The 55,673-nt window shown below is 58.6% G+C and carries 58 protein-coding genes and 3 pseudogenes (1 of these 61 running past the window's edge); 39 read left to right on the forward strand and 22 right to left on the reverse strand.

Annotated elements, in window-relative coordinates; all coding sequences use genetic code 11:
- Positions 1-499 precede the first annotated feature (499 nt).
- A complete protein-coding gene (locus QRN60_RS25260; protein ID WP_034499637.1) occupies positions 500-1,147 on the forward strand; it encodes a LysE family translocator in 648 nt (215 codons plus the stop codon).
- 112 nt (positions 1,148-1,259) lie between these two features.
- A complete protein-coding gene (locus tag QRN60_RS25265; protein WP_022557141.1) occupies positions 1,260-1,664 on the forward strand; it encodes a RidA family protein in 405 nt (134 codons plus the stop codon).
- Positions 1,665-1,956: 292 nt separating this feature from the next.
- Here the strand turns inward: QRN60_RS25265 and QRN60_RS25270 are convergent, their stop codons facing one another.
- Positions 1,957-2,892, reverse strand: coding sequence for a LysR family transcriptional regulator (locus QRN60_RS25270; protein ID WP_087747389.1), 936 nt, complete (start codon positions 2,890-2,892; stop codon positions 1,957-1,959).
- A gap of 61 nt (positions 2,893-2,953) precedes the next feature.
- On the opposite strand from QRN60_RS25270, the gene QRN60_RS25275 reads away from it, so the two are divergent.
- Positions 2,954-3,877: an SDR family NAD(P)-dependent oxidoreductase gene (locus QRN60_RS25275; protein WP_087747391.1), complete on the forward strand. Its 924-nt coding sequence runs from the start codon at positions 2,954-2,956 to the stop codon at positions 3,875-3,877.
- Positions 3,878-3,941: 64 nt separating this feature from the next.
- Here QRN60_RS25275 and QRN60_RS25280 read toward each other — a convergent pair whose 3' ends face one another.
- The 4 genes from QRN60_RS25280 to QRN60_RS25295 form a co-directional block, all read right to left on the reverse strand.
- Entirely contained in the window at positions 3,942-4,388 is a 447-nt protein-coding gene (locus tag QRN60_RS25280) for a carboxymuconolactone decarboxylase family protein (protein WP_087747393.1), read from the reverse strand.
- A 94-nt stretch (positions 4,389-4,482) separates the two neighbouring features.
- Positions 4,483-4,920 (reverse strand): cupin domain-containing protein, encoded by a 438-nt coding sequence (locus QRN60_RS25285; RefSeq protein ID WP_087747395.1) that lies wholly within the window; start codon positions 4,918-4,920, stop codon positions 4,483-4,485.
- A 15-nt stretch (positions 4,921-4,935) separates the two neighbouring features.
- A complete protein-coding gene (locus QRN60_RS25290) occupies positions 4,936-5,688 on the reverse strand; it encodes an SDR family oxidoreductase (protein ID WP_087747397.1) in 753 nt (250 codons plus the stop codon).
- Between the two features lie 11 nt (positions 5,689-5,699).
- Positions 5,700-6,212: an RrF2 family transcriptional regulator gene (locus tag QRN60_RS25295; protein WP_129567479.1), complete on the reverse strand. Its 513-nt coding sequence runs from the start codon at positions 6,210-6,212 to the stop codon at positions 5,700-5,702.
- A gap of 176 nt (positions 6,213-6,388) precedes the next feature.
- Between QRN60_RS25295 and QRN60_RS25300 the strand changes: the two genes are divergently transcribed.
- Both QRN60_RS25300 and ada read left to right on the forward strand, forming a co-directional pair.
- Complete coding sequence (locus tag QRN60_RS25300) at positions 6,389-6,793, forward strand: YybH family protein (protein WP_111792157.1); 405 nt, start codon at positions 6,389-6,391, stop codon at positions 6,791-6,793.
- Positions 6,793-7,815 carry a bifunctional DNA-binding transcriptional regulator/O6-methylguanine-DNA methyltransferase Ada gene (gene ada, locus QRN60_RS25305; RefSeq protein WP_111785362.1) on the forward strand — a complete coding sequence of 341 codons (1,023 nt, stop codon included), beginning with the start codon at positions 6,793-6,795 and terminating at the stop codon, positions 7,813-7,815. The genes QRN60_RS25300 and ada overlap by 1 nt, the downstream gene beginning before the upstream one ends.
- Positions 7,816-7,898: 83 nt before the next feature.
- On the opposite strand, the gene QRN60_RS25310 is transcribed toward ada, so the two are convergent.
- Complete coding sequence (locus QRN60_RS25310) at positions 7,899-8,672, reverse strand: SOS response-associated peptidase family protein (RefSeq protein ID WP_111785361.1); 774 nt, start codon at positions 8,670-8,672, stop codon at positions 7,899-7,901.
- A 59-nt stretch (positions 8,673-8,731) separates the two neighbouring features.
- Positions 8,732-9,784 (reverse strand): non-homologous end-joining DNA ligase, encoded by a 1,053-nt coding sequence (gene ligD, locus QRN60_RS25315; protein ID WP_111785360.1) that lies wholly within the window; start codon positions 9,782-9,784, stop codon positions 8,732-8,734.
- Positions 9,785-10,065: 281 nt separating this feature from the next.
- Here ligD and QRN60_RS25320 point away from each other — a divergent pair, with 281 nt between their 5' ends.
- From QRN60_RS25320 to QRN60_RS25355, 8 genes and pseudogenes are all read left to right on the forward strand, one after another.
- Entirely contained in the window at positions 10,066-10,842 is a 777-nt protein-coding gene (locus QRN60_RS25320; RefSeq protein WP_111785359.1) for an ImuA family protein, read from the forward strand.
- Positions 10,763-12,274, forward strand: a complete 1,512-nt coding sequence (locus tag QRN60_RS25325; RefSeq protein ID WP_162686313.1) for a Y-family DNA polymerase — start codon at positions 10,763-10,765, stop codon at positions 12,272-12,274. The genes QRN60_RS25320 and QRN60_RS25325 overlap by 80 nt, the downstream gene beginning before the upstream one ends.
- Positions 12,271-15,528 carry an error-prone DNA polymerase gene (locus tag QRN60_RS25330; protein ID WP_111829574.1) on the forward strand — a complete coding sequence of 1,086 codons (3,258 nt, stop codon included), beginning with the start codon at positions 12,271-12,273 and terminating at the stop codon, positions 15,526-15,528. Before QRN60_RS25325 ends, QRN60_RS25330 begins: the two co-directional genes overlap by 4 nt.
- 174 nt (positions 15,529-15,702) lie before the next feature.
- Complete coding sequence (locus QRN60_RS25335) at positions 15,703-16,020, forward strand: DUF1419 domain-containing protein (RefSeq protein ID WP_336376889.1); 318 nt, start codon at positions 15,703-15,705, stop codon at positions 16,018-16,020.
- 505 nt (positions 16,021-16,525) lie between these two features.
- A pseudogene (locus QRN60_RS25340) lies at positions 16,526-17,124 on the forward strand (hypothetical protein).
- Positions 17,125-17,555: 431 nt separating this feature from the next.
- Positions 17,556-18,488, forward strand: a complete 933-nt coding sequence (locus tag QRN60_RS25345) for an ArdC family protein (RefSeq protein WP_087747414.1) — start codon at positions 17,556-17,558, stop codon at positions 18,486-18,488.
- A 590-nt stretch (positions 18,489-19,078) separates the two neighbouring features.
- Positions 19,079-19,390, forward strand: coding sequence for a DUF736 domain-containing protein (locus tag QRN60_RS25350; protein WP_087747416.1), 312 nt, complete (start codon positions 19,079-19,081; stop codon positions 19,388-19,390).
- Between the two features lie 318 nt (positions 19,391-19,708).
- On the forward strand, positions 19,709-19,870 hold the full coding sequence (locus QRN60_RS25355) for a hypothetical protein (RefSeq protein WP_019565695.1): 162 nt from the start codon (positions 19,709-19,711) through the stop codon (positions 19,868-19,870).
- 154 nt (positions 19,871-20,024) lie between these two features.
- Here the strand turns inward: QRN60_RS25355 and QRN60_RS25360 are convergent, their stop codons facing one another.
- The 5 genes from QRN60_RS25360 to QRN60_RS25380 form a co-directional block, all read right to left on the reverse strand.
- Complete coding sequence (locus QRN60_RS25360) at positions 20,025-20,303, reverse strand: HU family DNA-binding protein (protein ID WP_087747419.1); 279 nt, start codon at positions 20,301-20,303, stop codon at positions 20,025-20,027.
- Positions 20,304-20,336: 33 nt separating this feature from the next.
- Positions 20,337-20,648 (reverse strand): WGR domain-containing protein, encoded by a 312-nt coding sequence (locus tag QRN60_RS25365; RefSeq protein WP_087747464.1) that lies wholly within the window; start codon positions 20,646-20,648, stop codon positions 20,337-20,339.
- 519 nt (positions 20,649-21,167) lie between these two features.
- Positions 21,168-23,087 (reverse strand): Ti-type conjugative transfer system protein TraG, encoded by a 1,920-nt coding sequence (gene traG, locus QRN60_RS25370; protein WP_112207147.1) that lies wholly within the window; start codon positions 23,085-23,087, stop codon positions 21,168-21,170.
- The gene (locus QRN60_RS25375) at positions 23,084-23,317 is read right to left on the reverse strand and encodes a conjugal transfer protein TraD (protein ID WP_003517392.1); all 234 of its coding nucleotides are present in this window, start codon (positions 23,315-23,317) and stop codon (positions 23,084-23,086) included. Before QRN60_RS25375 ends, traG begins: the two co-directional genes overlap by 4 nt.
- On the reverse strand, positions 23,307-23,594 hold the full coding sequence (locus QRN60_RS25380) for a TraC family protein (RefSeq protein ID WP_065687562.1): 288 nt from the start codon (positions 23,592-23,594) through the stop codon (positions 23,307-23,309). Before QRN60_RS25380 ends, QRN60_RS25375 begins: the two co-directional genes overlap by 11 nt.
- Positions 23,595-23,816: 222 nt before the next feature.
- On the opposite strand from QRN60_RS25380, the gene traA reads away from it, so the two are divergent.
- From traA to QRN60_RS25395, 3 genes are all read left to right on the forward strand, one after another.
- Positions 23,817-28,445, forward strand: a complete 4,629-nt coding sequence (traA, locus tag QRN60_RS25385; RefSeq protein ID WP_112207148.1) for a Ti-type conjugative transfer relaxase TraA — start codon at positions 23,817-23,819, stop codon at positions 28,443-28,445.
- Positions 28,446-28,647: 202 nt separating this feature from the next.
- Entirely contained in the window at positions 28,648-29,970 is a 1,323-nt protein-coding gene (locus QRN60_RS25390) for a type II toxin-antitoxin system HipA family toxin (protein WP_112207149.1), read from the forward strand.
- Between the two features lie 17 nt (positions 29,971-29,987).
- On the forward strand, positions 29,988-30,266 hold the full coding sequence (locus QRN60_RS25395; RefSeq protein ID WP_111820949.1) for a helix-turn-helix transcriptional regulator: 279 nt from the start codon (positions 29,988-29,990) through the stop codon (positions 30,264-30,266).
- Here the strand turns inward: QRN60_RS25395 and QRN60_RS25400 are convergent.
- Positions 30,207-30,953 carry a class I SAM-dependent methyltransferase gene (locus QRN60_RS25400; RefSeq protein WP_284767233.1) on the reverse strand — a complete coding sequence of 249 codons (747 nt, stop codon included), beginning with the start codon at positions 30,951-30,953 and terminating at the stop codon, positions 30,207-30,209. The genes QRN60_RS25395 and QRN60_RS25400 overlap by 60 nt on opposite strands.
- A 122-nt stretch (positions 30,954-31,075) precedes the next feature.
- On the opposite strand from QRN60_RS25400, the gene QRN60_RS25405 reads away from it, so the two are divergent.
- From QRN60_RS25405 to QRN60_RS25430, 6 genes and pseudogenes are all read left to right on the forward strand, one after another.
- Positions 31,076-31,801 (forward strand): AraC family transcriptional regulator, encoded by a 726-nt coding sequence (locus QRN60_RS25405; RefSeq protein WP_236772117.1) that lies wholly within the window; start codon positions 31,076-31,078, stop codon positions 31,799-31,801.
- 830 nt (positions 31,802-32,631) lie between these two features.
- Positions 32,632-32,922, forward strand: coding sequence for a hypothetical protein (locus tag QRN60_RS25410; protein WP_087747467.1), 291 nt, complete (start codon positions 32,632-32,634; stop codon positions 32,920-32,922).
- Positions 32,923-33,014: 92 nt separating this feature from the next.
- Positions 33,015-33,635: pseudogene (locus tag QRN60_RS25415) on the forward strand (tyrosine-type recombinase/integrase).
- A gap of 114 nt (positions 33,636-33,749) precedes the next feature.
- Positions 33,750-34,331: a GNAT family N-acetyltransferase gene (locus QRN60_RS25420; protein ID WP_020811850.1), complete on the forward strand. Its 582-nt coding sequence runs from the start codon at positions 33,750-33,752 to the stop codon at positions 34,329-34,331.
- A 178-nt stretch (positions 34,332-34,509) separates the two neighbouring features.
- Positions 34,510-35,004, forward strand: coding sequence for a P-loop nucleotide/nucleoside kinase family protein (locus QRN60_RS25425; protein WP_087747468.1), 495 nt, complete (start codon positions 34,510-34,512; stop codon positions 35,002-35,004).
- A 219-nt stretch (positions 35,005-35,223) separates the two neighbouring features.
- Complete coding sequence (locus tag QRN60_RS25430; RefSeq protein WP_223568408.1) at positions 35,224-35,634, forward strand: winged helix-turn-helix transcriptional regulator; 411 nt, start codon at positions 35,224-35,226, stop codon at positions 35,632-35,634.
- A gap of 144 nt (positions 35,635-35,778) precedes the next feature.
- Here QRN60_RS25430 and QRN60_RS25435 read toward each other — a convergent pair whose 3' ends face one another.
- From QRN60_RS25435 to QRN60_RS25455, 5 genes are all read right to left on the reverse strand, one after another.
- The gene (locus tag QRN60_RS25435) at positions 35,779-36,723 is read right to left on the reverse strand and encodes an aromatic alcohol reductase (protein ID WP_087747430.1); all 945 of its coding nucleotides are present in this window, start codon (positions 36,721-36,723) and stop codon (positions 35,779-35,781) included.
- Positions 36,724-36,974: 251 nt separating this feature from the next.
- On the reverse strand, positions 36,975-37,364 hold the full coding sequence (locus QRN60_RS25440) for a hypothetical protein (RefSeq protein ID WP_031234202.1): 390 nt from the start codon (positions 37,362-37,364) through the stop codon (positions 36,975-36,977).
- A 179-nt stretch (positions 37,365-37,543) separates the two neighbouring features.
- The gene (locus QRN60_RS25445) at positions 37,544-37,855 is read right to left on the reverse strand and encodes a hypothetical protein (protein WP_162686928.1); all 312 of its coding nucleotides are present in this window, start codon (positions 37,853-37,855) and stop codon (positions 37,544-37,546) included.
- A 368-nt stretch (positions 37,856-38,223) separates the two neighbouring features.
- The gene (locus QRN60_RS25450) at positions 38,224-38,628 is read right to left on the reverse strand and encodes a host attachment family protein (protein WP_087747433.1); all 405 of its coding nucleotides are present in this window, start codon (positions 38,626-38,628) and stop codon (positions 38,224-38,226) included.
- 360 nt (positions 38,629-38,988) lie between these two features.
- Complete coding sequence (locus QRN60_RS25455; protein WP_013637404.1) at positions 38,989-39,351, reverse strand: transcriptional regulator; 363 nt, start codon at positions 39,349-39,351, stop codon at positions 38,989-38,991.
- 93 nt (positions 39,352-39,444) lie between these two features.
- Here QRN60_RS25455 and QRN60_RS25460 point away from each other — a divergent pair, with 93 nt between their 5' ends.
- The 13 genes from QRN60_RS25460 to virB11 are packed head-to-tail and all read left to right on the forward strand — an operon-like array spanning position 39,445 to position 49,591.
- The gene (locus tag QRN60_RS25460) at positions 39,445-39,984 is read left to right on the forward strand and encodes a hypothetical protein (RefSeq protein WP_034502150.1); all 540 of its coding nucleotides are present in this window, start codon (positions 39,445-39,447) and stop codon (positions 39,982-39,984) included.
- A gap of 1 nt (position 39,985) precedes the next feature.
- The gene (locus QRN60_RS25465; RefSeq protein WP_020811843.1) at positions 39,986-40,675 is read left to right on the forward strand and encodes a lysozyme family protein; all 690 of its coding nucleotides are present in this window, start codon (positions 39,986-39,988) and stop codon (positions 40,673-40,675) included.
- A complete protein-coding gene (locus tag QRN60_RS25470) occupies positions 40,672-40,971 on the forward strand; it encodes a TrbC/VirB2 family protein (protein WP_020811842.1) in 300 nt (99 codons plus the stop codon). Before QRN60_RS25465 ends, QRN60_RS25470 begins: the two co-directional genes overlap by 4 nt.
- 2 nt (positions 40,972-40,973) lie before the next feature.
- Entirely contained in the window at positions 40,974-41,315 is a 342-nt protein-coding gene (locus tag QRN60_RS25475) for a VirB3 family type IV secretion system protein (protein ID WP_087747435.1), read from the forward strand.
- The gene (locus tag QRN60_RS25480; protein ID WP_087747470.1) at positions 41,308-43,689 is read left to right on the forward strand and encodes a VirB4 family type IV secretion/conjugal transfer ATPase; all 2,382 of its coding nucleotides are present in this window, start codon (positions 41,308-41,310) and stop codon (positions 43,687-43,689) included. The genes QRN60_RS25475 and QRN60_RS25480 overlap by 8 nt, the downstream gene beginning before the upstream one ends.
- Positions 43,689-44,387 (forward strand): P-type DNA transfer protein VirB5, encoded by a 699-nt coding sequence (virB5, locus tag QRN60_RS25485; protein ID WP_080865262.1) that lies wholly within the window; start codon positions 43,689-43,691, stop codon positions 44,385-44,387. Before QRN60_RS25480 ends, virB5 begins: the two co-directional genes overlap by 1 nt.
- Positions 44,384-44,617 carry an EexN family lipoprotein gene (locus QRN60_RS25490; protein ID WP_020811838.1) on the forward strand — a complete coding sequence of 78 codons (234 nt, stop codon included), beginning with the start codon at positions 44,384-44,386 and terminating at the stop codon, positions 44,615-44,617. The genes virB5 and QRN60_RS25490 overlap by 4 nt, the downstream gene beginning before the upstream one ends.
- Before the next feature lie 4 nt (positions 44,618-44,621).
- Complete coding sequence (locus QRN60_RS25495) at positions 44,622-45,557, forward strand: TrbL/VirB6 family protein (RefSeq protein WP_087747437.1); 936 nt, start codon at positions 44,622-44,624, stop codon at positions 45,555-45,557.
- A gap of 35 nt (positions 45,558-45,592) precedes the next feature.
- Entirely contained in the window at positions 45,593-45,859 is a 267-nt protein-coding gene (locus QRN60_RS25500) for a hypothetical protein (protein ID WP_087747439.1), read from the forward strand.
- A gap of 3 nt (positions 45,860-45,862) precedes the next feature.
- Positions 45,863-46,534, forward strand: a complete 672-nt coding sequence (locus QRN60_RS25505) for a VirB8 family type IV secretion system protein (RefSeq protein WP_003517248.1) — start codon at positions 45,863-45,865, stop codon at positions 46,532-46,534.
- Positions 46,531-47,385 (forward strand): P-type conjugative transfer protein VirB9, encoded by an 855-nt coding sequence (virB9, locus tag QRN60_RS25510; RefSeq protein WP_019565728.1) that lies wholly within the window; start codon positions 46,531-46,533, stop codon positions 47,383-47,385. Before QRN60_RS25505 ends, virB9 begins: the two co-directional genes overlap by 4 nt.
- A gap of 14 nt (positions 47,386-47,399) precedes the next feature.
- Positions 47,400-48,572 (forward strand): type IV secretion system protein VirB10, encoded by a 1,173-nt coding sequence (gene virB10 / locus QRN60_RS25515; protein ID WP_087747442.1) that lies wholly within the window; start codon positions 47,400-47,402, stop codon positions 48,570-48,572.
- A gap of 8 nt (positions 48,573-48,580) precedes the next feature.
- Entirely contained in the window at positions 48,581-49,591 is a 1,011-nt protein-coding gene (gene virB11, locus QRN60_RS25520) for a P-type DNA transfer ATPase VirB11 (RefSeq protein WP_087747444.1), read from the forward strand.
- A 283-nt stretch (positions 49,592-49,874) separates the two neighbouring features.
- Here the strand turns inward: virB11 and rnk are convergent, their stop codons facing one another.
- Entirely contained in the window at positions 49,875-50,306 is a 432-nt protein-coding gene (gene rnk / locus QRN60_RS25525) for a nucleoside diphosphate kinase regulator (RefSeq protein ID WP_087747445.1), read from the reverse strand.
- Between the two features lie 541 nt (positions 50,307-50,847).
- Between rnk and QRN60_RS25530 the strand changes: the two genes are divergently transcribed.
- A complete protein-coding gene (locus QRN60_RS25530; RefSeq protein WP_236760340.1) occupies positions 50,848-51,339 on the forward strand; it encodes a GreA/GreB family elongation factor in 492 nt (163 codons plus the stop codon).
- A 24-nt stretch (positions 51,340-51,363) separates the two neighbouring features.
- Here the strand turns inward: QRN60_RS25530 and QRN60_RS25535 are convergent.
- Positions 51,364-51,771 (reverse strand): annotated as a pseudogene (locus QRN60_RS25535) (AI-2E family transporter); the annotation flags it as partial.
- Between the two features lie 337 nt (positions 51,772-52,108).
- Between QRN60_RS25535 and QRN60_RS25540 the strand changes: the two are divergent.
- Positions 52,109-52,528: a DUF4112 domain-containing protein gene (locus QRN60_RS25540; RefSeq protein WP_129567460.1), complete on the forward strand. Its 420-nt coding sequence runs from the start codon at positions 52,109-52,111 to the stop codon at positions 52,526-52,528.
- A 516-nt stretch (positions 52,529-53,044) separates the two neighbouring features.
- Here QRN60_RS25540 and QRN60_RS25545 read toward each other — a convergent pair.
- Complete coding sequence (locus QRN60_RS25545) at positions 53,045-53,671, reverse strand: GDSL-type esterase/lipase family protein (RefSeq protein WP_087747446.1); 627 nt, start codon at positions 53,669-53,671, stop codon at positions 53,045-53,047.
- A gap of 65 nt (positions 53,672-53,736) precedes the next feature.
- Positions 53,737-54,648 carry a 2-dehydro-3-deoxygalactonokinase gene (locus tag QRN60_RS25550; RefSeq protein ID WP_087747448.1) on the reverse strand — a complete coding sequence of 304 codons (912 nt, stop codon included), beginning with the start codon at positions 54,646-54,648 and terminating at the stop codon, positions 53,737-53,739.
- Positions 54,649-54,763: 115 nt separating this feature from the next.
- Here QRN60_RS25550 and QRN60_RS25555 point away from each other — a divergent pair, with 115 nt between their 5' ends.
- Together QRN60_RS25555 and QRN60_RS25560 are read left to right on the forward strand one after the other, a co-directional pair.
- The gene (locus QRN60_RS25555; protein ID WP_129567459.1) at positions 54,764-55,672 is read left to right on the forward strand and encodes a dihydrodipicolinate synthase family protein; all 909 of its coding nucleotides are present in this window, start codon (positions 54,764-54,766) and stop codon (positions 55,670-55,672) included.
- Positions 55,669-55,673: the start of a mandelate racemase/muconate lactonizing enzyme family protein gene (locus QRN60_RS25560; protein ID WP_087747449.1), read on the forward strand. The gene runs 1,162 nt beyond the window's last position; 5 of the gene's 1,167 nt are visible here — the first part of the coding sequence; the start codon lies at positions 55,669-55,671; the stop codon falls past the right edge of the window. The genes QRN60_RS25555 and QRN60_RS25560 overlap by 4 nt, the downstream gene beginning before the upstream one ends.

Raw genomic sequence — 55,673 nt, forward strand, 5'->3', positions numbered from 1 at the left:
CGTGTCAAACCGCTTCAACATCAAGCTTGCAACGGGGGAACAGTCCATAGATATATAACGCAGGCAGCTGCAGTTGCAAAGGTGATCGAGGAGGCCGCGGAAGCTGTCGACTGACAGAAAAGGACCGCGGTAACTCTGCAAATTCACAAGCTGCGGCGTTTTGCGAGTTTGGACTCGTGCCTTGCTAGTGATGTGATCGCTGCATCGGATAAACGTTGTCATCAGAGGGTCCCCGCGATCCAACATCGAGCTTCGAAGCCTGGTGTCGTCGCGGGCCTTCAATGCAGATCGCCATGGAAGGTACAGCAGGAGCGCACTCCTTACGAATGTAGGATGGCTCAACTTCTCAACCTCGTTGAAACGGTGCTCTGCATATCTGTTGCCCGGGAGCACTGTACCCGATAACTCCGTCTCGACTCGAACTCCTTCGTATGATTCAGGCCGGAAAACGGTCGGATGCAGTACGCTCTAATTGTGCCCAAACCGCAAGGTCGTTGCCATGTCCATCCCTCTGCATCAATACCTCATATTTATCTCTATCGTTACCATGATCGTGGTGACACCGGGACCCAACCTGGCTTTGCTCCTAGCCAATTCGCCGAGCAACACGAAGCTCACCGGCTTCGGGATGGTATTCGGGTTCGCCGCAGCCATCGTTTCTCATGCCACGTTGGCACTTGTTGGAGTGGGGGCAGTGATCGCAGCGTCGGCAATCTTGTTCACAGTCATGAAACTGTTGGGTGCAGCCTATCTCATCTGGCTGGGGATCAAATCTCTCTTGTCGCTGCGCGGTCTGGATGCATCTGTCATAAATCCAAGCCGGGTTCCAATGAGCCTGACAGCTCCGAAAGCCTTCGTTCGCGGATATCTCAGCAATTTCCTCAATCCCAAACCGGCGATCTTTTACGTTGCGGTCTTCCCCCAATTCTTGGAGGGCCACCAACAGGAGGTGCTTGCAAATGGCGCCGCGCTTGCACTCACACATGCTCTGATCGCTGTAGGTTTTTACGGCGTAGTTGTCCTCCTTATCGGCAGCGTCACCGGTTTCCTCAATCGCCCGCACATCGCCAGAAGGATCAAAACAGTTTCCGGGGCGGCTTTGATTTTGCTAGGCGGTCGCTTGTTATTGGCAAAGAGCCCTGCCTGATCGTCTCAACCTAATCCGGGGCTAACGCGCCTTCAATACAACGACCCCATCGCATCAGTGCATTCACTTAGCTAATTTGGCTCGGCCTATGCGGACGAAGAAAGGATCATTTGTGAATCGCAAAATTATCGTGCCGCTGGCAATGAAGCCCATTGTGGAGCGGGCAGGCTATGCCCCTGCAGTACGCTTCGAAAACCTGGTTTTCTGCGCGGGGCAGGTTGGACGTGATACCAACATGAATGTTATCAACGACCCAGAGAAGCAATTCGAGGCGTGTTGGGACAACTTAGCTACCGTTTTGTCAGCGGCAGGTTGCAGCTTCGAAGATGTTGTCGAAATGACTACGTATCATGTCGGATTGCAGCAGCACATACATACCTTTCGCAAGGTAAAGGACCGTATTTTCCCCCGCGGAACATGCGCGTGGACTTGCATTGGCGTCTCTGAACTTGCCCATCCCGGTCTTCTTGTGGAAATCAAAGTTGTGGCAGCTATACCTTCGCACCCGTTGGAATAGAGCGGCAGTTGATCCCCGCCGAAGTCGAAAAGTGCTCAAATTCGACCGGACAGCTGGTGTAGAAGACATAACAAAACGACGCAGCTGGTGGACGACCAGCCGCGGTTTGTATCGCGAATGCCGCGGCTGCGACAGGTTTGTATTCTCTCCATAATATTCCTTGGTCGGCTGGAATTAGCGGTTCCATAAGCTCCGGTACGCCGCACCACCGATCCGCATACGCTTAGTAGTCGAAGTCTCAGTCACTTAGAGGTCTGATGAGCAGATCGCGAGTTGGTATCCGTTCAAGAGCTTAGATCGATCGATTGGCCCTCAAAAAGTCCAGAAAAGCCCGCATCCCCGCTCCGATATGGCGGTGTCTGGGATAGTAAAGGCAGAGGCCAGGATAGGGCGGCGTCCACTCGGCTAACGCCTGCCGGAGTCTCCCGTCCGCAAGTGCTTCCTCGGCCATCCATCGAGTGACATAGGCGAGGCCGCAGTCGTCCAGAGCCGCGGCCAGAAGAAGTCGGGACTGGTCGACCACGAGGTTGCCGGTCGTCGCCACGACGACATCCTCGCCCCGGCGCTGAAACTCCCAGCGATAAATCGACCCGCCCGCCATGCGGAGCTGGATGCACTGGTGAAGCGAGAGATCCGACGGACTTTCGAGAAGCGGCGCATTGTCGAGATAGGCGGGCGATGCCACCACGATGTGCTGCTGGTCTGGACCGATCGGGATTGCGACCATCTCGCCGGGGACGAGTTCCGCCGCGCGGATGCCGCAGTCGAAACCTCCTTCGGCGATATCGACCAGTCGCCCTTCGGACCGGATTTCGAAGCGCATTGCCGGCTGCAGCTTCACGAAGCGCGTCAACAGCGGCATTAGCACCTGCTCGGCGGCGTTGGCGTCGCAGTTGATCCGTACAAGCCCGGACGGCGAGGCGGCTTGGTCGTGAAGCTCCTCGACCGCCATTCCGATTTCGCTAAGCGCCGGCATGAGCCGCTCCGCAAGTCTCCGCCCAGGCTCCGTCAGCGAGACGTTCCTCGTCGAACGGTGGAAGAGCTTCACTTTGAGACGTCTCTCCAGTCCGGCGACTGCGTGGCTCAACGCCGACGCCGTCTGGCCCAGAACTCGGGACGCAGCGCGAAAACCTCCGTGCTCGGCGACGGCAAGGAAGGCCGCTAGCTCGCCAGGAGGGAGCAAGCCCACTGTTCGAATTTTCTCATCATTGCGTGTAACGGTGGTCATCTAGTTCATGAATGCCATGCGCTTATCTTCGGGACAAGTCGATTACTGAAGGAGTACGACCATGACTTTACCGATACCGTTCGGCTTTTCATCTACGGCCGCCGACGTTCTGAAAGGCGTCGATCTTCAAGGCCGCAACGTCATCGTTACCGGAGGAGGGGGCGGTATTGGGTTAGAGACCAGCCGCGCTCTAGCCGCCGCGGGCGCCGCCGTGACGATCGCGGCCCGGCGTCCGGGCGATGCCGAGAAGGCAGTCGCTGAGCTGAAAAAGAGTATGCCCGAGGCTCAACTGCGCGTTCGGCGCCTCGACCTCGCGGATCTGTCTTCCGTGCAGGAATTCTCGGAGAACTGGAACGAGCCTTTGCACTTTCTCGTCAACAATGCGGGCGTCATGGCCATTCCGGAAATCCAGCGGACTGCGGAAGGACGGGAGATGCAGTTCGCGACGAACTATCTGGGGCATTTCGCACTCACGCTAGCGCTGCGACGGCATCTAGCCAAGGCAAATGGTGCCCGTGTAGTTTCCGTCTCCTCGACTGGCAACCTGTTCGCGCCCGTGTTCTGGGACGATCCGGACTTCCGCTTCATTCCATACGATCCGCTGCTTGCTTATGGGCAATCGAAGACAGCCTGCATCCTGCTGTCCGTTGGGATCACCAAAAACTGGGCCAGCGACGGGATAACGTCCAACGCGCTCAATCCCGGAGCGATTGCCACGGGGCTTCAGAAGCACACCGGAGGCCTGCGAACCCCCGAGCATTTGCGCAAGACAATAGAGCAGGGGGCAGCCACGTCGGTGCTGCTGGCGGGTTCGCCGCTCGTCGAAGGCATTTCCGGTAGATATTTCGACGATTGCCAGGAGGCCTCGGTCGTTGACGAGCGGGGACCTGGGCCCTTCAAAGGCGTGGCGAGATACGCCGTTGATGAGGACAACGCGGTCCGCCTCTGGGAGATCGCGACGCGGTTGCTGGGATTGCCTCTGTGAGCAGAACACCCTGTCGACCTGTCCGGACCGGCAGGGTGCTCGTCGAGCGATGACCGGACGCTGATCAGGCCTTGGCCGCCACCGGAAGCCGGAATGGCGCGCCCAAGCGATTGAAGGCGTTCATCGCGGCGATCGTTATCGTCAGATCAACGAGATCCTTCGGTTCGAAGGCTGACGCGGCCGCGGCATAAGCCTCGTCCGAGGCGCGGGTCTGGCTGACGTTGGTCACCTCCTCGGCCCAGGCGAGAGCGGCCCGTTCCTGATCGTTGAACAGCTGGGGCACTTCGTCCCAGACCGGAACAAGCGTGATCTTATCGACGGACATCGTCTTGCGCAGATCGCGACTATGCATGTCGATACAATGGGCGCAGCCGTTGATCTGCGACACGCGCAGGAAGACGAGATGAATCAGCTCTTCAGGCAGGTTCGTCTTCTTGGTAACGTAGTGATGGACGCCGAAGAGTGCCTTTGCGCCGTCGGGGGCGACTTCGGACCAGTTCATGCGGGTCATATCGTTTTCCTTTCTCGTGGACACGGTTCTCCGTTCGCCGGGTAAACCGTCGTTGCTTGTGCAGTAGTTGAGGAGGTAGGTCTGGTAGCTAGCGCTACGGCCTGCGCGGCGTCGTCAGGGCGTCGTCATCGGTGTCGACGACGAAGACGGCGAGGAGCTTCGCCGGCTCGGTCTTGCTGGCGTTGGCGCTGACGTCGTGATGGTCGCCCGGCAGCTCGGTAAAGTTCTGACCGGCGATGAAGGTCTTCGTCTCGCCACCGTTCACGGCGCTCAGGATCGCGCCTTCGAGAACCGTCGCATAGATCAAGGCGGATTTTGCGTGCGTATGGGCGGAGCTGTAGCCGCCGGGGCCGTACTCGACGAGCACGCCCTTGACGCTCTTGCCTGGAACGTCCGGGAGGGGATGCTCGTAAACCAGCGTCACATTTGCGTCCTTCGTGTCGTACACAAGTCCAGGCTTGACGACGTCATGAGCGGAAGCTGTGGCCAGAGCGACCGCAAGTGCCGTAGCGGCATAGAAGATGGTCTTCATGATGTGCCTCTCTGCCTATGCCTTGAGCCATTCTGTGAGAGTGATCCGGCCCTTGATGTAGTCCCCGCCGGGAACCAGTGAGCCGGCGACAACGGGAGCGCCGAAGTAGTCGACGGCCTCGTCGGCTTTGACCGGACGAGCGTCGCCCCTGGCATCAAGATAAGTCCGGATGAAAGATTCGAACGGTCCCCGTTCAGGTCCGGCAAGGTCGACGGTTCCGTTCTTCGGCTCGCCGAGCGCGGCCTCCACCAGAGCAGCGGCGACGTCGTCGGCCGCGATCGGCTGGAAGTCGGTATCCGGCACTTTCACTGCGCCGTCCGCCGCATAAGCGCCGGCCAGGGTCTCGATGAACTCATGGAACTGCGTCGCGCGGACGATGGTGTACCCTTGGCCCGACGCCGCGACGGTCTCCTCCTGCGCCAGCTTGCCGGCCATGTAGGGATTGGCCGCGAGCTGGTCAGCGTTGACAATGGAAAGGACGACGTGGTGGCGTACGCCCGCGGCCTTTTCTGCGATCGTCAGGTTGCTGCTCGACGTTCCAAAGAAGTCGGTTATCACAGTCTTGTCGAACGACATCATGTTGGAAACGTCGATGACGGCGTCGGCGCCCGCTAGCGCGTCGGCCAGTCCTTCGCCTGTGTAGGCATTGATCCCGTTGCGGGAGCTTGCGACGACGGCTTCGTGGCCGGCGTCCTGTAGCAACTTCACTGCCTTCGAGCCGATCAGGCCCGTGCCGCCGATGACGACGACCTTCTTCATCTTGGTCATGGTGATTCCTCCTATGACGAGGCGCGATTGCCCGTCTTGCGTTCGTGGAGTTCAAGGTAGGCGCATCCGCGGGCGGCGATACCACCGTCGTCGTCTGCGCCGAGATCCGCCAGAAGGTCCGCAACGGACACCTTGGCGAGTTCTGCGCGATACGCTTTCTCGGCTTTCAGCATCGCGGCGTTGATCTGGCAGGGTTTTGTGAAATAGCGCTGCGGTAGAGGGTTCGGCCCTCGCTGGCGGATTTCGGCGCAGCGGAAAGCGGGCGCCGGTCCCTCGACCGCGAGGACGATATCCAGGAGGCTGATTTCGCGTGGGGCCTTGGCCAGCCTGTAGCCGCCTTTCGGCCCTGGTGTTGTCGCGACGATGCCTGCGCCGGACAGCGCCTGAAGGTGCTTCAGCAGATAGCTTGTCGACACGCCGTGGAGTTCGGCCAGTGCTGCAGCCGACAGCACGCCGTCTTGCGACAGCCCCGCCAGGAATGCCGTGCAGTGGATCGCCTGTTCGACGCCTTCGCTCAGTTTCATGTTGCATCTCCTAATCGTGGATATAAAATGTCTATGATTTTGATCGGAGTCAACCCGTGATCACATCAAGTGCTCGAAATTGCGAATATGAGATCAGAAAACGGAGTTTCGACGGCTGGAAGTCCGCCCATTGTCACGATGCTCGCAAGAGCGGAAACAACAACAAAGGACATCGAATGACTACCAAGCTCGCACTCTCCTCGACGCCGGAAGGTATCGTCCCGGCGCTCCTTGCACACCTGAACTCGCTCGACGTCGAGACCATGCTCGGTTTCTACGACCCGGAAGGATTGATCGTAGACGCCGCAGGGGTCGCTCACGTCGGCAGGGAGGCGATCGGCAGGGAGCTCTCCAAGTACTTCAGCCTCGGCCTTCAGATGTCGATCACGCAGCGTCACCTGTTCGTGGCGGGCGACATCGCGTCCCTCATTCTCGATTGGTCGTATATCGGCACGGCGCGGGACGGCACGAAGATCAACATGGTGGCGACCGCAACGGACATCGCCCGCCGTGGCCCGGACGGCCTGTGGCGTTACCTCATCGACAACCCGTTTGGCTCGATGCAGAGGAGCGCCGGCTGATGACGGATGCCGCGGAAGTTCTGACCGAAGCGACAGCGCTCGCATTCCGCGGCGTCCTCACAACCGGCGTCTACTGCAGGGCGACCTGCATCTCCCGTCCTCCCCGGCCAGAGAACATGCGCTGGTTCGGGTGCGTCTCCGACGCACAAAGAGCAGGCTTTCGCCCGTGCCTGCGATGCCGTCCCAATGATGAGGAATTCGCAAGGAGGAATGCCGATCTGGTGGCTGAGGCGTGCAGGCTGATTGATGCCGGAGACAGCTCGCCGACCGTCGCGGCGCTCGCGCATGCGCTCGGCGTCAGTGAAGGGCACTTCCACCGAACGTTCCGTGCACACACTGGAATGACCCCGCGAGCATACATGCTCGAGAGGAGGGCTCAACTCGTCCGCGAAGGACTAAAACCGGGCAGGACCATTACATCGACGTTCTATGACGCAGGATACGGTTCCAGCGGAAGGTTCTACGCGGTATGCAGCCGCGCGCTCGGAATGGCTCCGGCAGACTACAGGGCGGGCGGGCGCAGGGAAACGCTGCACTTTGCAGTCGGCCAGACATCGCTTGGGGCGATCCTGGTTGCATCGAGCGCCAAGGGCGTTGCGGCAATTCTCCTTGGGGATGATCCTGCCGCCCTCCTGACAGATCTTCAGGATCGATTTCCAAACGCGAACTTTGTCGGAGGGGACGAACGATACGAGGATACCGTCGCCAAGGTTGTTGGAATGGTTGAGCGCCCGGAGGTCGGCTTCGACTTGCCGCTCGACCTGCGTGGGACTACCTTCCAGCGTCGCGTCTGGCTGGCGTTGCGAGATATTTCTCCGGGCGAGATCATCAGCTATGAAGATCTCGCAGCGAGGGTTGGATATCCGAAGGCCGGTAAGGCTGTGGCTAGCGCCTGCGCGAGCAATCCACTCGCCATCGCTATTCCCTGCCACCGTGTTGTGAGAAAAGATGGAGCGTCATTCCGCTATACCTGGGGAATCGAGCGGAAGGCTGAGCTACTGCGAAGAGAGGGACGACGTTAAATTGAAATCATGTTCTCGCACAACGGCGCCGCGGTGGTTGACCCGATTGTGGAGTGCTCCTGCCGAGCGAAACGGCTAATGGGTTACACCAGACCGTCTTGCTCCACCGGCTCGCCAGATTTCGATACGATTGACGATCCGTAGGGCTCACGTGACAGGATGATGAGCGCATCGTTTGGTAGTGGGCGGGCGAGGTGCTTTGCTTCCTCCCAAGGTGCTCGCATCCAGACGTCGGTTTCCTCTTTCGTCAGCAGCAGAACAGGCATGGCCTTTTCGTGGATTGGCTTCACAAGATCGTTCGGATCCGTGGTCAGGAAGCCATAGAGATCGTCCGTGGTCATTCCATCCTTCACCTTGCGGACGCTTTTCCATTGCGGCACGTGGATACCGGCGAAGAACATCAGCGATTTTGCCTCGTCGCGCGCAAACCATGCATTGGGCACATTGCCACCGTCCTCTTTGCTTGCCGGATCCGGTTCGGCAAAACTTGTGACCGGGACGAGGCACCTGTGCTCCACGCCGAACCATCGCGTCCAGTGCGGGAAATTGAGCTTGCGGACGTTCGTCGTGCCGCGGTCGGGCTCTATGCGGATCAGTTCTTCAAGATCGAAGGGCTTGCCCTTGGCTGCGAGTTTCTCGGCCTTGGCTTTGGCCGCTTTTTCCAAGGCGAAGCGAGGCGAGGGCAGGCCCCAGCGGGCGTGCACGAGCTGCTTCTTCCCGTCAGCCGTGTTACGGACTATCGGCCCCAGCTGGTCGGGGTTCATCTGATACGCCGGCATCAGGTTAATAAAGCTTTCGGCATCCTGAGCCCATTTCGAGACCCAGTCCTTGTCTTCCATGCGATAAAGATTGCACATGGCAGCAATTCCTCCGTTGCGACCGAATGCAGTTTGTCCGGTGACGTCCGCCTGCGTCTCTAGTCTAGCTTGTAAACGTCGGCATTGTCCTGCCGTTCCCGCAGTCCTTTGTAGGAAGCATGCCGCAGTTTATCCTCGCTGGTCCACGCCCGAAACTCGATCTCAGCGATCAGCGTCGGCTCGACCCAGACAATGTCGGTTTTTCCGGGATAGGGAACGGGCGGCTGCTTTCGTTTCCAGCGGAGTTTGTCGAGTATCTTGCGCAGCCTGATCATCTCGGCTTCTTTGAAGCCCGTGCCGACGTTTCCGACATGAATGAGCTCATCGCCATGATAGGCAGCAAGCGCCAGCGATGCGAAACCGCCCGGCGATGCGGTGGATGGCTCGTAGCCAACAACCATGAACGCTTCGCTGTCGACGCATTTGATCTTCACCCAGTCGCCGGTGCGGCCGGAGCGATAGGGCTGATTGAGACGCTTGCCGACGATCCCCTCGAGGCCAAGGCTGTGGACATGCTCCAACAGGACGTCTGGTTCGGCGTCGAGTGTTTCCGACAGACGGATGGCGCCGTCATTTGCCTTTATCGTATCCTCGAGAAGATGACGGCGTGATCGGTATTCCGTCTCCCGCAGATCGTGGCCGTCGAGATACATAAGATCAAAAGCGTAGAGGACGGCATCAGATGACCGGTTACCGGCCGTCTTGCCCGAAGCCCCCAACGACTTCTGAAGCAGCCCGAAATCCGGCCGCCCTTCATCGTCGAGCACCACCGCTTCGCCATCGATGATCATCGTTGCCGGTCCGAGCGCGCGGGCTGCCTGTTCTATAGCCGGAAACCGGTGCGTCCAGTCATGACCCCCGCGGGTAAGGATGCGGACGCCTGTCGGCTCGATGTGGACCGCCAGCCGATAGCCATCCCACTTCAGCTCCCAGCTCCACTGGTCACCTCGTGGCGGATGGGCCTTCAATTGCGCAAGCGCCGGCCCGACGCGGTCGGGCATCGGATCGAACAGAAGCTGTGGCTGTGCAGGGTTACGCTTCCGACGCGGCTTTGAGCGGATCGGGGCTTCGATATCACGAAGGAGCGGCTTTGATCTCGTTGGCTTCGTCATGGCGAGAGTTCAGCACGAAAACCTTAAGAATAGTGTGACGCCGCTCATCTATCCCCGCTATCCACGATCCGGAGCTCGACACTAGGGGAGTACGGTAAAAATTCTTGTTATCCCTACATCCTTGAATCCTTTTCGAATCTTCGGTTTTGCTAATACTAGGATAGTATTCCTCAACCTTGTGGTGCTTGACTCTTTCGCGTCATCAGAACAAACAATGAACAAATAGCCTGTGCGACATGATGTCGAAACCGCCAACGCGACCTTGAAGGGAGCCGTGAACGATGACTGCTGCGCGTTCCCCCAGGGCTCCTGGAGGGGTCTTGGATGTGATCTGCGACTTGCGCGACCGCATTGCCTCGATGGAGGGCGCAGCCGCGAAACGGGCTGGCACACTCGCCTTCGGCGTCCCCGAAATTGACGCGGCCTTGCCTGGCGGGGGTCTTGCTTATGGAGCCCTGCATGAGTTTGCGGGCGGCGGATCCGGTACGGTCGATGGTGCAGCCGCTGCGCTTTTTGTGGCCGGCATTGCCGCGCGAACCAAAGGCCCCGTCATCTGGTGTCTGACGAGGCCGGATCTCTTTTTTCCGGCGCTTGCAGGGGTCGGTCTCCATCCCGACCGCGTCATTTTCGTGGAGTCCGACAGGGAAGAGGACGTTCTGGCCAATATGGAGGAGGGGCTCTCGTTTGGCGGTCTCGGGGCGGTCGTCGGCGAACTTGTCCGCCTGTCGATGGTCAGTTCCCGACGCCTGCAGCTGGCTGCCGAGCGAACCGGGACGATGGCGCTTGGTGTCCGCCGGTGGCGACGGCAGACGGAGGCGAATGATTTTGGCCAGCCGACGGCGTCAACCACCAGATGGCGGGTGAGTGTGATGCCGTCCGAGGAGCTGCCGGTACCGGGGGTGGGCAGGCCTCAGTGGTTTTTGGAATTGATGCGCGTGAAAGCGGGTGAGTGTGCTGAGTTTCTCGTGAGAGCGTGTGATGACAAGGGTCGTATCCATTTATCTTCCGGATCTGCCGACGGATCGCATTCGTCGAGCCGATCCCTCCATTCCGCCTGAACAGCCAATCGCGGTAATCGCCAAAAGCGGTTCCAAGCGATGGGTTTCGGCTGCCGACCCGGCTGCGAGAAAGGCAGGCGTGCATGTCGGCATGGTGGCGGCGAAGGCGCAGTCGCTGTTTCGCGGCCTGATGATGGTTGACGCAGATCCCGCAGCCGATCACGTCGCTCTCGAACGCATCACGCTCTGGGCGCTGACGATCTATTCGCCGATCGTCGCCGTTGACGGGATCGATGGCATTGTCATGGATACCGAAGGCGCCGATCATCTGCAGGGTGGTGAACTGCCGATGGTGACGAAGATCGCCAACCAGTTTCTTGCCCGAAAACTGACGGCGCGCGTGGCGGTTGCCGACAGCTGGGGTGCTGCCCATGCTTGCGCCCGCGCAATCAATCGCGAAACGATTGTCGTTCCTCCGGGCGAGACGGCCCGTGCCGTCGAAAAACTGCCGATCTCGCTTCTGCGCCTGCCGTCAAAGATCGTCTCTGATCTGCGCATTCTCGGTTTCCAGACAATCGGCGAGCTTGCCAACACCCCGCGGGCCCCGCTGACATTGCGCCTCGGTCCGGAGGTCGGCCGCCGTCTCGACCAGATGCTCTGTCGTGTCGCCGAGCCGGTCGAACCGATCCGGACCGCAGAGCTGGTTGAAGTCTCCAAGGCCTTCGCCGAACCGATCGGGGCTGCGGAAACAATCAATAAATATGTTGGCCGTCTGGTCGTCCAACTCGTTGACGAACTCCAGAAGCGCGGGCTTGGCGTTCGCCGTGCCGACCTGATCGTCGAGAAGGTCGATGGCACGAGGCAGGCCATCCGCGCCGGAACCGCCAGGCCCGCCCGCGATGTCGCCTGGCTGACAAAACTGTTTCGGGACCGGACGGAAAAGATCGAGCCGGGCTTCGGGATCGAAAAGCTGATCCTGCTCGCCGTGATAGCCGAGCCTCTCGAGGAGGCTCAGCAAGCCTCTGCTCTGGTCGAGGATGAGGTCACTGATGTCACGCCGCTGATCGACCTCTATGGAAACCGGGGGCAGAGGGTCTATCGCGTCGCACCGGTCGCCTCCGATGTGCCGGAACGCTCTGTCCAGCGCATCAGCCCCGTCGCCGAACCGATCGCCGTTGCCTGGGTCAGCCATTGGCGCCGCCCCGTTCGTCTCTTGCCGAGACCTGAGTTGATCGAGGCGATCGCGCTGATGCCGGACCGGCCCCCAGTCTCCATCGTCTGGCGTGGCAAACGCCGCAAGGTCAAACGTGCCGATGGTCCTGAACGCATTTTTGGAGAGTGGTGGCAGCGCGATGCCGAGATGGACGCCGTGCGCGACTACTTTGTCATCGAGGACGAGGCAGGCGAGCGCCTGTGGGTATTCCGCTCCGGCGACGGGGTCGATCCCGAAACCGGTTCCCATCGCTGGTTCTGCCACGGGATCTTCGCATGAGCTACGCCGAGCTTCAGGTCACGACCCACTTTTCCTTTCTACGCGGCGCCTCCTCTGCACAGGAATTGTTTGAAACCGCCCAAATCTTGGGGATAGAGGCACTCGGCGTCGTCGATCGGAATTCTCTGGCAGGCATCGTCCGGGCACTTGAAGCATCGCGTGCAACGGGTGTCCGTCTTGTCGTCGGCTGTCGCCTCGATCTCGCCGACGGCATGTCTGTGCTGGTCTATCCGATGGACCGTTCCGCCTATTCGCGCCTGACGCGCCTCGTCACGCTCGGCAAATCGCGTGGCGGCAAGAACAACTGCATCCTGCATTGGGACGATATCGTCGCTTACTCCGAGGGCATGATCGGCATTCTTGTGCCGGATCTGCCGGATGCCACCTGTGCCGCGCAGCTCCGAAAAATGGCTGAGCGGTTTGGTGATCGCGCTTACGTCTCTCTCTGTCTGCGCCGGCGACCGAACGACCAGTTGCGCCTGCATGAGATTTCCAACATGGCGGCGCGGTTCAAGGTCAGAACCGTCGTCACCAGTGACGTGCTGTTTCATGAGCCGGGCCGCCGGCAATTGCAGGATATCGTCACCTGTATCAGGCACAACACCACGATCGACGATGTCGGCTTTGAGCGCGAACGCCACGCCGACCGCTACCTCAAGCCACCGGAGGAAATGGAACGCCTGTTTCCGCGCTACGCGCAAGCACTGGCGCGCACCTTGGAAATCGTGCGTCGCTGCAAGTTCTCGCTTGAGGAGCTCACTTACCAATATCCGGAGGAAGCAATCGTGCCCGGCAAGGATGCGCAAGCCTCGCTTGAGCATTATGTCTGGGAATGCGTGCCCGACCGCTATCCCGAAGGACTGCCGCCGGATGTCCTGAAAACCGTGCGGCATGAGCTCGACCTCATCCGCACCATGAAATACGCCCCGTATTTCCTCACGGTATTTTCGATCGTGCGCTTCGCCAGAAGCCAGGGCATTCTCTGTCAGGGCAGGGGATCGGCCGCCAACAGCGCCGTCTGCTATATTCTCGGCATCACATCGATCGATCCCTCGACCAATGATCTCCTCTTCGAGCGTTTCGTCAGCCAGGAACGCGACGAGCCGCCTGACATTGATGTCGACTTCGAGCATGAACGGCGCGAGGAGGTCATACAGTGGATCTACAAGACCTATACCAAGGACAAGGCGGCACTCTGCGCGACCGTCACCCGTTATCGGGCCAAGGGCGCAATCCGCGATGTCGGCAAGGCGCTCGGCCTGCCGGAAGACGTGATCAAGGCGCTGTCATCAGGCATGTGGTCCTGGTCGGAGGAAGTGCCCGACCGAAACATCAGGGAACTCAATCTCAACCCCGATGACAGGCGCTTAGCGCTCACCCTGAAACTCGCGCAGCAGCTGATGGGTGCACCACGCCACCTTGGCCAGCATCCAGGAGGATTTGTCCTCACCCATGACCGGCTGGACGATCTCGTGCCGATCGAGCCGGCAACGATGAAAGACCGGCAGATCATCGAGTGGGACAAGGATGACGTCGAGGCGCTGAAATTCATGAAGGTGGACGTCCTTGCGCTCGGCATGCTCACCTGCATGGCAAAGGCCTTCGATCTTATTCGCGAACACAAGGGCGATGATCTCGATCTGTCGAAGATCGAGCAGGAAGATGCCGCGACCTACGCCATGATCCGCAAGGCTGACACGCTCGGCACCTTCCAGATCGAGAGCCGTGCCCAGATGGCGATGCTGCCGCGCCTGAAACCCCGCACCTTCTACGATCTGGTCGTGCAGGTGGCGATCGTCCGGCCCGGTCCTATCCAGGGCGACATGGTGCACCCCTATCTTCGCCGCCGCGAAGGCAAGGAGCCGGTCGAATATCCCACACCCGAGCTTGAGGCCGTGCTCGGCAAGACGCTGGGCGTGCCGCTGTTTCAGGAAAGCGCTATGCGGGTCGCCATGGTCTGCGCCGGCTTTACTGGCGGGGAGGCCGACCAGCTGCGCAAATCCATGGCCACTTTCAAGTTCACCGGCGGGGTCTCACGCTTCAAAGAGAAACTCGTCTCCGGGATGGTCAAGAACGGATATTCAGCCGAGTTTGCCGAAAAGACCTTCTCGCAGCTTGAAGGCTTCGGCTCCTACGGCTTTCCCGAGAGCCACGCAGCCTCTTTTGCATTGATTGCCTACGCTTCGAACTACATCAAGTGCCATTATCCGGATGTCTTTTGTGCCGCCCTTCTCAACAGTCAGCCGATGGGTTTTTATGCTCCAGCCCAGATCGTCGGTGATGCGATCAAGCATGGCGTCGAAGTGCGACCTGTGTGCGTCAACCGCTCGCGCTGGGACTGCACTCTGGAAAAGATCGGCAGCACCAATCGGCATGCTGTCCGGCTTGGATTTCGGCAGGTGAAGGGACTGGCTGTCGCTGACGCAGCGCGGATCGTGACGGCACGAATGAATAGTCCTTTCTTATCCGTCGATGACATGTGGCGCCGGTCCAGTGTGCCGACGGAGGCCCTTGTCCAGCTGGCAGAGGCCGATGCCTTTCTGCCATCGCTCAAACTCGAACGGCGCGACGCGCTCTGGGCCATCAAGGCGCTGCGCGATGAACCCTTGCCGTTGTTTGCCGCGGCGACTGAGCGCGAGATGGCGGCAATTGCTGAGCAGCAGGAGCCGGAGGTCGCCCTTCGGCAGATGACGGACGGGCACAACGTCATCGAAGATTACAGCCATACGGGCTTGACGCTACGCCAGCATCCGGTTGCGTTCCTGCGCAGGGACCTGTCGGCACGCAATATCATCCCCTGTGCGGAGGCGATGAATGCTCGGGATGGGCGATGGGTTTATACTGCAGGTCTGGTGCTGGTGCGCCAGAAGCCGGGATCGGCAAAGGGCGTCATGTTCATCACCATCGAGGACGAAACAGGCCCTGCCAACATCGTAGTCTGGCCGTCACTGTTCGAGAAGCGCCGGCGGGTGGTGCTCGGATCCTCGATGATGGCGATCAATGGGCGGATTCAGCGGGAAGGGGAGGTCGTGCACCTTGTCGCACAGCAATTGTTTGACCTGTCAGGCGATCTCGTTGGCCTGGCTGATCGGGATACCGGGTTCAGGCTGCCGGCCGGGCGGGGCGACGAGTTTGCCCATGGAGGCGGCGGGCCGGATTCGCGTGATCGACAAAAGCCTGTTGTCCCGCGGGACATGTTCACACCCGATCTCCATATCGATACGCTGAAGGTGAAGAGCAGGAATTTTCAGTAATTTTTCGCTATCCCGGGAGCCGCACCGCTTGGCGTCCCTCGAGGGCCCCCGCAGCATTTTTTTGGGAAAACAGTAGAGTTGGCGTGCAGCCATGGGTGCCACATCAGCGCGATCATTACCGAACGAGGCTGAGCATGTATGGGAGTGGGACGACAGCGCGCTCTACAGCGGCGAATGGTTCAAGATCGCCGATGCACACCCCACGACTACGCGTTTGAGATACTGCCGCTGCTCTCGATCAAGGCCGGGATATTCGCTATGCGCGAATTCCCGACCGGTTTGGTCACCAGCATCCTCTTCTCTCTGTCGGTCGACGGGTGCCTCCGGCACCTCCGCGGTTATTGCGACCTGGCCGACAAGAGCTCGCCCGAACGCATGCGAAGCGCTATCATTGAACGCGAATCCAGGCCCTCCCGAGCGATGACGCACGACGAGAAGCTGGAACATATCTGGTCGAGCACTGCGGACGATTATCGCGTTTCTGCGGCATAATCCCTCCGTCGATGGACTTTCGTGAAAGCTCGCGCGACAGGAGGATGCAATCGCATCATTGCGTGCCCGTGCACATCTGCCGGGTGGCTCAGGCCAAACGGGACCACGAGCCGATAGTGACGTCGGCGGTTGTGGCGACTGGGCAAGCTGCGGCTTGGACGTTGGATCGGCGCGGCCTGGCGCGGGTCTTGCGTGGTTTCCTCTCAGCTTCGGCATCCGAGGTTTGCCTCTGGCCGTTCTGTCCTTCGGTTTCGTGGCGTCTGAACCGGCGCCCGTTCGGTTCAAGGCCGCTGTCGCGCCGCGGGGCGGCCGGTCATGCCGCTCTCGACAAAGCAGGCACGCGGGCTTCGCAAGGGCTTGTCACCCCTGCTTGACCGCCTGCCTGCTTCGCTCGATCTGGCCTGCCCGGGCCATGATCCGCCCGGATTGCGCCTGTTCCTTTCGACCGCACCGAAGGACAGAACGGCCAGGGGGCCGACACTTCGGCGAAGCAAAGGAGACCACCATGGCAAAGTCAGCAACCCAATTCCGTCAATCAATCCGCCAATCCGCCCGCGTCGTGCCGCTGCGCAGAGGCGCCACCCTCGAAATGGTCCGCCTTTCATGCCCCGATGAAACACAGGCGCTTCGGATCGCCGAAAGCTTCGGGACCGCCATTGTCGACGGCGACGGCATCCGTGACATGCACGAGCGCCTGATCGTCGGAACCGCCACCGCACTTCCGATGGCCTTGGCGACCGGGCGATGCAGATCCATCTGCAGCGCATCGTCGGGGCCTATGTCGGATCGGCCCATGGCGCCGGCCAGTTCTACTCCCGCGCCGTCACCGAGGCGCGGGACGCCACCGCCAAGAGCGCTGCGGATGCCCGCGACGAGGATCTCGACGGTCCGGTCGGCTATGAGAGCGTCGCCCAGCGCAAGCGCGAATTCGCAGCCGACATGGGCATCCAGGCACATGCGCTCAGAATGGCGGCCGTCGGCGCTGTCGCAGCCTATGAGCAGGTGGTCGGCGAAACATGGAAGCCCTTCGACCGGCCGGTCGAAAATCCCGGCCAGACGCTCGACCGCAAGGCGGCAGCAGTCCAGCTGTCAGCCTTCGAATAACATCCATCACGGCGGGGCTCCTGCCCCGCTTTTGTTCACGTAGACGAAGGTGCCCTGTTCTCGTCAGCTCGAAGTCACGAGGGCCTGTGCCGGCCACCGCCTCGGATCAACGACGGGACGCGACTTCAATGCGTCGACAGAAGGTCCCAACCTCAACCGCGCCGTTGCTAAGATTCCGTCGGCTGCCGTGCGGCAGAAAGTGGTCTTGCTGGCGAAGCCCCTGCATTGGCTGCGGATGAAGATCGGTAATCTGTCCATTGCTACCCCGTCCCGCCTTCGGTCTGCCGGGCCGAGGGTCTCGCGCAAGGGCTTCGCCCTCCTTCACGTTGTTACGGCGCGTTCCGCGTGCGCTCATCCCTGATCTCCCCGGCTTTTGACCGACGTGACGGGGTCGCGATGGTCGCGACCTCCGAAAACGGAGGTTGAAGGATATGAAAAGAAAAGGGCAGGGCGAGCGCGCCGATCTCTATGCGGGGATCACCGACAGGATCGTTGCGGATCTGGCAAAAGGCGTCCGTCCCTGGATGAAGCCCTGGTCGGCCGCAAACACGACCGGATGGATCACCCGGCCGCTCCGCCACAACGGCGAAGCCTATAGCGGTCTCAACGTGCTGCTGTTGTGGTCGGAGAGCACAGCGAGGGGCTATGTCTCGCCGACATGGATGACGTTCAAACAGGCCTTGCAGCTGGATGGAGCTGTTCGCAAGGGCGAGACCGGAACGACGGTCATCTATGCAAGCCGCTTCACCAAGTCGGAGACCGACAGCAACGGCGGCGAGGTGGAGCGCGATATTCCGTTCCTTAAATCGTACACGGTGTTCAACGTGGCGCAGATCGACGGCCTGCCTGACCACTATCATGGCGCGCCCGAACCGTTCCTGAGCCCGATCGAGCGCATCGGTCACGCCGACGAGTTCTTCCGCAATACCGGCGCAGTCATTCGGCACGGCGGCAACCAGGCATACTATTCTCCGGCCATGGACTATATCCAGATGCCGCCGTTCGAAGCCTTCCGCGATGCCGCCGGGTACGCGGCAGTCCTCAGCCATGAGGCGACCCACTGGACGGCGGCAGAACATCGCGTGGGACGTGACCTGTCGCGCTATGCCAAGGACCGGACGGAGCGGGCGCGGGAAGAACTCATTGCCGAACTTGGCAGTTGCTTCCTCTGCGCTGACCTTGGTATCGCGCCGGAACTTGAGTCGCGGCCGGATCACGCATCCTATCTGCAGTCATGGCTCTCGGTGCTGGCCAACGACAAACGGGCAATTTTCCAGGCGGCCGCGCATGCGCAGCGGGCGGTCAATTATCTCCACGGTCTTCAGCCAAGGGCGGATGCCTGCGCGACGAGGGAGGCAGTGTAATAGCGCTCCTCTCTTTTTAGAGCGTCCTTTGGTGCTGCTCCCAAAATCTGAATCCGGGCAGCGCGGATTGACCGTTTGGGAGGAAAGCGAAGGCGATCTTGTTCCGTGCGGGCGCGAGCCAGTTTTGCTGCGACTGGCCCTAATGCGTCCTGCATCAGCAACAGGTCATTCTTGCGGATACGAGCAAGCATGGGCGACATGTGCCCGATCGAAAACCGGAGCCGCCATCGAGACGGAAAGTTCGGCAACGCTCCCCGGACTTGTCGCATTGGCCCGGCAAATTCCCAAACGATCGATCTGGCCATTGTTGCCATCCATTCGGGCATAGCAAGTGGGCACGGCCAACGCGGCCTCGATTTGACATGTCTGATCGAAGAGCGGCTGCGCCTCGATCGTTCATCCGCAACGGCATCGCCCCCTTTCTTCCCCTGCGACCTGCGTTCGCATTCCTCGCGGTCCAAGAAAGCCGTCTCCCGCCGCCCTCCATTGCGTTCCGGTCCCTGGGGATGCGGTCCGATCGTCCCCGATCAAATCGACAGTCATCGAGGACGCGATGGTCGCGGCCCGATCAAACCGAAAGGATCACGACAATGGCAGTCATCGGCGAATTCACCACCAACGGCAACACCATCCTCGGCCACGTACGCACTCTGACGGTCTCCATGAAGGCCCGCCTGAACCCGATCGAACGCACATCCCGCGACGCTCCCGACTTCCGGATCATGTCCGGAGCGGCCGAAGTCGGCGCGGCCTGGAGCCAGGTTTCCGGCGACGGAGAGCCCTACATCTCGGTAAAGCTCGACGATCCGAGCTTTCCAGCCCCGATCAACGCGGCACTTTGGCCGACCGAGAAGGAAGGCGACTACACGTTGGTCTGGAACCGCCCGAAGCGCGACGCCTGACCAAAGACGAAGCCCTGCCGGAAGCGGCGGGGCTTTTCCCTTGCTCAAATCAGGGAGGAACCGGGCATCGAGCCCGCTTCCTCCTTCCGGCCGCGATGCGGAAAGGTGGGGCTGCTCAGAGTGACCAATCGTGCCGTGAGCAAATGCCGGCCTCAAGGACTTCGCGTGGCCCCCCGATTTTGCTTCCGCTCCGGTTCCCTGCGCTCCAACAAACCCGGCACCCCGCTCGCCGCCTCTGGCGGTCGCCGACGCGATCCCTGACCCCGTCCTTTCCTCACGCCCGGCGGCGACATCTTTCTCAAACGTCAAGGGATGACGATGCTGCTGGAACAACATATCGAAGAACTGCGCGCCGAGATGAACCATTGCCACCCGGACGAGCGTCGCCAGATCGCAGCGGAGCTGGAACTGGCGCTGGCGGAACTGGCCGTTATCATGGCCGAGCAGGACGGTTCCGTTGACGCCGTGCCGCCCTTCTGAGGGCGGCATACACCCGCAATGCTGCCACCATCGTCCGATTGCCATCGAGATCGGGATCAGCTTTAAGCGTCAAGGCAAGCAGCGCCAATGATACTCCGCCGCCGGGAGCCGCTTTGGCGGCTCCCCCTGACAACCTCGCTTGCCGCGGTGCGGCTCACTTGTTCAGCACATCTTTCAGTGCTTTGGCGGGCTGGAACATAAGCTTCTTCGCAGCGGCAACCTTGATGGTGGCGCCGGTTGCCGGATTGCGAGCCTCACGCTCCGGGGTATCCTTGATCTTGAACTTGCCGAATCCGGGGATAGATGTTTCCGCTCCGGACGTGGCTGCCGTCGTGATCGACGCGAAGACGGTTTCGACGATCGATTTCGCCTTGGCTTTGGTCAGGTTCTGTTCGGATGCGATCTTTTCGGCGATTTCATTGGTTGTGGTCATGACGGTTTCCTCGTTAAAGACGGGAAAACCCTTTCAGGCGATCGTTACGTTGTCATGCGGCGATGTCTTTAGAGTGGCGCTCCTGCAGGGGTTTCCACAGTTTCTTGCCGGTTGATAGCCCCTTTTGCGCTTCTGCAGTACCAGTTCGAGAAAGCGCGATATCGCATCATTCTCATTGCCGAACACCTCGGTCATCTCCCCGCCAGCCTTGCCGATCCGTCCCCAGCTTCGCACGACGGCTATTTCGCCAAAAAGGGTTGGCCGGATCGCAAGCGCGTAATATCGGGCCATGTTCCTGTTGGCATCGATCCTCTGGCAATAAAGCTGGTAGTGGTGTGTTCCCATCCCCGCATGATCGGCGATGCTCGCGATCTGGTCCAACGAGACTTATGAATCGAAAGGTCGCTTCCGATTCATTTCTGTGATGGATGCCTGTTGCGGTTTCGGCAGTGTCCGATCATCCTCACGGGATCAAGCTTCCCGGTCTGAACGATACGCCCGGGCGCGATCGTTGAGGTGAGCACAGCCGGTAAATCAGATGGCGAGCTGTCTTCGCTTCCAATCGTCAGTCGGTCCATGTTCAGGCATCGCATGTTTTCCAAAAAGGAGGATCAAATGGCATCCATTGAGGAGGTGGCGACCGCGACGACTACGATACAGGAGCAGCTGTCATCTACGCTGGAGAGGCTTTAGGGCGGGTTTAGTGAGCACATCGTCAATGCTGCGGTGTCCATGCTCATCCTTCAATGAGATACAACGACCTGATCAAAGAGCGAAAGATGATCGACGCAGGAATGGCGCTGATGAAGGCAACGAAATGGCCAATAGAAGCCGAATACGGTCCGCAAGAAAACGCCTGAGCCGTCAAGGTCGCAGCTTGGCGAACCTGTTGGGCCTGGCCTGTATATCCATGTCCTTCCGCCTGAAATAGATCGCCCGCCCGCAGCGGATCGGACTATGGCCCTGGACGATAATGATCTGCTCGTCCTTGCGCATCGATTGGGTGATTTCGTGCGGCATTATCAACGGGCGGCGCTGGAAATTGATGTTTTCTGATTTCCGCGATGCGCTGTTTTTCGTACCCCAGCCGAGATTGCGAGAACGGCCTTTGACTTCGACAGTCATTTCTCCACATTGGGCAGAGACGTTGCGGGCGGTATCCAGTGCCTTGATCGCGGCGTAACTCGCGAAAGCGCAGCCGTCGATCCACGACACCGCACCGTCTTTTCCGAAGTGCCGTTCCAGTTGCCCGACGGACTGGTACATCAGCATCATGCTAACGCCATACTTGCGACCGCGATCGCGTGCCTCTTCAAGCACGCGCATGTAGCCAAGCAGATCGACTTCGTCCAAAATGAACAACGCTCGCCTCGTGAACGCACCATCCGCTTCGATCATCGCGTTGATCAGCGAGCCGATGATCACCCGACCGATACCGGGATAGGACCGCAGGATCGATGCGGGGATATTGATAAAGACGTCTTTCTTTCCGCCAGCGATCTCGCTCGATTTGAACGTGTTGCCGCAAACCAGTGCCGCGTAATTATCGAGCGACAGCCATTGCGTATCCTTCGATGCCGTCGAATAGACGCCTGAGAACGTTTGCTCGGTCATGTTAACAAAGACGCCGAGCGTTTCGCGGATGAAGGCGGACGCGGAGTGTCCCTGTACGTCGCGCAGCATGGCGAGCACGGAGGTTTCCGGCTCGGAGACGATCTGGCGCAGGCTGCGCAGGTTTCGCCGTCCTGCATATTCCGGTGACAGCATCACATGCGCTAGAAGACCAGTCAGCAGATTGTGTGCCTGCGATTGGAAGTAAGAGCCAGTCGACGATTCGAAGCGCAAGCTTTCCGAGAGTAACATGTGCGCGATGCCGACAATGTCCTCTTCCTTTTTTAGCGAGTGCTCGATGCCGTCGAGCACGTTAAATCCCATGACCGGATTTGCCGGATCGAGAACAACAACCTCTCGGTCGAGTTTATCTCTTCGGTGGTCAACGACCATCGGGGCCACCTCGGTGGACGGATCCAGGCAAATGAGCGGACCCGTATATCTGAGCGCCGTCGGCACGACGTTGCTGGTGGTCTTGAAGCCACCGGAGCCCGCGAAGAAAAGCATGTGAGTCGAATCGAAATCCTGGGCGTAGGTCAGCAGCGGGGCTTTGCCACCGCGTCCCCAGGTGGCCGGATCGTTCGGATCGAACGGCAGCTCATGGACGAGTTCCTTGTCGACCCTGTAGCGCTCACCGATAACGATTTCACCATCATCGGGAAACAGCCGTGCCGCCGCCGACATCGGCAGCCAGTCTGCATCTCCGAATGTTCCGCGCCTGGCGCGCGTCACCTGTTCGGGCACGACGCTGGAGATGCGCGCCGCGACCGCGGCCGCCATGAACCCCATCGCTGCGCCAATGACCGCAATCATGTCGACGAATGACGGCGCCCGATCCCAGGTCAGCACACCGCTCTCTACGAGCGGCTGAAGCCGCACGAACTCGCGCAACCCGTAAAAGCCGGCCATCAGGAGAAAGCAGAGAAAGCTTGCCAACGCCACGGGTCTTCGCCGATGGAGGGGCAGCGCCCAGACCGCCAGCAATCCAGCCAGCGGCCCGAACAAAAGGACGGGCACCGGTGACGCCCGAAGGAACCAGTATTGCGTCTTGCCTGTGATGCCGGTCGCCAATTCAGGCCAACGCCAGTGGGCGACGTAAAAGGAAAATCCTGTGACGGCGATGGGAATGATCATGAGCAACAGGCTCGGATGCTGTTTGGCCTTTCCCTTCATTCCGCCACCTTCAAAAAGCGTTCTAACCCGCCGTTGGATGCCGCATCTCTGAAGGCCAGCTCTCCGATATCGCACAGACGCCGATGTTCAGGTGTCCCCTGCACAACCCGCTTCATTTCTAGAAGCCCGCCAAGCAGGAAAGCCCGATCGGCGTTCGACAGGCCCGCGCGAACGACAATGTCGCCGAGCAAGAACTTTTCTCTCGCTCCCTTCTTTCGGTCAGCTGTCATGTGGAGCCTCCGTTTCCGAACCAGTCGCTCCATTTGCCTGTCCACGCGGCGAAGCAGGTGAGCCAGCGGCCTGCTTCTTCTCGCCGTTGCGAAATCGCGCTGCGATCTCGTCGAAGATGCGATCCACCTCCTCGTCAGCGATCTCCATCTCCGCCAATCCCGACTTCGTCGCCGCACGCGCGAAACGATCAGCTGATTTTACTATTAAAGTTTTTCTTCGTTCGCGAAGCTTCTCGATTTGAGCATCAATATCCATGAGCGCAGGCTTAGTGGCCATAGTCAAGTCCTCTCAACGTCTTTGGAAATTTCTATCCCGTCTTTTAACTGACTAGAAAATGTTAGTCAAATGCGCTACCGTACACAAGCCCCCAAACGTCGATATTGGAAATCCCAACAGGGCCGTCTTCTGGAAAAGCAGCATCGGTTTTGTCAGGCCGATTGATTTGAGGGCGCAATATACGTCGCTGACGCGACGTGCCTGGAAGGACTGGAGACGTTAGTGGCGATCATGTTCGTCAGAGCGCAGGTGATCAGCAGGGGAGCGGGACGCAGTATCGTTTCGGCGGCCGCCTATCGTCATCGGGCGCGGATGATGGACGAACAGGCCGGAACCTCCTTCAGTTACCGTGGCGGCGGCGCCGAACTGAAACACGAGGAGTTGGCGCTGGCGGACCAGGTGCCGGCCTGGCTGCGCGCGGCCATCGATGGGAAGAGTGTCGTTGCGGCCAGCGAGGCGCTTTGGAATGCAGTGGACGCATTCGAAACTCGTGCCGACGCGCAGCTTGCCCGCGAGTTGATCATCGCGCTTCCGGAAGAGTTGACGCGATCAGAGAACATAGCCCTTGTGCGCGAGTTCGTCCGGGACAACCTGACGTCCAAGGGCATGATCGCCGACTGGGTTTATCATGACAGGCAAGGCAATCCACACATCCACCTGATGACCGCGCTTCGACCTCTGACGGAACAGGGTTTCGGGCCGAAGAAAGTGCCGGTGCTTGGCGCCGACGGCAAGCCGTTGCGGGTCGTCACGCCGGACCGACCGAAGGGCAAGATCGTCTACAGGCTCTGGGCCGGCGACAAGGAAACCATGAAGGCATGGAAGATCGCCTGGGCGGATACGGCCAATCGGCATCTGGCGCTTGCCGGCCATGAGATCCGCCTCGACGGGCGTTCCTATGCCGAACAGGGGCTCGACGGGATTGCCCAGAAACATCTTGGGCCGGAAAAGGCAGCGCTCGCCCGCAAGGGTGTCGCGATGTATTTCGCGCCGGCCGATCTCGCGCGCCGGCAGGAGATGGCCGACCGGCTGCTGGCCGATCCGTATCTACTCCTGAAACAACTCGGCAACGAGCGCTCCACCTTCGACGAACGTGACATCGCCAAGGCACTGCACCGCTATGTCGACGATCCCGCTGATTTCGCCAACATACGCTCCAAGCTGATGGCCTCTAATGATCTCGTACTGGTGAAGCCGCAACAGGCGAACCTGCAGACCGGCAAGGTGGCCGAACCTGCGGTCTTCACCACACGCGATATCCTGCGCACCGAATACGACATGGCGCAGTCGGCGGAAGTTCTGGCCCGGCGCAAGGGCTTCGGCGTCGCCAACGCGAAAATTGCGGCGGCTGTCAGAACCATAGAAACCGGCAATCCGGAAAATCCGTTCACGCTTGATCGCGAACAGGTGGAGGCTGTCCATCATGTCGCCGGCGACACTGGCATCGCCGCTGTGGTCGGGCATGCCGGTGCGGGAAAATCGACGCTGCTTGCCGCGGCGCGCATCGCCTGGGAGAGCGGCAACTACCGCGTCTTCGGGGCGGCGCTTGCTGGCAAGGCGGCCGAAGGGCTTGAGGATAGTTCCGGCATCAGATCGCGCACGCTCGCCTCATGGGAACTAGCCTGGGAGAACGGACGCGATCTCCTCGACCGGCGGGACATCTTTGTCATCGATGAAGCTGGCATGGTCTCGTCGCAGCAGATGGCGCGTGTGCTCAAGCGCGCCGAGGAGGCTGGAGCCAAGGTGGTTCTGGTCGGCGATGCAATGCAGCTTCAACCGATCCAGGCCGGCGCAGCCTTTCGGGCGATTTCCGAACGGATTGGTTTTGCCGAACTTGCCGGTGTGCGGCGCCAGCGTGAAGAGTGGGCGCGAGAGGCCTCCCGTCTTTTCGCCCGCGGCAAGGTCGAGGGGGGGCTGGATGCTTATGCGCAGCGGGGGCGTATCGTTGAGGCGGAGAGCCGGGCTGAAGCTGTTGAGCGCATCGTTGCAGACTGGACGCGCGCTCGCCGCGACCTCATCCAGCAATATGCCGATAAAGAACAGTCGGTTCGCATGCGTGGTGACGAACTGCTCGTTCTCGCCCATACCAATGGCGACGTAAGGCGGCTCAATGAAGCGCTGCGCAACGTCATGAAAGATGAAGGCGCCCTGACCGTCTCTCGTGAATTTTACACGGAGCGAGGCGTGCGGGAGTTCGCCGTCGGCGACCGGATCATCTTCCTCGAAAACGCCCGGTTCCTCGAGCCGCGCGCGCAAAGGCTTGGGCCTCAATATGTCAAGAACGGCATGCTCGGCACGGTCGTCTCCACCGGCGACACGCACGGCGGCCCATTGCTATCGGTCCGTCTCGATAATGGCCGGGATGTCATCATCAGCGAAGATAGCTATCGCAATGTCGATCACGGTTATGCTGCGACCATTCACAAGTCCCAAGGTGCGACCGTCGACAGGACATTCGTGCTCGCAACCGGGATGATGGATCAGCACCTGACGTACGTGTCGATGACTCGCCATCGCGACCGGGCCGATCTTTATGCCGCTCGCGAGGACTTTGAGCCGAAGCCGGGATGGGGAAAAAGATCCCGGGTTGATCACGCCGTCGGCGTCACGGGCGAGCTGGTCGGAACCGGCAGTGCGGAGTTCCGGCCGCAAGACGAGGATGCCGATAAAAGCCCCTACGCCGATGTGAAAACGGACGACGGAACCGTGCATCGGCTCTGGGGCGTGAGCCTTCCGAACGCCCTGGACGAGGCCGGCGTGTCGGAAGGCGACACGGTGACGCTGCGCAAGGACGGTGTCGAACGGGTGACGGTGACGGTGCCCGTCATCGACGAGAAAACCGGAGAGAAGAGGTTCGAGGAACGGACGGTCGATCGAAACGTCTGGACTGCCAAACGGATCGAAACGGGAGAGGTTCGCCGGCAGCGCATAGATGAGGAGAGCCATCGGCCGGAACTGTTCAAGCAACTGGTGGAGCGTCTTGGCCGCTCCGGCGCCAAGACGACGACCCTCGATTTCGAGAGCGAGGCTGGCTACCGGGCACACGCCCGCGATTTTGCCCAGCGTCGCGGTATCGATACGCTCTCCGGGGTCGCAGCCTGGATGGAGGACGGAGCGGCGCGGCAGCTGGCGTGGCTGGCGCAGAAGCGCGAGCAAGTGGCGAAGCTTTGGGAGCGGGCGAGCGTGGCGCTCGGCCTCGCGATCGAAAGCGCGAAGCGTGTTTCCTATAGTGAGGAACGCGCCGAAACCCGGACGGCAAAAATTCCGACGGATCGACAATATCTCATCCCGCCGACAACATTGTTTTCCCGTGGTGTCGGCGAGGATGCCCGCCGCGCGCAGCTTCGCTCGGATCACTGGAAGGAACGCGACGCCATTCTTCGCCCAGTCTTGCAAAAGATCTATCGCGATCCCGAAGGTGCGCTCGCCAGACTGAACACGCTTGCCTCCGACGCGCGGATTGCGCCCCGCGAGCTTGCCGACGACCTTGAGGCCTCGCCGCAGCGCCTCGGCCGTCTGCATGGATCGGATCTTCTTGTCGATGGCCGCGCGGCCCGCTCCGAGCGCGATGCGGCGGTGTCGGCGTTGTCCGAATTGCTGCCGCTGGCACGTGCCCATGCCACAGAGTTTCGCCGCCAGGTCGAACACTTCGGCATGCGCGAGGAGCAGCGGCGCGCGCATATGTCGTTGTCGATCCCGGCGCTTTCCAAACCGGCTATGGCGCGCCTTGCCGAAATCGAAGCCGTACGCGAGCGCGGTGGCAAGGATGCCTACAAGACGGCCTTCGCCTACGCGGCGGAGGATCGCCTTTTTGTTCAAGAGGTGAGGGGGGTCAACGACGCTCTCAACGCTCGCTTCGGCTGGTCCGCCTTCACCGACAAGGCAGACACTGTTGCCCAGCGCAACATGATCGAGCGCATGCCGGACGACCTTGACCTCGACCGGCGCGAAAAGCTCAATCGTCTTTTTGCCGCCATACGCCGCTTTGCCGAAGAACAGCATCTTGCCGAAAGGAAAGATCGCTCCAGGATCGTTACCGGCGCCAGCGTCGTGCCTGGGAAAGAGACGGTGCCGGTGTTGCCAATGCTTGCAGCTGTAATGGAGTTTGAAACCCCGATCGACTACGAGGCGCGGGAGAGGGTGCGCGCTGTTCCTCACTACAGTCAGAATCGCGCCGCCCTTGTGAACGCAGCAGCGCGTATCTGGCGCGATCCGGCAGGTGCTGTCGGAAAGATCGAAGATCTGATCCTGAAGGGCTTTGCCGGTGAGCGGATCGCCGCGGCCATCAGCAATGATCCCGCTGCCTACGGCGCGTTGCGAGGCTCCGGCCGTATCGTGGACAAATTGCTCGCTGTCGGCCTGGAGCGGAAAGAGGCTTTCCGTGACGTCCCGGAGGCGGCAAGCCGTGTCCGGTCATTGGCCACCTCATTTAGGGCCGCATTTGATGCAGAGAGGGAGGCGATCACTGAGGAGCGCCAGCGCATGAGCATTGCCATCCCGGGACTGTCGTCGTCCGCCGAAGATGCACTGAGAGAACTCTCAGTGGCGATGAAGAAAAAGAACGGCAGGCTCGACGTCGCTGCCGGCTCGCTCGATCCCGCCATTAGTAAGGAGTTTGCAACCGTCAGCCGCGCCCTCGACGAGCGCTTCGGCCGCAATGCTATCCTGCGTGGAGAGCTGGATGTTATCAATCGCGTGCCGCCTGCTCAGCGCCGTGCGTTCGAGGTAATGCGGGAACAGTTGAAGGTGCTGCAGCAGGTTGTCCGCATGCAGGCAAGCCAGAACATCGTAGCAGAGCGCCACCGGCGTGTACTCGACCGCGCCCGCGGCGTTATCCTCTTTAACCAATGAATGGCTAACACCTGTGCTGAGCTTGTCCCTCATGCTGTTCGCTTGCGGCAATGCGTTGCGTGGCCAGAAGATGGTCAGCCGGATCAGGAGCTTTAATGACCGCTTCAGTAGCTGGCAGTTCCAAGGGCAGTTATTCAACCCACTTTAATGGGTTGAATAAATTGAAAATATGCATTAATTGAACCATTGAAAGGGTCAATTAATGCGCCTAACGCTCCAAACCCATTTTTATGGCCAGTGGCATCACGCCGCGACGCTAGAACTTAAGGATGACGCGGCCGGCTTCCAGGGCGCGTCCATCGTCGATTACGATCTCGACTATTTCGTCACAGTTGCATCTGCGGAGTTCGCGGGTGGAAAAACGGTTCGCGACCATCGCGCGTTATCTGTCCGATATCCCGTTGATCTCGAAAATCGATATAGCCGCAGCTGGCCGCCCTTCCTCTTGGATCTCATGCCCCAGGGGCATGCAAGGCGAAAGCTTGCCGAGCATCTCAGTCTTGCTGAAAGCTTGCGTGCTTCTGATCTCCCGCTGCTTCTGCGATCGGCGACGGGCGGCATAGGCAATATCCGGATCAAAGAAGCGGCGGAGGCCGAGACGGAACGGCTGCGCGGTGTTGAGCGCCAAGGGGTTACAGAAGCGGAAATCCTTGAGCGCTCGGATCGTTTCATGGAAGTCGCAGATCGCTTCGGAATGCTCGCCTCTGGCTCAAGCGGCCTGCAAGGCGAATGGCCTAAGGTCTCCATGACCCAAGCGAAGGACGGTCTCTATTATCCCGACAGCTTCGTGACTGATGATGAGGCCGTGCGCCACGTCATTGTCAAGCTGGTCCGCAGCAACGAGCCCGTGGACCGCCTTATACTCGAAGGCGAAGCCCTCTATTCGCGGATCGCTCAAGAGATCGGCCTGAATGTGGACGAACCTTCGACCTATGCCGAAAGTGTCCTGATCATTCCTCGGTTCGACCGGAAGAAAAAACAAGGTGGCGGAACCGTTAGGCTGGGCCAAGAAAGCCTGGTATCCGCGATCGGCATTGCTGATTTCGGTCATGTCGGCTCGCACGAGGCCTACATCGACGTTTTGCGCCAATATTCTGCCAATCCTTTCGCGGACATTGTCGAATACCTGAAGCGGGACATCGCCAATTTGGCGCTCGGCAATCCCGATAATCATGGCCGAAATTCTGCACTGAGTAAGCACCAGGACGGCACGATCCGCCTGTCTCCGCTCTTTGATTTCGCGCCAATGCGGCTTGCCAAAGAGGGGATCGTTCGTTCCACCCGCTGGGCCATGATGCGGGACGGTGGTCGCGATCACCTTCCCGATTGGAAACGCATTTGCGCTGAACTGATCCCCGATACTGATGAGCAGAATGCGCTCGCAGCTGAGCTTTCCGTGTTTGCCGAATACCTCCGGCAAACACCGGCTATGGCGAAAGATATGGGTGGGTCTCCGGAAATTCTAGAGCGTGCAATGGGACGCTGCATTGAAATCGCGGAGAGCGTTCTGGCGGCGTGCCAGTGATGCCGGAGGACAGCTAAATGGCTCGATGGAGAAAGCCAACGAAAGAGGAAATTCTTGAGAACCGGCGAACACTGGTGGAACGCGCTCGGACTGGCGACTTGAGGTTACCTGAGGCTGTTGTTGAAATCCGAAGAGGGCTTGGTTTGACGCAGGACGAATTCGCCAAGACGCTATCGCTCACCAGGCGCCAAGTTGCTGAGATCGAAGCCGGGACGGCGAACCCAACGCTCGAAACTTTAGCGAAGATTGGCCGATTGTTCGGGTTTACTGTGGGGTTTATTCCGAAGGCGCAATGATGGCTGAATTTTCTCGGGGGATGGGCGATGGTACCACGCAAGGAAGCGACGGCGAGGATCAAAATCAATCGGCTGCTGGAGGCCGCTGGCTGGCGCTTCTTCGATGACAAGAGTCTTGCCCATTTTGGCCTGGACCTCTTCAGGCCCGGCGCCGTTCATACGCCAGCGTGCTGCCCAGGCTGCCATGAGCAGGGGCTGAGACGCATACGACCGATAATTCCCCGCCACAATCAGGGGCGCGTCAGGATACAGCCGCATTGCAATCTGCGCCAGAACATCCTGCTTTGCGTCGTTCCCTGGCAAATGGTGCAGCACGCCGATCATGATTGCAGCGTCAAACGATGGAGCTCTATCCAGATCGGAGACGGTTCCGAGGACGGTCTCCACCCGGTCAGACACTTCGGCCCTGACCAGATGATCGCGTGCAAGGTTGAGCATCGGTGCTGAAGGATCGACGGCGACAAAGGACCATTGCGGTTCCAGCCGAGCGGCGGCGATGATTTCGCCCGCCGTACCGCCAGCCCCGACAACCAGCACCCGTGCCGCTGTTCCTTCGCCCAGAGCTGCAGACAGCATGCAGGCGGAAAGCTCGTGGCAGGCGTCATATCCGGCCAGCGCTATCCTACTTTGTCGTGCGTATTCCCCTGCGCGGGAGGCGTCAAATTTGGCTGCAGAATCCTGTGTCATGCTGTCTCTTGTCTGTTTAGACGTGCTGGCGTGCTTCGCCCAAGGAGGATACAAGATTTGCGATCAGGAAAGGGAGGAAATACATGATTGAAAGTTCAGATTCCGGGCGAAAACATGATCGGTTGACGGCTTTCCTGAAAGCCTTTCATCTTGGCGCATCACGTTGCGATTGTGCTGAAGCCGCTAACCTCCTGATCATCAATGTCCATGGCGCAGGTGAACCGACCCATCTGCTTTATCGCGCCAGATCCACGGCGTCGCTGCCGGATGGCGCAGCTATATGCGCCGGCGCCACAGTGGATTTTGGCGGTAGTGCCAATCCGTTGGTCGGTGCACTGCCAGACGAATTGTGCCTTTCACTGGCCAACGAACCGGAATTGCGCGGTTTGTGTCAACTGATGGTGGCCGAGGTCGAGGTCGCCCGCTGCGGTGGCGGTACTATCGAGGCGCGTCTATGCGAGATCATCGTCGTGCTTGCGATCCGCAAGGCAATAGCGATCGGCACGGTCGATGCGGGATTACTGGCGGGTCTGGCGCACCCCGGACTGCATCCCAGCCTTGTGGCCATACATGACAATCCGGCGCGAAATTGGCGGATTGCGGACCTTGCCGCCATAGCGGATATGTCGCGCGGACAATTCATTTCCACCTTCACGCAAACCGTTGCCCAGTCGCCTATCGCCTACCTCAATGGCTGGCGCCTGGCGCTCGGACGAGCAGAACTGCGCGCCGGACGAAGTGTCAAATCGGTCGCCGCCGGGGTCGGCTTCGGCAGCGCCGCCGCATTTTCCCGCGCCTATTCCCGCAAGTTCGGCTTACCGCCGGTCCAGAGTAAACCCCGACCATGAGGCAGAGGATCTTAATTCCCTACAGGGCTTCGGCCCTTTCGGCCAATGCTGAGGCCGCTGTCCAGGGCACGACCGCCGATGCTCATGTCGAGTGGCACGATCTGGCAGAGAGTTTCCCTGAGGAAGGTTCGATTTGGCGACCGTCATGTCTCTCACACCAGGTCCTGGGGAGGCTGCGAGCGCGGCATAAGGACGGAGCGCAAGGCAGGCTTTTGGATTAGTTGCTCGCGGCAGCTTTTGGGCGTTGGCGTTCTGGCGCCAAACGGCCAATGGGATCGGGTCTGGCAAGCGGGCAAAGCGGCTTCAATCGGTCGTTCGGCCCGCATTAAGTTCACGGAAGCTTCCGTTCGCTAAACCAGCCGGTTCTCACAGACGCATCGGTTCACCTTTGAATGAGAGCTAACCAATGGCGTCGACGAGGCGACCCACCGGCTCCTCTTCAGGCGCGCGATCGACCTGCGCGAGAACGCGGAAATGGCAACGCTCCTCTGTTGCATGCGTCGTTACCTTTACAGCTAAGGCCCCCGCGATGATTGCTTCCGGGAAGTCAGCCCGCATAGTGAACGGTGATAATGGGGTCGGCTCCGCCCAGTCGGCAAAGCGCCTTCGTATCGGTCACAGAGGCTATCATGGGACGCGCCTGAAAGCAGGCAACGCTTCGCAGCGGCGTAACACGTCACCTGTGCGCCATTTGCGGTCATTCGCTTGAGGCGATGCATTGTCCAACTTGGGACCGGAAGCTGCCGTGGCGACGATGCGTTAAAAAGTGGCGTTTGCAGGCTGATCCTGCCATTGAGCGTAAGTACAGTCTTCTACAACAGGGCAACCGCATGAAAAAAGACGATGCAGGCCCAGCAGACTATCTCATTTTCCTGGGCCAAGTAGCAGCATTGCTGGATTCGGATTTCCTGCGTGAGGCAGAAACATTTGACTATGGGCAATGGGAATTACCTTTTGAGGCGGTGCTGTTGAAGCTGATGGAAGGGTCGCCGAAAAATGAAGGTATCGACATCGGCCTTGCTAAAAAACTGGCAAAATATGCGGGGTTGTTGGACGAGGGAGTGCTTACTCCAGATACTTGGCAGAGGTCCATTTATTGGTACGGCGCACCTGCAAGGTAGATGACCGCATAGGGCCGAGTAGCGACGAGATATGCTACTATTGGTCGGCCTGATGGAGGCGACGCGGCGGGAGGAGTGGCGGAGGATTCGGGATGGATACCGTCGCACTGCGTAATCGTTCTCCATGGAACGAGGGAATTCTGGTCGGACAGAAGCGACCACTGCAGCCAAAGAACGTTTGGTCGATCCGCGTCAGGCTCGAAATGAGTGGGGCGACCCGAGAGCTGGCGCTGTTCAACCTTGCCATCGACAGCAAGCTCCGCGCTTGCGACCTGGTCAAGCTGAGGGTTGAGGACCTATGATCGGGTAGTTCGATCCGGGACCGAGCGACCATCATCCAGAAGAAGACGAAGCGACCCGTGCAGTTTGAGGTGACGGAGCAGACGAAGACCGCGCTCGTGGCATGGCTTCCCTTCGTTCGAAGGAACGGCGGCAGCTATCTATTTCCAAGCCGTCGGAAGACGTCGCGTCATTTGTCCACGAGGCAATACGCTCGGATTGTCCACCGTTGGGTCTCGTCTATCGGACTTGATGCCAGCGCCTACGGCACCCACTCCATGAGGCGAACCAAGGCAGCGCAGATTTACAAGAAGACAGGTAACCTCCGGGCCGTCCAGATTCTGCTCGGTCATACGAAGCTGGAAAGCACCGTTCGCTATCTCGGCGTCGAGGTGGATGATGCCCTCAGAATTGCCGAGCAGATCGAGCTATAGGTTCTTGACCATCGGCAATAGCCGGTGGTCTCTCTCGCGCCAATACCGGTCATTGACAATGTGCTGCCTACGCAGTGATCTGTTGCGTGAATGGCTGAAGCATAAGGATTTGTCGTGGTCTCTGTAAATTTCCGGCAGGCCGTAGTAACTGACCAACTGTCCATTACCGACCTCCACGTTCGTGTAAGTAGGGAGGCCTATGCTGGCCTGCTCCCCCAGGACTATCTGGCGAATGTGATGCCTGGAGAGAAGGCTAAGCTCTGGCAAAGACGCCTTACTCCTTCTATCGACCCCGAGAGGCTGGTGATCACTTTAGCCGAGGTACACTCTGGTTTGGCGGGTTTTGCATGTTTCGCCCTTGATGAGGAGACGGATTTTGGCACCTACCTGCACAACCTTTATGTGGATCGGTCTTTTCAGGGGAAAAGGCTCGGCCCGAGGCTCCTCATCGAAAGCATCAGTCGTTTTTCAGAAGAACGCTGGGCAGAGCCAGTTCACCTCCTGACGATACGCGAGAACTACACAGCGCGCGGATTCTATGATCGCCTTAATGGTCATATAGTCGAGCAGAAGCAGAATGTGATGAGTCGCTATCCGGACGTAGCTTTCGTCCGCTATCAGTGGCCATCTGCGCGAGCGATGGCTTCAAACGCTTCAAGCCTTGGCATCCGTCTAGGGGAAGAAGACGGTCGCTGAATGTCGCTCTTTTTTAACCGCCCCGAGCCGTAGTAGCTGGCATCTGGGCCCTTCCGCGTCGCTAAGACGGGAAAAGGCGAGTTCCGATTTGGCTATAATTGGTGCCTTCCGCTTCGCGCCATTTGCAGTCATCGACATTCAAATGGAATCCAGTACGCTCAAGCTACGGGAGGTGCGGATGCTGATTATTCTCGGTGGACTGCCGGGTTCGGGAAAGAGTACGATTGCCCAGGCACTGGCTCGGCGAATAGGCGCGTGTTACCTGCGGGCCGATACCATAGAACAAGCCATCACCTCTTCAGCGCAAGCAGACGGACATGATGTCGGTCCAGCAGGATACATTGCCCTTTATCGGCTGGCGGCAGACAATTTGCGGCTGGGTCAGACCGTCATCGCCGATTCCGTCAACCCGATCGAAATCACCCGCGCTGCCTTCAGGAATGTCGCGTTCGAAACGGACTGTAAGTTCATTGAGGTTGAAGTTTTCTGCTCCGACATCACGACACACCGTCATCGGGCCGGGACACGATCACCTGGCATAGAAGGCCGGGCCAATCCAACCTGGGTCCAGATACAGGAGCGAAAGTACGAGCCGTGGTCCCCTGATCTACGTCTCGACACGTTCCTCCTTTCTGTCGATGAAAGCGTGGCGCAAGTCGTGAAATTGCTCTGAATAATCCTCATGACGCCCATGCGCCATGTGTGGACATGCTTAGCCATCGGCACAGGACGCTTTTCATTTTTTCACGATCGGCGATCGATCCATAAGCAGTATCCCCGCTCGAGCCTCCGGAGGTATGCAACACGGAGAGACAGGTGAAATGCCGTTAGAAGGCTGGTAAGACGAAACGGCTGGAACACCCCGGAGGCAAGACTAATGACCAGAGAAGAAATGCTGAGCTATTCTCAAGCGGTTTGTGATGGCCTTCGCGAGGACGAAGACGGGGTGAGACGTGAGGTTCTCACCCACGCAGGAAATAGGTGGTCGCTCGGCGTCATACATACCCTCGGCGTTTATGGCAGACTTCGACACGCAGATATCGGTAGGCGGATGCACGGCGTCACGCAGCGAATGCTAACTCGCACCCTACGCCAACTCGAAAGAGATGGCCTCGTCACGCGCCACGATCTTGTCGAGATGCCGCCTCGGGTGGAATACGAACTGACAGAACTTGGAATGGGTCTTCTCATTCGTATGGTTCCGTTGTGGACATGGGTCGTGGAGAATTCCGGGCAGTTTCGAAAGTCACGAGAGGACTTTGACTCCCGGCCGCCAGAAAAGCCTTCCTGGCAGACGTTCTAACAGGCGAGAAACGTTGCCCCTCCGTGGATGTCATCACGACGTCAACGGACAGTGATTGGAAGCTGCGGGCTAACTGGAGGAGCGCGGGCATACCGTGCTCCTCTGTTTCGCTTTCTTATGCCGGTTCGTACCCTGAAGGCCGCGTCACTTTCTGCTTAGGTTCGCGTTGATCCAATCGGACACATCCGTCACCTTGATGCCTTCGCGCACGTTAAACGTGCCCGCCTTGTCCCATGCCATGCCTCGCCCGATACCAAAGGCTGCACGGTACTTGCGCATCATGTTTTGGGGGTCGTTTGCCAGTTCTTCCATAAGGGCCGGAACAGTCCATTCGGACCGGCTAAAGGGTTGGTTCAAACCTGTCTCAAGCTTGTCCGCAAGCTCGCCATAGGTGACGGTGTCGCCCGCCAGAAAGACGATCTCGTTGCTGATGGAGGGTTCGTAGAAGACGATTTCAGCGGTAAGCACGCCGATGTCGTCGGGCGTCGTCAACGTGACGGCAGTATCGAAGCTTCCGAGCGCGTTGACCGTACTCTTCTCCAGATCAACGACGCCGAATTCCGGTTCGAAGAGATAGCTCATGAACATGCCGGTGGAGATGATGACCCATTCGGTCTTGCTTTGAGAGCGCAGGAGTTCACGCACATCGAGTTGAGCGTCGAAGATATCCTGAGGACCACCTCGACCAATCGCCTCGAAATCGACACCGAACTGCCAAGGGAAATATCGGGGAATACCGGACTGCAGCGCCGCCCTGGCGAGCTTCATTGGAGTATTGATCCCTGCCGCATAGCCCGTGCAGCCGATCACGGTGTCGTACTGCGAGAAGACGGATGCCAACTCGTCAATCGAACTTTTCACCAAATCGCCCAGGACGATCTCGATACCCAAGTCACGAATTTCAGTGATGTCGCGCTGCTTAGCCGGTACATCGGACTCCACGGCACTGGTGCGCAGCAAAACGCTGATCTTCGCGTCCTCGATGTCCTTGGCGCGACGGGCCAGGTTGCGTAGTACCGGCATGCCGAGTTCCCCGGCACCAAGCACGAGAATGTTCCGTGACTTCACGTTGGAAACTGCATTGTTCATTGATTTCAATCCTTCGAAAATCCTGTGTCGCCGCTATTTGGCAAGGCTGGACCACGAAAGAAAGAAGGTACACGGATGATACTGCGGCAAAATCAAAGGACGCCGTTCCCGTCGGATTAGTCTTCCGAAACAGTCGTTCGTCCGCTTTGGGCCAACAGGAGACGCTCTGCTGCAATAAGGGTTGCCGTCGGCTTTTCCGTCATCCCCGTTGCTCGGTTTCTTGCTATTTTTCGCTGAGTGTGTGTTGAACCTTACATCCTGCGCTCGGTACTCTTAAGTGAGCTGGAGAGCCCGGAAACGCGACTGGCCTCACGCTGCTGCAAGACGTGCCGGGATTCGGCCAGTATCTCGCGATACCTTTGGATCTTGGTTGCTTTCATCCTGAATAAGTCGTCGACTGATACCGTTGCCTGCTGCACCGGAAAAGCCACTTCGTTTTCCAGAAGGTCGAGCAAAAGGTTTCGCATCACTGCGTTTTCTTCTCGAAGTTTCGCGACCTCAATAGCCTTCCCACTCGACTCAAATTTCCGTGCGATAGCTTTGTCAATATCGTGTTCGACAAGCAGAATCTTGGCGGCATAGTACCGGCAAGCAAAGAATGCTGTGACGAGCGCGCATAACGCGATGACAATGTAGATCATTTCGACCTCCAGGTTATCCTGAAAGTCGATATTCGGAAGCCGGATTTCAATACGCGATTCACTCGACAAACCAAAATGGCTCCTCTTTGATGAGGAACCGGGGCCGTAAACGTATCAAGTTCATCGTGATTGAAACGGTGATTGTCAGACGCTTCAATCTTACATATTTTGGCGTCTTGTTACCTTAACAGGGAGGTCGCCTTCCTCACGGGGTATGCGAGAGGCTCACCATTTTCCAAGATGAAACCCATACGGTACATGCATCTGCGCATTTCGGGAGAGCCATACGCACCTGCATAAATACCGACGGGGTGGTATGATGGGTAAGATTCCAAACTGCATCTGTCGAGTGCTGACCGATAGGCGATCTCACGTACGTAGTCGCCCGTCACCGGAACCGTGCCGTAAAGATGCCATTGAGTCCGCGCTTCCGCGACTGCTGCCGTGAAGGTAACGCCCAGAATCACGCTTAGAGCCAGCTTGAGTTTCATGACACGCCTCCAAATAAACAATTATGACGAGCAACGGATATTTCGTCCGGTTTGTTCCCTCGCTCAAACGCGTTTGCGCAGTTGTGGTCTCGTCGCCCTCACGGTCGGAGTGCATGCCACTTTCTTTTCCCCTTTGGACCAACTCGGGAGTGACTTCAGCTTTGCGCCTTCGTACCGGCTATTCAGATCAGTCCCGCCATCTCCTGAAATAAGACGTAAGCAAAAAGTCGTGGCGTCGTTCCTGTCAGGAACAGTCTAGCAAAATTTGGCAACACTACATTGTTGCCGATTCTCTACATTCCCAACGAGCGCCAAGCAAAAACCCCGCCGGGGATGGCGGGGCCGATCACGCCGTTTAGATGCAGGATTTAAGCGATAGCGAGTGCTTTCTCGATATCCTGCACAGAATGGCCAGTCAGATCTTTATCCAGTTCTCCAATAAGAACGTCCGACAACGACTTATGGTAGCCCTTGCGCATCTCACCCAGTGTGCGCGGTGCCGCGATAATCACCAGACTTTTGATCTTGCCCTCAAGCACCTGCTTGTTCAGCATATCCGTAACACCTGCACCAAACCCGTCTTCGTCTTGCTGACTATCGTCGGGATTAGCCGAGCTACTGGAATGTCGGGCGCCGGAAGAGATCTTCGTGCTGTCGATCGCCGGATCGGGCAACGCTGTCAGATTGACAGTCGCCGCATCTCCGTCGTTCCGAAAAAGGCTAAGCTTTTCGCCATCGGCAACGGCAACGACCGTGTTCTGCGGAAGGTTCATGTTGATCTCCTTGGTGAGCAGCTCGAGCCCAGATGACCGACCCTGCTTGTTTCTGTCAGAAAATAACCCCGCTACAGACCATCCGTTCCGCAGTCGGCCCGACAAAAATCCAGCATTGGCGTATCGCCTTGATCAGTCATCCCAGCCAAATGCTTGATGGCCTGCCTCGCGCCATCGCTGTGGCAGAGGGTCAGTCGAGGCTGCTGTACCAAGTGCAGACCCCTGGAACGGACTCGGCAGTACGCATCGGCAGCGAAAATCTTCCGCGACAATGCTGGTGAGCGGTACGGCATGGACATGCCGACCCTTTAATCTAAAACGGCGTCCACATTAATACTGTATAAAACATACTTGGTAAAATTAGGCATTTCCGGTCGCCGCGGCACCACCAAGCGCGGCAAAAACCTGCGGGGAAAACTCAAACTGTCGAGCCGTTCCTCGTCCCATTGAGTTTCTTCCCAGCGTTTCCGTAAGGATGCCCCGTCGGACCAAGAGTTCAATGGTTTCGATCACCCCACCACGCGTCATTCCGGTAATATCAATTACATTTGAGAGTGTTAATTTCTGATGCGCCTGGTGCATCAGATAGAGAATATTCATCATGCCGATCTGCTTGATGCGCGACTGCGCCGATTCACCATCGATCGGCTTCTCCAGGATTTCACGCACCGCAAATACGGACAAGGCCTGACTCTGCCATCTTTCACTTAAATTGCTTGCCATCGTTTTAACTATCTATTATTTGCATAGTCAAATAATTGAGACGAGTCGCCATTCAGTTGAGGCGGACATTTAGGAAGACGGAGGGTAGGGGGCATGAAGGGCCTTTTCTTTCGAATGATCATAGCAGCGTCAGGGTTCGTTTCACTCTATACCATTTCGGAGCGAAGCGCTCGTGCCGACGAATGGGGGTGTCAGGTTATCCTGTGCTTATCCAATCCCGGCGGTCCGACCCAGTATGGCGAATGCAGGCCGCCCGTCGAGAAGCTTTGGAGGTGGTTGGCAAAAGGGCGTTCGTTTCCAACTTGCGCGGGCGTGGGTTTTCAGACCTCTCGCCCTCTTTACGAGCCATATTACTGCAACGCCGGCTACCGCTTATCTGCTGGCTACGGTCCCAGGGGACGTGACGCGACGTGCATTTCCACGTCACTGCAAGCCGTGAGCGACAGCTTTTGCCGGCGAGATCGAGACGGTGGCGATCCGAACAAAGGCTCTGTCACGTCACCGAGGTGGCAAAGGGTAGACGGGCGATACCAATGCCTGGCCAATACCGTGGCGCGACCCCTGGTCCGCGAGAAACCTCGATACGTCGATGTGACGATTGAGGGCGTCGGCACGCAGAGGGTGTGGTTCTGACATGCCCGTTGTCTTCTCAGATCTTGCGCAGACCTGCGCACCCTTCGTTGCATCGGAGGCTCTTGCGGGTGTGGTCAGCCCGGAAAGCCGGTTCGCTCCGTTCACAATCAGGATCAACAGCCGTGCACCGCTCGGGCGGCAACCTGCGACCAAGGCCGATGCAATCGAAGTCGCCGCATCCTCGGAGACAACATGCCATGACATACACATTGGTCCCGACGGGGTCGGGCCGGAAGAACTGCGGAGATTGAACCTCTCGATACCAGCCGCTGTCGCTCGCTGCCTTAACCTGAAGGCTCCAGCGACGCCATTCGATGGCTATTGCTGCCTCTCGGTGAAGGTGGGTGCTGACAGTCCCAGGGCCGAGCAGGTGCTGCAATCCTGCTATGGACGTGACGATCCGTCGGTCGGGGGCGTGGTCAACTATGGCGATCAGGTTCGCCGCGAAATCGAACGGCTCGGACCGACAGTGGCTCGATTTACAATCGGCGACACGGGAAAAGGGTTGCAGACAAACGTGTCGGCGAATTCTTCCCAAGCAGATGTCGTTGCCGAAGTGGTGGCGGAAAATACTCCGGGGGAAGCACACGCGATCTCGGCGGCGCCCGCGTGGGACGTCTTCAAGACCCGAAACCGTTCATCCGTCCTGGTGTTTCAAGACAATCAATTGGAATTGGAGCAGAGTGAATGATAATCAGTTCCCGGATCAGACCCGTCGTCGCTTCGTCCGTCTTGGCTGTCGCCATTATAGTGACGATGGTTGAGCCCGCCTTCGCGCAAGCCGCCGGCATCGAAACCGTCCTGCAGAACATCGTCGACATGTTGACGGGAAACATTGCCAAGCTTCTCGCCGTGATTGCGGTCATCGTCATCTGTATCGCCTGGATGTTTGGTTACATGGACCTGAGGCGAGCGGGCTTCTGGATCATCGGAATTGGCGGCATCTTTGGCGCCACCGAACTCGTCAACACCATCGTCGGAGCCTGAGGATGGTGGGCGGACAAACGGTTCTCGAAGAAGACACACTCTTCATCGCGTGTACGCGTCCCGCGATGATTGCCGGTGTCACGATGGAGGCGATGGGCTTCAACATCATGGTCACGACGATCCTCTACATCGTCGCCGGATCTATCGCCTACGCGTTCATCGGCATCGTTTTCCATCTCATCTTCAAAGCGCTCGTCAAGCACGATCACAACATGTTCCGCATCCTGCTCGCCTGGGTCGAGACACGCGGCCGCTCGCGCAACGGTGCCTATTGGGGCGGGGCAACACTTTCCCCTCTGAGACTGACACGCCGCTTCGACGAAAGGGATATTGGAATTGCCTGACATCGCCACCCTTAGATCACGCGAACTCACGCCTGAGGCTTTTATCCCTTACGTGCGGCACATCGACGAGACGACAATCGCGCTCGAGTCCCGGACACTCATGGTCATGGTCGCGCTCGCCGGCGTATCTTTCGAAACTGCTGATCTGCTCGACATCAACGCGCTCCATCGCGACCTCAACACGCTCTATCGAAATATAGCCGATGAGCGGCTCGCGATCTGGACCCATCTCATTCGGCGCAGGGATGGCGACTATCCGGGCGGATCGTTCGCAACGCCATTCTCCGCCTCGCTCAACGAGAAATACCGGGAACGCATGGCGCGCGAACACCTTTTTCGCAACGATCTCTATCTGACCGTTCTTTGGTCGCCAGCGCGTGGCCCTGCGGACAAGGCGGGGAAGCTGCTGTCGTACCTTCGACGGTCAAAACGACTCGATATGGAGCTGGATGAAGAGGCTCTGAAACAGCTTAAGGACAAAGTCGTCAACGTAGTCGCGGGCTTGAGGCGCTTTGAGCCACGGGTCCTTTCTCTTTACGAACAGGAAGGCATGCTCTTCTCTGAACCGAGCGAGGTGCTGCACCAGCTCGTCGGCGGGAGGCGCGAGCGTGTGCCGCTTACCGAAGGTCGCGTCGCCTCGGCAATTTACTCTGATCGCGTAATCATAGGTCGGGAAACGATCGAGATCCGGCATGAGGCAGAAAGCCGCTTTGCCGGCATGCTGAGCTTCAAGGAATATCCAGCCCGCACCAGGACAGGCATGCTGGACGGAGTTCTAAACAGTCCGTTTGAGCTCATTCTCTCACAGTCATTCTGCTTTGTGTCGAAGGCGGACGCTCGCGTCATCATGGGGCGTAAGCAAAACCAGTTGGTGAGCAGCGGCGACAAGGCGGCTTCGCAAATCGATGAACTTGACGATGCGATGGACGACCTGGAGTCCAACCGCTTCGTGATCGGCGAGCATCACCTGACACTCTCCGTCTTTGCGACCACGTTAAAGGAATTAACCGACAATCTGGCAAAGGTTCGCGCCAGCCTGACCAATGGCGGGGCTGTCGTTGCGCGCGAGGATCTTGGTCTCGAAGCGGCATGGTGGGCGCAACTTCCGGGCAATTTTCGTTACCGCGCGCGCTCGGGCGCGATCAGCTCGAAGAATTTCGCAGCATTGTCACCGTTCCATTCCTATCCGATCGGACAGAAGGACGGCAATGAGTGGGGACCCGCCGTCGCCCTGCTCAAGACCGCTTCAGGCTCGCCCTACTACTTCAATCTCCATTATGGCGATCTGGGCAACACCTTCATGTGCGGTCCGTCGGGAGCGGGCAAAACCGTGATTGTCAATTTCATGCTGTCACAGCTCGAGAAACACGACCCGCACGTGGTGTTCTTCGACAAGGATCGCGGCGCGGACCTGTATGTTCGCGCCGCCGGAGGCACCTACCTGCCGCTGAAGAACGGGGTCCCCACCGGCTGCGCTCCCCTGAAGGCCCTCAACCTGACGCCGGAGAACAAGGCGTTCCTGGCGCGCTGGATCGGCAAGCTTGTGGGTTCAGGGGCGCGGGAACTGACTGTCACCGAACTTCGCGACATCTCCGGCGCGATCGACGGCCTTGCCGACCTGCCCGCTGAGCGACGGACAATAGGGGCGCTGCGGGCTTTCCTCAACAATACGGATCCGGAAGGTATCGCGGCGAGGCTCCGCCGGTGGGAGGAGGGAGGGCCGCTCGGCTGGGTCTTCGACAATGTCAACGAAGATATCGGATTTGGCGATTTCGGCGGATCAGGGAAGTTCATCGGCTACGACATGACCGACTTCCTCGACAACGAGGAAATTCGCACACCGCTGATGGCCTATCTCTTCCATCGCGTCGAGCAGGTGATCGATGGCCGCCGGATCATCATCGTCATCGACGAATTCTGGAAGGCGCTACAGGACGAGGGGTTCCGCGATCTTGCGCAAAACAAGCTGAAGACCATCCGCAAACAAAATGGGTTGATGCTGTTTGCCACGCAAAGCCCACGCGACGCGCTGAACTCGCCAATCGCGCACACGATCATCGAGCAATGCCCGACACAGATCTTCCTGCCCAACTCGCGCGGCAACCATGCCGACTATGTCGATGGATTCAAGCTCACCGAGCGCGAATACGAATTGATAGCGCGCGAGCTTTCCGTTGAAAGCCGGAGGTTCGTGTTGAAGCAAGGACACAACAGCGTCGTTGCCGAGCTCGATCTCAACGGCTTCGATGACGAGCTCGCCATCCTCTCCGGCCGGACCGCCAATGTCGAACTTCTCGACGCGATCCGCGCGGAGGTTGGAGACGACGTCGAGAACTGGCTTCCCATTTTCCAACAGCGAAGGAGTGCTAGCTGATGACTTCCTATCGACTTCATGGCGTACTGCTCAGCGCGGTGCTCATGCTTGCCGATGAAGGCGCGTCAGGGCAGGGGATTCCTGTCAACGATCAGGCTGCGATTGCCAAGCAGATCGAGAGCATCGCGCAGCTCAAGTCGCAACTCGACGCGCTCAATGAGCAGATCGGCCAGGCTCGGCAGCTTTATGGCTCGCTCAACAAGCTGACCGATATGGCGGATGTCGCCGAGGTTCTCAACGATCCGGCGATCCGCAAGGCGCTTCCCTCCGACTTCGCTGCCATCGAGGGATTGCTCAAAGGCAACGGCACCGGCGTGTTCGGTGATTCCGCCTCAAGGTTTCTGGAAGGTAACTCGACCTACCGCACTGACGCCGATGATTTCTACGCTCAGGAATTGTCCCGGCTTCAGAACAAGAATGCCGGGCAAATGAGCCTCGGTGAGCAAATCTACGATGCCGCGACCAAGCGCATCGACGGGATTGATCAGCTGCGGGGAAAGATTTCCACGGCTGGCGACGCCAAAGAGATTGCCGACCTGCAGGCTCGGCTGCAGGCCGAACAGGCATTTCTTCAGACCGACGTCCTGCGGATGGAGGGGCTGAAGATGGTGCAGCAGGCGCAGAACCAGGTTGACGAACAGCGCAAGGCGGAGGACTGGCGCCAACGGATGGACAATATGAAGGCGGCGCTGCAGTGAAGTGCACCCTCATCGTCCTTTCCCTGGTGCTCTTGTCGGCTTGTTCGCAAGAGGCGGAGCGAACTCATACGGTGGACGAGTTCGTCGCCGACACCGAATTGCTGTCCCGTACGATTACCGAGTGCCGCAACAACCCGGGTGCATTGCGCCAGACGCCCAATTGCCAGAACGCGGAAGCGGCCGACGGTAAGCTCCGTTTCCAGAACATGCGTAGGGCACTGGGAGGCTGACAAAATGTATCAGGTATTTGAGTTTATCGACGGCCAGTTCAAGCGGCCGTTGGAGACCTTCGTCTCGGATGGAACGTCGAACATAGCCCAGTGGGTCACCGGTCCGTTGACGGTGGCAGTGACACTTTATGTCGTCCTCTACGGCTATCTCATCCTTCGGGGCTCGGTCCAGGAACCCATCCTTGACTTTGCCTTCCGCGCGATAAAGCTCGCGATCATTGTGATGTTGGTGAAGAACGCGGGCGGATACCAGACCTATATCACAAACATCTTTTTCGATGTTTTGCCGCGCGAGATCGCTCAGGCGCTGAATTCGGGAACGGTGCCGAGTGCCAGCACCTTTGACAGCCTGCTCGACAAGGGCCAGGCCTCTGCGACCGATATCTGGTCGAGGGCTTCCTGGCCGGTTGACATCGTCACAGGCGTGGGCGGCATGATGGTGATCGGCGTCAGCTTTCTGGTGGCGGGGATCGGCTATGTCGTCTCCCTTTATTCACGGTTGGCGCTGGCGATCGTCTTGGCGATCGGGCCGATTTTCATTGCGCTCGCCATGTTTCAGTCGACGCGCCGTTTTACCGAGTCCTGGATCGGGCAGCTCGCAAACTTCGTGATCCTTCAGGTCCTTGTCGTTGCCGTCGGTTCGCTTTTGATCTCCTGCCTCGACTCGACCTTCACCGCAATCGACAGCTACAGCGACGTCCTTATGCGCCCTATTGCTTTTTGTGCCATCGGGATAGCTGCCCTGTACGTATTCTACCAGCTACCCGGCATTGCATCGGCGCTGGCGTCTGGCGGCGCCTCGTTGGTCTATGGTTACACGACCGCACGCGATGCGCATGAAGGCATGCTGGCCCGAGCAGCCTCCCACACCGGCCGGATGATCGGTCGCGGTGCTCGGTTTGCCCGCCGCGCCTTCGGATCAAGAAATGCCGGCGTATGACACCCAGTCCAGAACAATAAGTAAAGGTCTGCTGAATGATTAAGCCTGCCCTGTTACTCGCCTTCTCAGCCACGCTTGTCGGCTGCGCTTCGATGACCTACCCATTGCCGAACTGCGACGGATATTCGCGCCGCCCATTGAACCGCTCGATGTGGGACTGGGAGGGCGGCAGCAAGCTGAAACAGCAGCAATCCAACACGAGTTCGTCCACGTCCCTCACACCTTTCGTAAAAGAGGCCAGCGAGACTTCCGCTTTTGCGCATCTGGACATCGACGGTTCCTATCGCCGCTGTGAGGGATGAAACATGGTGACGACAGATAATCTCAAGAGCTACTTCGACAAAGCACGTCGTTTCGACCAGGACCGGATGATCCAGGTCGAGCGATCGAACAGGATTGCCTGGTCGATCGCCATAGTTTCAGGCATTGTCGCCGCTGTAGCCGTCTTCGCGGTCGCGTGTCTCACACCCCTCAAGACGGTTGAACCCTTTGTGGTGCGCGTCGACAATTCGACCGGCATTGTCGACGTCGTGTCAGCGCTGACATCGACGGCTGGCACCTACGATGAGGCGGTGACGAAATATTTCGCTGCAAAATATGTCCGGGCCCGCGAGGGTTACGTCTGGAGTGAAGCACAGGAAAATTTCCGCACCATCGCCCTCTTGTCGACGCAAGCGGAGCAAACGCGTTTCGCGGCCCTCTACCGTGGCAGCAACCCGCAATCTCCCCAGAATACTTATGGTCGCGGGGCTACAGCAAGGATCGATATCGCTTCAATCTCCCTCATCAATCAGAATGTCGTTTCCGTACGCTACATGCGAACCATCACGCGTGGCGAGGAAGTACGAACGACCCATTGGGTTGCGTCAATCACCTATTCCTACGCGAACGCTCCGATGTCCTCGACGGACCGGCTCGTAAACCCGCTCGGCTTTGTCGTCAGCGAGTATCGCGCTGATCCGGAGGAGGTGAGATGATGCGCATTCCTCGAATTCCTGCACTCATCGTGACCCTTTCGATGTCGCCAGCGTTTGCGCTTGAGATACCCCGAGGTGCCTCGCAAGACAGTCGGGTCCGGTTCGTGAACTACCAACCCTACAACATCACGAGGGTAGTCGGCACTCTGCGGTCGTCCGTACAGGTCGAGTTCGCGGCGGACGAGGAAATCGCCCATGTCGCGCTCGGCAATAGCGTCGCCTGGGAAGTTGCGCCGGCCGGCAACATCCTGTTCCTGAAGCCACGCGAGAGCCAGCCGGTGACGAATATTTCCGTGGTTACGACGCGCAGGGATGGCTCGACCCGCAGCTACCAGATGGAACTGACGGCGCGCGATGGCTCCGTGGAGGCTGGTCAAAACACCTACTTCTACGTGAAGTACAGGTATCCAGGCGATGACGCCGAGCTTCGCCGCCAGCAGGCAGCGTCGAGGGCTCTCGCGGCCCAGGCGAAGGACGCCGACAATGTGCTGGCGCTTCACGAAGCCTATGGCCCTAGAAACTGGCGCTATTCTTCTCAGGGATCGCAGGCACTGGAGCCGCAAAGCGTCTACGACAACGGCAAGATTACGACGTTCGCCTTTGTAGGTAACCAGGAAATGCCCGCGATCTATATGGAGAACTCCGACGGCTCCGAAAGCCTTGTTCCAAAGTCGGTCGATGGAGATCTGGTGATGGTGCACGCGATCAGCCGCAAGTTCATCTTGCGTCGGGGCAAGGATGTGCTTTGCGTCTTCAACGAAGCCTACGACCGCGTCGGTATCAATCCTGACACCAACACAACGTCTCCCTCGGTGGAGCGCGTCGTGAAGCGCGACGTTACCGGGCGATAGAGAAGGGAACAGTCATGGCTCAGGAAGACGAGGATCGCATCCCCGGAGAGCGTGCCGAAACCGTCACCAGTCGTCAGATCGACAACAGCCCTCTCTTGAAACGCGGCACTGTTGCCATTGCGATCATCGCGTTTGTCAGCTTCGCGCTTTGGTCGACGACGGGAAAGAAGGGAAGGGATGAAAATCTTCAGCCCGAACGGATCATTATTCGTCAGACGACCCCCTTCGAGGCCGCAAAAGAGAAAGTTGAACCGGACCAGGCGCTCCCTGAAGTAAAATTGCCAACTCCTGTCGTCGAACCGGTCATTGAAGAGCAGGATAAGCTGCTCGATTCCGCCCGCCGCGCGCCCGTGATGGCCTTCAGTGGAGGGCAGAGGAATCGGAAAGAGCTGAGGGAAAGCGACAGCTCTTATCCTTCCGACAACAGCAATTTCGTGCCGCTCGACAACAATATGACTGTTCAGAACCAGCAAAACAATGAGCAGCAGCGTTTCGATGGCCTGCTGCGGCCAACGCGGCTTGAAGGCTCAAGGGCCGGTACACTCGGAAACCGCAATTTCATCGTCGCGATGGGAACGTCCATTCCCTGCGTTCTTGAAACCGCGTTAGCGTCCGACCAGCCGGGATTTACCACTTGTGTGATCAACCGCGATGTTCTCTCTGACAATGGCAGGGTGGTCTTGATGGAAAAGGGCACGCAGGTTGTCGGCGAATATCGTGGAGGGCTTCAACGCGGGCAAAAGCGCCTGTTCATTCTCTGGAATCGCGCGAAAACGCCGAAGGGCGTTATCGTCACTCTCGCATCACCAGCAACCGACGCACTTGGTCGTGCCGGTGTCGACGGCCATGTCGACACCCATTGGTGGGAGCGGTTCGGCAGCGCTCTTCTGCTTTCCATTGTCGGGGACGCGACGAACTATGCAAGCAGTCGGCTGCAGGACAGCGATGTCGACGCGCAAAAAACAACGAGTGCCAGTCAACAGGCGGCCGCCATCGCGGTCGAGCAGTCCATAAATATCCCGCCGACACTCAATAAGCACCAAGGTGAATCGGTTTCGATCTTTGTCGCTCGCGATCTCGACTTTTCCGGCATCTACGGTCTTCGGGTGACCGAACCCAGAAACCGCGTTTTCGATCGTGCGGTCTTGGGGGATTTCGCGCCACGATCGACGCTCCTAACGAAATAGGGCGCGAAATGGCAGAGAGGCATGACTCGGCTGTCGTCAGCGAGCTGATGAAACCGTTTTCGACATTCCTTCAGGACAAGTCTCTCCTAGAGGTGATCGTCAATCGGCCCGGGCAGGTGTTGACGGAAGGTCCCGGTGGGTGGCGGACCTATGAAATGCCGGAGCTGACCTTCGAAAAGCTCATGCGTCTTGCCCGGGCAGTCGCAAGTTTTTCCCATCAGTCGATTGATGAGACGCGTCCAATATTGTCGGCGACGCTACCCGGGAACGAACGAATCCAGATCGTCATCCCCCCGGCGACCATCAATGACACTGTCAGCATGACAATCCGCAAGCCTTCTTCGGTCGACTTCAGTCTTGATGATCTGGAGGAAAAGGGATTTTTCCAGACAGCGTGCGCAGCGACCAGTACCACCTCCTCCGCGCAGGATGAGGAACTGTGCGAAACATATCGTGCCGGCCGCTTTAAGGATTTCCTGCGGCAGGCCGTCATCGCTCGAAAAAACATCATTATTTCTGGCGCCACAGGTTCGGCGAAAACGACACTTTCCAAAGCATTGATCAAGCATATTCCCGAAAACGAGAGGGTCATTTCAATCGAGGACACTCCCGAGCTCATTATCTCACAAGCGAACCACGTGCGCTTGTTCTACTCGAAAGGAGGGCAGGGGCTCTCGCGCGCCGGACCGAAAGAGCTTCTCGAATCCTGTCTTCGTATGCGGCCAGATAGGATTCTGCTTCAGGAGCTTCGCGATGGGACGGCCTTTTATTATATCCGGAACGTGAATTCGGGCCATCCTGGCTCGATAACCACGGTCCATGCGAACTCGGCCGAATTGGCTTTTGAGCAGCTGGTCCTGCTTGTTAAGGAGTCGGAGGGCGGCGCAGGCCTGGACCGCGCCGACATCGTGGGTTTTTTGAAGGCGAGTATCGATATCGTTGCTCAGTGCAGGCGACACAAAGGGAACTTTCGGCTGTCTGAGGTGTATTTCAGGGGCGAGCGTAGAGCCAAGGAATAGCAAGTTGAGCGGTTCACCCAGTTCCTGGGTGCGGATTGGCGCAGCATTTCTATGAGGAATTCCATCTCGATTGTCGCCCTGATGTTTCTTGTCGAGTGTGTCTCTGTACCGAGCACCGAAAGCTGCACGGTAACCGGCTCATTTCTGAGTGAAACCGACAGAAACGGACATAAAACGTGGCTCACCTGCATTACGCGGGCTCTTGACGTCGTCATCTTTCTCACTCTGCATTCAACCGGGAAGGCATGCGGAATGTCACCGTCGATTTGTGAACAGGTTGCCGTCATCTGGAACGGGTGTCATAAGAGGCGTTGACCGGTAGGTCTACCGTCACCTCAATGACGGTCAACTTGTGTGAATGCCCGTCACGGTCGTTCCACTCGATCTGCTGTCCGGGAGAAAGACCAAGTAGAGCAGCTCCAATCGGGGTCAGCACGCTGACCATTGAGCGTTCGATGTCGGCGAGGCCGGGGTAACAAAGAGTTACCGTCCTTCTGGCTCCGCCTTCCGTCAGGTAGGATACCGTCGAGCCGACCGCCACTGCGTCTGCGGGGAACTGGTCATCCTCTACGACATCAGCACGCTCAAGTTCGATAAGCAACTCCTCGGCATCGTCGAGGTCGCGCCCCGGTGCCGCGAGTGCAAGAGCGGTCAGACGAGCGTGGTCAGTCTGCCGGACGATGATGGACGGCTTTGTGTAATCGGTGGTGTTCATTTCATATGCCTCGTACCGCGGCCGAATAACTGCGTTTTTAAAAAGACTGCTTGTGGAGGGTGAAGTCGCGCAATCCCGCAGGATCAAAGCCCGGGTTCAGACGCGCGACAGCAGTCTACGTCCCGGGCTAGTATCCTTCGACGGGATACTCTCGGCAGAGGCGAAATCTATGGAAATTGCCAATTTTCAACATAGTGCCCTAATCATGGTATGCCTGAAGGGGAAGTCAAGAAGCGCGCCGTGAGACGCTGCCCGGTGCTTTTGATCTCGGCAAGTGCCCTTGACTTCATGGCACCTTCCATAAATGCTAGGTTGATCTTGAACGAGAGCAAAAGACGCGCAGTGAGCGCTTTCAGGGTCTGCCCCATCGCAGGATCGTAACCGGGTCCGGCCACTGTCGCCTGCCGGATCCAGAGTGGCTACGTCAACACGTTCGCCTTACCATCTGCGGCAAGTCTCTCTTCAAACACGTCAACGCCCTTCCTCTAGCGATGGGGTTGTTGCGCAGGTCACAATAAACATGTCTTCACTCAGCCAAACCATGCCCATAATCGGGGCAACAGACTTTCACACACTTAGCCGCCTAACGCTCGTGACCCTGACCAATGATTTCGACGTCGGCCCCGACTTGAGTGAGAAGCTGGAAAACTCCTGGGTCTTGGCAGAGGAACAGGTCTCGCTCGACACGGTCTGCCTAGGATCAACTGTCTCGTATGCTGTAGAGGGGCAGCAACGCCAGGTTACCCTTGTTCTCCCGAATGAAGTGCTGGTAGACGCGGGCCGCTTGTCTGTATTGACGCCTGTTGGCGTGGCGCTCTTGGGCCTTAAGCCCGCGCAGCGCGGGAATAAGCGGAAGAATGAAATTGCCAAGTGTCTCGACCGGATGGGATCGCGTGACGATTTCAACGGGCATCGGCTCTCGCATGGTTGGCGCGGTCGACTGCTCGTCCTGACTTTCGACGGCGCGTGTCTGCAACTCGGCGCCGACACGCTCGACAACCTTGCTCAGATGTTCGAGCACACCATTCCCTGATCCTGCTTGGCTGAGCGCCTGAACCTTGGTGACGATATTGCGCTGATATGTCGGGATGTTTTCGGCAAGATTTGTCACCTGCGTGGCGACGACGAAACTGAACAGCGCAATTGCCATGAAGGCTGAGGCGACCGCCAAAATAACGGCGGCGATCTTGGGCGCAGAGTGTTTTCGGAGAAAAGAGACAATAGGTGCCAGAGTGAATGTCAGGAGGAGGGACAAGGCTAATGGCACGAAGATTTCCTGACCCACGTGCAGGATGACCGCGACGCCAATCAGAATGAGAATCGTTCGTCCAGAAAGCCTGGTGTTAGCCAGCGGACCTTGATGAGAAACGGCCATAAGTTTTCCGATGTCGTTTGTTGTTAAAGCGCCAGTGTCCATCAGCAGTCCGCCTTTAGATGCACCGATGAACTCAAAAAATTGTGCCATGTCCGCATCTGCTTTATGAAGATCAGCTTTAACTCGCGAAAGACGTTAAAGATGCAAGGGCGTGCCTCACATCTTTCTCTCGACCTAGCAGTCCTGTAGTAGCGCCAATGTAAGGGAAAATATTGCTTAAAAATTACTGTGGCCTATCAGAATCGAAAAAGGGGTGTGGGGCCTGAGGGATGCCGGGCGATTGGTGCTGTCACATAGACAGGATCGAGCCGATTGACTGGTTCGGTTTCAATGGATGCAGATAGCTTGCGCAACGCTCTTGAACGCAACTCTCCACATCCCCATTGATATTAGGCTGAGGCATATCTCTTTTATGGAGCACGATTGTATGACAGCGAGAACGTGGAGCGCCCACGGTACATCGGACGACTTCGTGGATAGTGCTGAGCGGCTCCGCCGTCTGCGGCGGCTGTCGGGCATCGCTCGTATGATGGACACAGCGATCCGCATTCCTGGCACGGGAATCCGTTTTGGTGCAGATTCCATCATGGGTTTGCTGCCACTGATTGGTGATGGTGCGGGCGCTATTGTCGGCCTGTATATCGTCAATGAAGCGCGCCGCCTTGGTGTGCCGCAGGAAAAGCTTGCGCGAATGGTTGGCAACATCGCCATGGATGCTCTTGTGGGCAGTGTTCCTGTCTTCGGTGATCTGTTTGATATTTATTTCAAATCGCACCGCCGCAATGTCGATATGATCATCCAGCGCTTTGGCATCCATGGCGACGAGTTACGGCGGAAGCGCAAATAAGCCTCGACGATGGCCGAAAAATCCTGGCGGCGGTTCTGGAATCGCAGTCGGGGTGTACCGTTTCCTCATCAGTGGCCGAGACTGCGTCCTTCAGCCTGTGCACACATTATGGGCTGTCACCTAGGGCGGGTAGGCTCAACTCGACCCTTGAATGCCGGATAGAGGCCGACCTGGGGGACGGAGTCGTCCCTGTTTCGCCGGGGTCAGCCGCCTTTCCCGCACGCTCGCAATCCACGCGAGGGCTGTCAAAATAAAAATCCAAATCTGGCCGCTGCTGAGTGCGCCGATATGCCATCCCGTGACGCAGCTAGAACGCCGCTACGCAGATCATCGTTGAAAGCTCAGGTCATGTTGCCTGTGACCAAATCACCAATCGGAGCGCTGGAATCAGAATTCCGCCAGTAAGGGAATCCTAAACGCGTTTCCGCGTTCAACGGACGTGCTCTATAAATCCAATGGAAATCAGCCTGTGCGACTCCTTTCACGAGCCAACAAAAGATAAAGATACCCCTTGTCTCAGTTCAACAGACCTAACTTTTTTCTAAGTGCTTCCGACCAGACCGCGTAGCCTGCCGCATTCAGGTGAACCAGATCGGGTAAATAATAACGGAACATCGGCAGGCCATTTTCACCAATGAGGCCGGCGTTCGGATCAAGCCATGTCGTGCGTTCGCGGCCGTTGCACCAGTCGCGCGCCGTCTGGTTGAAGAGATCGAATTCATGGCGGTATATCCAGCGCGCCGGACTGGGCTTGATCGCCAGAACAAAGACGTCCGCCTGCGGTAGCGCTCGAGAGACGCGATCGCGCAAATCCTGCAGGTGCACAAGCGTCGTCTGGGCCTTGAGGCCGTCGCTGGCAATATCGTTTTCGCCGAAATAAAGCACCACTCTGCCTGGCTTCAAGGGAACCAGGAGCCGGTCGAGGTAGTAGCTGGCAGAAATGTAAGTGCCGCCGCCAAATCCCAGATTGACGATATCCAGCGAGCCAAGATCCTCGGTGATGGAGCTCCAGATTCGAAACGAGGATGAGCCATAAAAGGCGATCGGGTTGTCTGGAAGGCCGATGCGCTGAATGCGGGCCAGAACGGCAATGATATCGTTTTCGTAACGGCTGGTGCCGATATTGGCTGGGAAGTCGTACATGACGGTCCTAAAGATTGTCTTGAAAGCCGGATGCCGCCATTTCGGCAACCGGCGATCGGCAAGGGTTATAAAAGCGCTTGCTGCAGGACAGTCAGGGCGCCTTTTGGGAGGGCGTCATCCGCACCCATGGATGTCTTGAGCCCGAACACATCGGCGGCAACCAGATAGAGATCGTTCAGCCCGTCATTGCCGACGACAGCTGCCTCGTCTCCTTCCGCATACCATCCCGCCTCACGGGCCTGCCTAAATTCCTGTCCGATGACCAGTCCCCGCACATAGGAGCGCAGTTGGTCCGGCGAAAGCTGGCCGGCAAGCCCGCCGGTTCGCGCCGAAAACAGCAGCGACAGCATGGCGGCGGATCGTTTTGCCTCTTTCAGACCCCAGCGATAGGCCTCTGGATCATCCACCGGCGGCTGCGTGGCGCCGCGCGCGATGAAGGAATGATTGATGAGCAGGTTGAAGATTTCACCGGTTACGAACGTCTGGAAACCGTCGATCCGCTCCGCCTTCACCCGCACCCATTTGCTGTGGGTTCCAGGGATGATGAGGGTGGCGTCTTCGCCAAGGCCGTGGCCGACGATCTGGGTTTCTTCTCCGCGCATCACATCCGGAAAGGGCTGGCGGGCGGGGTCGTTGAGACCCGGCAGGAAGACAAGATCGGACCCGTTCGGCAGCGACCTGCGCACCGTGCCGGCGGCAAGCTCCGCCGGGCCTGCCGGGCACGGCACATAAGCGACTTCGACCCAGCCGTTGCGGCTGGTGATCATGCCGAGTGCGGCGACGGGCAAGGCCCCATGGCGCGAGAACCAGGGTGCGAGTGCAGCCATCAGAGCCGCCTCATGTTCACCCTTGCCAAGGCTCGAAATACCATTGGCGGTTTCAAGATGATCGAGTTCTTCGCCGCCTTCACCGACGAGCGCCGCCCTCAGTGATGTCGTTCCCCAATCGACGATGATCGATGTCGCCGCTGCTGCCATGTCTTGAACCTCCTCGTTCATTTCATCTTGGGGCTTGTCATAGGGTGCGAGTCTATATAGTGTCAATTAGTGAATTCAAGGTATCAAAATATGATACTTAATTGGGAGGAGAAAGATGGTGGCTGGCCTCAAGGGGATTTTGCCTGTTCTGCCCACGCCGTTTCTTGCTGATGGTGGCATTGACGAAGCGGGCATGAAGCGGCTGGTGGTCTTCGCGCTCGACAGGGGCGTGGATGGTGTCGTGTTTCCCGGTTTCGCCAGCGAGGTGGAGACTTTGAATGCCGCCGAGCGCGCGACGCTGCTGAAGATCGTCGTGGATGCGGTGGCCGGGCGGGTGCCGGTCGTGGCGGGTGCAAGTGCGGCAGACTGGCGTGACGTGGTCGAGCATGGGCGGGCAGCATCGGCGCTTGGCATTCGCCACCTGATGGTGCAGCCGCCCAAGTCGGTCGGCACGGATGCGCCGGCGCTGATCGAATTCCTCGGCAGGATCGTCGAGGCGCTGCCCGAGGTTGAAATCATCCTGCAGAACGCGCCTGCGCCGCGCGGCTCCGACCTTTTGCCGCAGGCGATCGTGGATATCGTGCGAGCCTTGCCGCAGGTTACCTATGTCAAGGAAGAAACGCTTCCCGCCGGCCCGGCCATCAGCCATATCATCGCCCATGCGCCTTCGACACTGAAGGGCGTCATCGGCGGCGGTGGCGCGCGTTACATTCTTGACGAATATGCCCGAGGTGCTACGGCGGCCATGCCGGCGCTGGAGATTGCCGAGGAACATGTGGCCATCGACCGGGCGCTTGTTGCCGGGCGGCAGGAGGAGGCTCGCAGGATCTATGTCCGCACCCTGCCGCTTCTGGTGCTGCAGGCGGTCTATCGCATGCGGCTGACCAAATATGTGCTCGCCCGCCGCGGCGTGATCGAAGGCGTCGGTGTGCGTGCGCCGACACCCGAGCTTGATGCGGCGGCCCTTGCCGATATCGACGCCAATCTGGTCGAACTCGGCCTTCTTGCCGCGGAGGCCGCATGAA

It is taken from the genome of Agrobacterium sp. CFBP2214, from assembly GCF_030209895.1.
Classification (GTDB): Bacteria; Pseudomonadota; Alphaproteobacteria; order Rhizobiales; family Rhizobiaceae; genus Agrobacterium; species Agrobacterium radiobacter.

Bases quoted from the DNA above. Each gene is read 5' to 3' on its own strand.
- QRN60_RS25260 (WP_034499637.1), top strand. From the start codon at position 500: ATGTCCATCCCTCTGCATCAATACCTCATATTTATCTCTATCGTTACC.
- QRN60_RS25270 (WP_087747389.1), bottom strand. From the start codon at position 2,892: ATGACCACCGTTACACGCAATGATGAGAAAATTCGAACAGTGGGCTTG.
- QRN60_RS25275 (WP_087747391.1), top strand. From the start codon at position 2,954: ATGACTTTACCGATACCGTTCGGCTTTTCATCTACGGCCGCCGACGTT.
- QRN60_RS25280 (WP_087747393.1), bottom strand. From the start codon at position 4,388: ATGACCCGCATGAACTGGTCCGAAGTCGCCCCCGACGGCGCAAAGGCA.
- QRN60_RS25285 (WP_087747395.1), bottom strand. From the start codon at position 4,920: ATGAAGACCATCTTCTATGCCGCTACGGCACTTGCGGTCGCTCTGGCC.
- QRN60_RS25290 (WP_087747397.1), bottom strand. From the start codon at position 5,688: ATGACCAAGATGAAGAAGGTCGTCGTCATCGGCGGCACGGGCCTGATC.
- QRN60_RS25295 (WP_129567479.1), bottom strand. From the start codon at position 6,212: ATGAAACTGAGCGAAGGCGTCGAACAGGCGATCCACTGCACGGCATTC.
- QRN60_RS25300 (WP_111792157.1), top strand. From the start codon at position 6,389: ATGACTACCAAGCTCGCACTCTCCTCGACGCCGGAAGGTATCGTCCCG.
- ada (WP_111785362.1), top strand. From the start codon at position 6,793: ATGACGGATGCCGCGGAAGTTCTGACCGAAGCGACAGCGCTCGCATTC.
- QRN60_RS25310 (WP_111785361.1), bottom strand. From the start codon at position 8,672: ATGTGCAATCTTTATCGCATGGAAGACAAGGACTGGGTCTCGAAATGG.
- ligD (WP_111785360.1), bottom strand. From the start codon at position 9,784: ATGACGAAGCCAACGAGATCAAAGCCGCTCCTTCGTGATATCGAAGCC.
- QRN60_RS25320 (WP_111785359.1), top strand. From the start codon at position 10,066: ATGACTGCTGCGCGTTCCCCCAGGGCTCCTGGAGGGGTCTTGGATGTG.
- QRN60_RS25325 (WP_162686313.1), top strand. From the start codon at position 10,763: ATGACAAGGGTCGTATCCATTTATCTTCCGGATCTGCCGACGGATCGC.
- QRN60_RS25330 (WP_111829574.1), top strand. From the start codon at position 12,271: ATGAGCTACGCCGAGCTTCAGGTCACGACCCACTTTTCCTTTCTACGC.
- QRN60_RS25335 (WP_336376889.1), top strand. From the start codon at position 15,703: ATGGTTCAAGATCGCCGATGCACACCCCACGACTACGCGTTTGAGATA.
- QRN60_RS25345 (WP_087747414.1), top strand. From the start codon at position 17,556: ATGAAAAGAAAAGGGCAGGGCGAGCGCGCCGATCTCTATGCGGGGATC.
- QRN60_RS25350 (WP_087747416.1), top strand. From the start codon at position 19,079: ATGGCAGTCATCGGCGAATTCACCACCAACGGCAACACCATCCTCGGC.
- QRN60_RS25355 (WP_019565695.1), top strand. From the start codon at position 19,709: ATGCTGCTGGAACAACATATCGAAGAACTGCGCGCCGAGATGAACCAT.
- QRN60_RS25360 (WP_087747419.1), bottom strand. From the start codon at position 20,303: ATGACCACAACCAATGAAATCGCCGAAAAGATCGCATCCGAACAGAAC.
- QRN60_RS25365 (WP_087747464.1), bottom strand. From the start codon at position 20,648: ATGGGAACACACCACTACCAGCTTTATTGCCAGAGGATCGATGCCAAC.
- traG (WP_112207147.1), bottom strand. From the start codon at position 23,087: ATGAAGGGAAAGGCCAAACAGCATCCGAGCCTGTTGCTCATGATCATT.
- QRN60_RS25375 (WP_003517392.1), bottom strand. From the start codon at position 23,317: ATGACAGCTGACCGAAAGAAGGGAGCGAGAGAAAAGTTCTTGCTCGGC.
- QRN60_RS25380 (WP_065687562.1), bottom strand. From the start codon at position 23,594: ATGGCCACTAAGCCTGCGCTCATGGATATTGATGCTCAAATCGAGAAG.
- QRN60_RS25390 (WP_112207149.1), top strand. From the start codon at position 28,648: ATGCGCCTAACGCTCCAAACCCATTTTTATGGCCAGTGGCATCACGCC.
- QRN60_RS25395 (WP_111820949.1), top strand. From the start codon at position 29,988: ATGGCTCGATGGAGAAAGCCAACGAAAGAGGAAATTCTTGAGAACCGG.
- QRN60_RS25400 (WP_284767233.1), bottom strand. From the start codon at position 30,953: ATGACACAGGATTCTGCAGCCAAATTTGACGCCTCCCGCGCAGGGGAA.
- QRN60_RS25410 (WP_087747467.1), top strand. From the start codon at position 32,632: ATGAAAAAAGACGATGCAGGCCCAGCAGACTATCTCATTTTCCTGGGC.
- QRN60_RS25425 (WP_087747468.1), top strand. From the start codon at position 34,510: ATGCTGATTATTCTCGGTGGACTGCCGGGTTCGGGAAAGAGTACGATT.
- QRN60_RS25430 (WP_223568408.1), top strand. From the start codon at position 35,224: ATGCTGAGCTATTCTCAAGCGGTTTGTGATGGCCTTCGCGAGGACGAA.
- QRN60_RS25435 (WP_087747430.1), bottom strand. From the start codon at position 36,723: ATGAACAATGCAGTTTCCAACGTGAAGTCACGGAACATTCTCGTGCTT.
- QRN60_RS25440 (WP_031234202.1), bottom strand. From the start codon at position 37,364: ATGATCTACATTGTCATCGCGTTATGCGCGCTCGTCACAGCATTCTTT.
- QRN60_RS25445 (WP_162686928.1), bottom strand. From the start codon at position 37,855: ATGAAACTCAAGCTGGCTCTAAGCGTGATTCTGGGCGTTACCTTCACG.
- QRN60_RS25450 (WP_087747433.1), bottom strand. From the start codon at position 38,628: ATGAACCTTCCGCAGAACACGGTCGTTGCCGTTGCCGATGGCGAAAAG.
- QRN60_RS25455 (WP_013637404.1), bottom strand. From the start codon at position 39,351: ATGGCAAGCAATTTAAGTGAAAGATGGCAGAGTCAGGCCTTGTCCGTA.
- QRN60_RS25460 (WP_034502150.1), top strand. From the start codon at position 39,445: ATGAAGGGCCTTTTCTTTCGAATGATCATAGCAGCGTCAGGGTTCGTT.
- QRN60_RS25465 (WP_020811843.1), top strand. From the start codon at position 39,986: ATGCCCGTTGTCTTCTCAGATCTTGCGCAGACCTGCGCACCCTTCGTT.
- QRN60_RS25470 (WP_020811842.1), top strand. From the start codon at position 40,672: ATGATAATCAGTTCCCGGATCAGACCCGTCGTCGCTTCGTCCGTCTTG.
- QRN60_RS25475 (WP_087747435.1), top strand. From the start codon at position 40,974: ATGGTGGGCGGACAAACGGTTCTCGAAGAAGACACACTCTTCATCGCG.
- virB5 (WP_080865262.1), top strand. From the start codon at position 43,689: ATGACTTCCTATCGACTTCATGGCGTACTGCTCAGCGCGGTGCTCATG.
- QRN60_RS25495 (WP_087747437.1), top strand. From the start codon at position 44,622: ATGTATCAGGTATTTGAGTTTATCGACGGCCAGTTCAAGCGGCCGTTG.
- QRN60_RS25500 (WP_087747439.1), top strand. From the start codon at position 45,593: ATGATTAAGCCTGCCCTGTTACTCGCCTTCTCAGCCACGCTTGTCGGC.
- QRN60_RS25505 (WP_003517248.1), top strand. From the start codon at position 45,863: ATGGTGACGACAGATAATCTCAAGAGCTACTTCGACAAAGCACGTCGT.
- virB9 (WP_019565728.1), top strand. From the start codon at position 46,531: ATGATGCGCATTCCTCGAATTCCTGCACTCATCGTGACCCTTTCGATG.
- virB10 (WP_087747442.1), top strand. From the start codon at position 47,400: ATGGCTCAGGAAGACGAGGATCGCATCCCCGGAGAGCGTGCCGAAACC.
- virB11 (WP_087747444.1), top strand. From the start codon at position 48,581: ATGGCAGAGAGGCATGACTCGGCTGTCGTCAGCGAGCTGATGAAACCG.
- rnk (WP_087747445.1), bottom strand. From the start codon at position 50,306: ATGAACACCACCGATTACACAAAGCCGTCCATCATCGTCCGGCAGACT.
- QRN60_RS25530 (WP_236760340.1), top strand. From the start codon at position 50,848: ATGCCCATAATCGGGGCAACAGACTTTCACACACTTAGCCGCCTAACG.
- QRN60_RS25540 (WP_129567460.1), top strand. From the start codon at position 52,109: ATGACAGCGAGAACGTGGAGCGCCCACGGTACATCGGACGACTTCGTG.
- QRN60_RS25545 (WP_087747446.1), bottom strand. From the start codon at position 53,671: ATGTACGACTTCCCAGCCAATATCGGCACCAGCCGTTACGAAAACGAT.
- QRN60_RS25550 (WP_087747448.1), bottom strand. From the start codon at position 54,648: ATGGCAGCAGCGGCGACATCGATCATCGTCGATTGGGGAACGACATCA.
- QRN60_RS25555 (WP_129567459.1), top strand. From the start codon at position 54,764: ATGGTGGCTGGCCTCAAGGGGATTTTGCCTGTTCTGCCCACGCCGTTT.